The sequence below is a fragment of the Roseateles sp. L2-2 genome, from assembly GCF_050613215.1.
Lineage (GTDB): Bacteria > Pseudomonadota > Gammaproteobacteria > Burkholderiales > Burkholderiaceae_C > Roseateles > Roseateles noduli.
This window is the reverse complement of record NZ_CP192509.1, coordinates 2589741-2646280: the sequence shown is the minus strand read 5'-3', so window position 1 is coordinate 2646280 and position 56540 is coordinate 2589741. Positions and strand designations below refer to the sequence as shown.

Sequence of the window (56540 nt, the reverse complement as noted above, 5' to 3'; positions counted from 1 at the left end):
TTCTCGCGATGTACAACCAACTCGGCGTGATCGGTTGCGGCCTGATGGGCGGATCGTTTGCGCTGGCCATGAAGAAAGCCGGCCTCGTGCGCCGCGTGGTCGGCTACAGCAAGAGCCCGTCCACGACCGAGACCGCCCGTCGCATGGGCGTGATCGACATCGCCGCGGAATCGGCGCTGCTGGCCGTCTCCGGCTCCGACATCGTGCTGCTGGCCGTGCCGGTGGCCGCCACCGAATCGACGCTCAAGGCGATCCGCCACCTGGTGCGCGCCGACGTGCTGCTGATGGACGTGGGCTCGACCAAGAGCGACGTCGTCGATGCGGCCAAGCGCTCGCTGGGCAAGCAGTTCGCCAGCTTCGTGCCCGCGCACCCGATCGCCGGCAAGGAAAGCGCCGGCGTGCAGCATGCCGACGCCGGGCTGTACCAGGGGCGCCAGGTCATCCTGACGCCGCTGGACCAGACCAAGCCGGAGATGGTGCAGAAGGCGACGGACCTCTGGTCGGCGCTGGGCTGCCAGGTGCTCAAGATGGCGCCGCATCACCACGACGAGGCCTTCGCCGCCGTCAGCCATCTGCCGCACCTGCTGGCGTATGCGTACTTCAGCTCGGTGGCCAGGCAGCCGTCCGGCCGCGACTTCCTGAGCCTGGCCGGCTCCGGCTTCCGCGACTTCACCCGCATCGCGGCCAGCGATCCGACCATCTGGCGCGACATCCTGATGGCCAACAAGCAGGACCTGCTGACGCAGTCGCAGCGTTTCCGCGAAGTGCTGGACCAGATGGAGCAGGCCATCCGCGAGGGCGACGCCCACGCGCTGGAAGCGATGATCCGCCAGGCGTCCGAAGGTCGCGCGCAGTGGCAGCTCGGCGCCCCCGCGCCGTCGTCGTCCTCGTCGAAGTCGTCCAAGTAGTCCAAGTAGTCCGGCCCCTTCAGCACGCCCCTCGCCCCTTCCCCTTTTGCCCATTTCCCCGGTGGCACGTCGCGCGTGCCCGGAGCGCGCCATGTACAAGATCCCCTTCCTGGACCTGCCCCCGCTCCGCGGCGCCGCGGGCACCGTCTCGCTGCCCGGCTCCAAGAGCATCTCCAACCGCGTGCTGCTGCTCGCCGGCCTGTCCGACGGCGTGACGCTCGTCCACGACCTGCTGGACTCGGACGACACCAAGGTGATGCTCGCCGCGCTGCGCGAGCTGGGCTGCCGGCTGGAGACCGGCGCCGACGGCGTGCTGTCGGTGACCGGCATCGGCGGAACGCTGCGGTCGACGGAGGCCAAGCTCTTCCTCGGCAACGCCGGCACGGCCATGCGCCCGCTGACGGCTGCACTGGCGCTGCTGGCCGCGACGCAGGGCGGCCGCTTCGAACTCTCCGGCGTGCCCCGCATGCATGAGCGTCCGATCGGCGACCTCGTCGATGCACTGCGCGCGCTGGGCTGCCCGATCGACTGCCTCGGACAGGAAGGCTATCCGCCGCTGCGCCTGAACGGCCCCGCTCCGCTGACCCTCGAAGCGCCGGTGCGCGTGCGCGGCGACGTGTCCAGCCAGTTCCTGACGGCCCTGCTGCTCGCGCTGCCCCTGGTCGCGGCGAACGACGTCGTCATCGAGGTCACCGGCGAGTTGATCTCCAAGCCCTACGTCCACATCACGCTGGAGCTGCTCGCGCGCTTCGGCGTGGCCGTCCGCCGCGACGACGACTGGCAGCGCTTCGTGATCCCCGCCGGCAGCCGCTACCGCTCGCCGGGCGAGGTGCACGTCGAAGGCGACGCGTCGTCGGCGTCCTACTTCGTCGCGCTGGGCGCGATCGCCGCCACCGACGCCCCGGTGCGCATCGAAGGTGTGGGCTCGACCTCCGTGCAAGGCGACGTCCGCTTCGTCGAGGCGGCCCAGGCGATGGGCGCGCGCGTCGAGATCGGTCCGAACTGGCTCGAAGTCCGCCGCGGCGCCTGGCCGCTGAAGGCGCTGGACCTGGACTGCAACCACATCCCCGACGCCGCGATGACGCTGGCCGTGATGGCGCTCTACGCCGACGGCCCGACGACGCTGAGCAACATCGCCTCCTGGCGCGTGAAGGAAACCGACCGCATCGCCGCCATGGTCGCGGAGCTGGGCAAGCTCGGCGCGCAGGTGGAGGAAGGGCCCGACTGGCTGCGCGTCCATCCGCTCAAGTCCTGGAAGCCGGCGGCCATCCACACCTACGACGACCACCGCGTGGCGATGTGCTTCTCGCTGGCGGCCTTCAACGGCCTGCAGGACGACCGGCAAGGCCCCGCCGTGCCGGTGCGCATCCTCGACCCGCAATGCGTCGCCAAGACCTTCCCGGACTACTTCGAGACGCTGTTCGGCGTCGTCGAGGCGGAGGTCGAGGACATCCCCGTCATCACCATCGACGGCCCCACCGCCTCCGGCAAGGGCACGCTGACGGACGAAGTCGCCCAGGCGCTGGGCTACGACGTGCTGGACTCCGGCGCGCTGTACCGCGTGACCGGCCTGGCCGCGACGCGCAAAGGCATCGATCTGAACGACGGTGACGCCGTGGCTGCCGTGGTCCCGACGCTGGACCTGAAGTTCGAATCCGGCCGCGTGCTGCTCGACGACGAGGACGTCTCCGGCGACCTGCGCCAGGAAGCGACCGGCCTGATGGCCTCGCAGGTCGGCGCCCATCCGGCGGTGCGCCGCGCGCTGCACCAGCTGCAGCTGGACTTCCGCCGCCTGCCCGGCCTGGTCGCCGACGGACGCGACATGGGCACCGCGATCTTCCCGGACGCGCCGCTGAAAGTCTTCCTCACCGCCAGCGCCGCCACGCGGGCCGAGCGGCGCTACAAGCAATTGATTTCCAAGGGCATTTCGGCTAATATCGAGGGCTTGCGCGCTGATCTGGAAGCGCGGGACGCTCGCGACAAAGGTCGCAGCGCGTCGCCGCTCCAGGCCGCCGCGGACGCGATCGAGCTGGACAACTCGCAGCAGACCATCGGGGAATCCCGTGACCTGGTGCTGAGCTGGTGGAGCGAACGACGTCCGTTCAAGGCCTGACCCTCGCGGTCAGGACCAGCCGCAAGACAGGAGCGTCACCCCTCCCTCCGGACGTCAGTCCACTGGGGGTGACGCGTTCTACAACCTAACCCGCAAGTCCGCTTGCAACACACGCCCGCGCACCTCTCGGATCAGGCTGCCTGAATCGCTCTTCAGCGCTCAAGCCGCCGGACGCTCTGTGCCTGGCAAGGAAATCTCACATGTCCCAAATGGAATCTTTCGCCGCCCTGTTCGAGGAATCGCTGCAGAAGTCGAACATGCGCGCCGGCGAGGTCATCTCGGCTGAAGTCGTCCGCATCGAACACAACTTCGTCGTGGTGAATGCCGGCCTGAAGTCGGAAGCCTACGTGCCGGTCGAGGAATTCAAGAACGACCAGGGCGAAGTCGAAGTCCAGGTCGGCGATTTCATCTCGGTGGCCATCGACGCCATCGAGAACGGCTACGGCGACACCATCCTGTCGCGCGACAAGGCCAAGCGTCTGGCCTCGTGGCTGTCGCTGGAAACCGCCCTGGAATCGGGCGATTTCGTCACCGGCACCGTCTCCGGCAAGGTCAAGGGCGGCCTGACCGTCCTGGTCAACGGCATCCGCGCCTTCCTGCCCGGTTCGCTGCTCGACACCCGCCCGGTGAAGGACATGAGCCCGTTCGAGGGCAAGACCATGGAGTTCAAGGTCATCAAGCTGGACCGCAAGCGCAACAACGTTGTGCTGTCGCGTCGCGCGGTGGTCGAGGCTTCGATGGGCGAAGAGCGCGCCAAGCTGCTGGAAACGCTGACCGAAGGCGCCATCGTCAACGGCGTGGTCAAGAACATCACCGAATACGGTGCGTTCGTGGACCTGGGCGGCATCGACGGCCTGCTGCACATCACCGACATGGCCTGGCGCCGTGTCCGTCACCCGAGCGAAGTGGTGACGGTCGGTCAGGAACTGACCGCCAAGGTCCTGAAGTTCGACGCCGAGAAGAACCGCGTCTCGCTGGGCCTGAAGCAGCTGGGCGACGACCCGTGGTTCGGCGTGTCGCGCCGCTACCCGGCCAACACCCGCCTGTTCGGCAAGGTCACGAACATCGCCGACTACGGCGCGTTCGTCGAGATCGAACCCGGCATCGAAGGCCTGGTGCACGTCTCCGAAATGGACTGGACCAACAAGAACGTGGCTCCTTCCAAGGTCGTCTCGCTGGGCGACGAAGTGGAAGTCATGGTCCTGGAGATCGACGAAGACAAGCGTCGCATCTCGCTGGGCATGAAGCAGTGCCGCGCCAACCCGTGGGAAGAGTTCGCCGAGAACGTCAAGCGCGGCGACCGCGTCAAGGGCCCGATCAAGTCGATCACCGACTTCGGCGTGTTCGTGGGCCTGGCCCAGGGCATCGACGGCCTGGTGCACCTGTCCGACCTGTCGTGGAACGAGCCGGGTGAAACCGCCGTCCGCAACTACAAGAAGGGCCAGGAAGTCGACGCCATCGTGCTGGCCGTGGACGTCGAGCGCGAGCGCATCTCGCTGGGCATCAAGCAGCTGGACGGCGATCCGTTCACGACCTTCGTCTCGGTCAACGACCGCGGCATGATCGTGACCGGCAAGGTCAAGACCGTCGACGCCCGTGGCGCCGAGATCGACCTGGGCGAGGAAGTCACCGGCTACCTGCGTGCTTCGGAAATCGGCCGCGACCGCGTGGAAGATGCCCGCAACGTGCTGAAGGAAGGCGACGAAGTCTCCGCCGTGATCGTCAACGTCGACCGCAAGTCGCGCAGCATCCAGCTGTCGATCAAGGCCAAGGACAACGCCGACGAGCAGCAAGCCATGCAGCGTCTGTCGCAGTCGAACGAGCGTGAAAACGCCGGCACGACCAGCCTGGGCGCCCTGCTGCGCGCCAAGCTGGACAACCAGAACAACGGCTGATCCGGACGCTGAGCCCCCCAGTCGCTTCGCTCCTGCCCCCAAGGGGCTTCCCCCGCCTTGGGGGCGGCCCGGCGGCGGGAGAGCAGCGGCTGGAAAAGCTCTGGCATTCCAGATAATCCCTTGTTCTGGCCGGAGGCGGGCTGAGTTAGCCTGCCTTCCCAGACGCCAATTCGACGCACAAGCGCTTCGACAGGCTCGCTCCGCAGCGAGCCTGTTTTTCTTCAGATGCCGACGACCATGACCCGATCCGACCTGGTGGCCCACTTGTCCGAGCGCTTCGGCCAGCTCACGCAACGAGACACCGAGTTCGCGGTCAAGACCATCCTGGACGCGATGTCCGACGCGCTGGCCCGGGGCCACCGCATCGAGATCCGCGGTTTCGGGAGCTTCTCGATCAACCGTCGCCCCCCGCGCATGGGCCGCAATCCGCGCAGCGGCGAGCAGGTGCTGATCCCCGAGAAGCTGGTGCCCCACTTCAAGCCGGGCAAGGCCCTGCGCGAAGCCGTGGACGCGCAACTGCCGGTCACGGACGAGGACCAGCAGGCCGCCTGAGCCCACGCGCTCCGGCGCTGTCCACCCAGACTGAAGGCGTCGCGATCCGCGGCGCTTTTTTTTGCCCCTTGATGGCTCAATGTATTCAGGGGTTAACACGCCCTGCCATCCGTCATGGCGTACCCCGCACGCGCCTAGAATCGCCCCCCATGCGAATCCTGGTCTGGCTCTTCCGAGCATTCCTGTTCTTCTGTCTCTTCGCCTTCGCGCTGAACAACAGCCAGGAGGTCGTCGTGCACTGGTTCTTCGGCCAGTCCTGGCGCTCTCCGCTGGTGATCGTGGTGCTGCTGACCTTCGGGTTGGGCTGCGCCTTCGGCGTGCTGGCGATGGTCCCGGCCTGGTGGCGCCACAAGCGCGCCGCCGCGCGATCGCTCCCTCCGGCGGACGACCTGCCGCCCTCCTCGGCGACCGTGACCGCCAACGACCCCAAGATCCCCGATGGAATTTGATCTCAGCTGGCTGCTGATCGGCGTGCCCCTGGTCTTCGGACTGGGCTGGCTGGCGTCCAAGCTGGACGCGCGCCAATGGAAGCGCGAGCAGCGCGACGCGCCGCGCGCCTACTTCAAGGGCTTGAACCTGCTGCTCAACGAGCAGCAGGACAAGGCGATCGACGCCTTCATCGAGGCGGTGCAGGCCGACCCCGACACCTCCGAGCTGCACTTCGCGCTGGGCAACCTGTTCCGCCGCCGCGGCGAGTACGAACGCGCCGTGCGCGTGCACCAGCACCTGCTCTCGCGCGGCGACCTGCCCAAGTCCGAGCGCGACCGCGCGCAGTACGCGCTGGCGCAGGACTTCTTCAAGGCCGGGCTGTTCGACCGCGCCGAGTCCGCCTACGAGGCGCTCAAGGGCACGGCTTTCGATCACGACGCGGCGCTGGCGCTGCTGTCGCTGTACGAGCGCTCGCGCGAATGGGCGAAGGCGGCCGAAGTCTCCGAGCAGCTCGAAGCGACCGGCACCGGCAGCTTCGCGAGCCGCATCGCCAACTACTGGTGCGAGCTGGCGTTGGAGGCGCAGGCCCGCCAGGACGAGCCCCAGGCGCGTCGCTGGCTGGACCAGGCCCGCGAGCGCGCGCCGCAGTCGGCACGGGCCTATGTGCTGCTGGGCCAGATGCTGGCGCGCCAGGGCGACCAGGCGGGCGCAATGGGGCTCTACGGCGATCTGCTGCGGGCCAATCCGGACGCCTTCAACCTCGTCGCGCGCGACTATGCGCAGGCGGCCCAGGCCACAGGCACGGTGCCCCAGGCGCTGGCGCTGATCGAGGCCCAGTACCGCCGCCATCCGAGCATGGCGCTGCTGCAGGCCATCGCGTTGCTGGAGCCCGCGCCCGAGGCGCAACGCCGCCGCCTGACCGAGCACCTGCGCGTGGAGCCGGCCCTGTCGGCCGCGACGCAGCTGCTGCAGCAGAGCCAGGCGCGCCAGCAGCCGCTCAACGACGACGAAGCCCAGTTGGTCGGCACCGCGCTGCAACGCGCCGTGCGGCCGCTGCAGCGCTACCGCTGCGCCGCCTGCGGCTTCGAGTCGCAGCACTATTTCTGGCAATGTCCGGGCTGCCTCAGCTGGGACAGCTACCCTCCCCGTCACGTCGAAGAGCTCTGAGCGATGACCACCCCGATGAGCTCTACCCCGGCAACGCCTGACCCCTCGGCCGGCGGCCGCGTCATCCTCTGCATGAAGTGGGGCACCAAGTACGGCCCCGAGTACGTCAACCGCCTCTACGCGATGGTGCGCCGGCATCTGCGCGGCGACTTCCGTTTCGTCTGCCTGACCGATCGCGGCGAGGGCGTGCGGGCCGAGGTCGAGTGCCTGCCGATCCCGCCGCTGGACCTGCCGCCCGGCAGCCCGGAGCGCGGCTGGACCAAGCTGACGACCTTCAGCGACGATCTGGTGCAGAAGTACGGCCTGAGCGGCACGGCGCTGTTCCTGGACCTGGACGTCGTCATCGTCGACGACATCACGCCCTTCTTCGAGGAGCCGGGCGAGTTCCTCATCATCCACGACTGGAAGCGCCCCTGGCGCATCACCGGCAACTCCTCGGTCTACCGCTTCACGCTGGGCGCGCATCCCGAGGTGCTGGTCAAGTTCCGGCGCGAGTTCGATGCGATCCGCGGGCAGTTCCGCAACGAGCAGGCCTACCTCTCCGACGAGATGCACCGCAAGGGCCTGCTGAAGTACTGGGACGACCGCTGGTGCGCGAGCTTCAAGTACCACAGCATCCCGCGCTGGCCGATGAACTACTTCCAGGCGCCCTTCATCCCCGACGGCGCCCGCATCCTGATCTTCCACGGCGTCATGAACCCGCCCGACGCGCTGGCCGGCCGCAGCAACGGCAACTGGCGCCGCCCGAAGCCGGCGCCCTGGATCGCCGACCACTGGCACGAGTGAGCTCCGCACCATGAGCGGCCCCCTTCCGTCCCCGTCCCCTTCCGCCTGGCCCCCAGGGGGCGCGGCGGCCCCGGCCGGCGCAGCGGCGCCCTGGCTGTCCGTGCTCATCCCCGTCCACAACGTCAAGGACTACCTGCGCGAATGCCTGGACTCGGTCCTCGCGCAGGCGGACGCCGGCGTCGAGGTGCTGATGGTGGACGACTGCTCCACCGACGGTTCCGACGACCTGGTGCGCACGCTGGTGACCGAGCACGCCGCCGGTCCGGTGACGGTGCGCGGCCTCTTCCACGCGCAGAACCAGGGACTCTCCGGCGCCCGCAACACCATGCTGCAGGCGGCGCGCGGCGACTACGTCTGGTTCGTCGACTCCGACGACTACCTGATGCCCGGCGCCATCCCGCGGCTGCGCCAGGTGGTCCGCGGCCACGCGCCGGCCCTGGTGCTGTGCGACTTCTTCATGCTGCGCGAGCGGATGAAGCTCAAGCACCGGCTGCGCGGCGAGCTGCACCGGCGCACCTTCTTCGGACCGGAGCGCCAGGTGATCCGAGACCCGTCGCTGCTGATGCGCGGCCTCTTCGAAGCCGGGCAGATGCACAGCTGGTCGAAGATCGCCAGACGCAGCGTCTGGGGCGAGCAGTTGCGTTTCCCGGTCGGCCGCTACTTCGAGGACATGGCCACCACGCCCTTCCTGGCCCTGCTGGCCGACAGCGTCTGGTACGAGCCGGAAGTGTGGGTCGCCTACCGGCAGCGGGCGGGGTCCATCCTGGCCACGCCCAACGTGACCAAGGCGGAGCACCTGGCCCATGCGCTGGCGAACCTGCGCGACGCGGCGGCGGGCACGCCGCTGGACGACGAGACGCGCTTCGCCTGGGCGCACTTCGCGGCGCGCAACTTCATCGGCGCCTCGCGCATGGCCGACAAGGCGCTGCCCGACGGCTGCGCCGAGGCGGTGGCGAAGTTCCGGGACGCGTTCGAGGAAGCCTCGCCCATCCCCCTGCGCGACCTGGACCTGGCCTACAAGCGCCGGGGCTGGTTCGTGCGCGCCATGCGGCTGCGGCACTGGCTGCGCCGCGCGGACTGCGAGGGGTCGACCTCCTCGGGCCGATCCGCCATCTGATGACTGATGTTCCCCTTCATGTCGCCCACGTCCTGCTGACCGACCGCTTCGCGGGCAGCGAGCGTTATGCGATCGATCTGGCCAACCTGCAGGCGCCCCGGCATCGGGTGACGATGCTGCTCACCGCCGCCGCCGGCGAGGCACGCCCCGATGCCCTGGCGCATCGACTCGATCCGCGCGTCGACGTGCAGTTGATCGGCGGCTGGGCGCCGCTGCGCTTCCTGGCGGTGAGACAACGCCTGCGCCAGCTGCGCCCGGACGTCGCCCACGGCCACCTGAGCCTGGCCAACCGCGCGTTGAACGGCCTGTCGTCCGGCCCGACGGTGCGCGTCTCCACGCTGCACATCCGCTACAAGCGTCAGCAGCAGTCCCGGTTGGACGGCCTGATCGCGATCGCGCCGTGGCAGCTGGCCGACGTGCCGGCGACGCTGCCCTGCGTGCAGATCGACAACTGGAGCGCGCCGCGTCCGCCCCTGCCCGATGCGCGCGAACGCCTGCGGGCCGAGCTCGGTCTGAAGCCGGACGATGTGCTCTTCGGCGCGCTCGGACGCGTGGAAGAAAGCAAGGGGCTGGAGGTGCTGATCGACGCCTGGCAGCAGGCCCGCCCCGCCCACGCGCGGCTGGCGATCGTCGGCCACGGACGCGACTGGGAGCGGCTGCGCAAGCGCGCCGGCCCGGACATCGTGATGCCGGGTTTCGCCGATCGGCCGCAGGACTGGATGGCCGCCTTCGACGTCTTCGTCAGCGCGGCACGCAGCGAGCCCTTCGGCCTGGTCTTCCTGGAAGCGATGTTTGCCGGCTTGCCCGTGCTGGCCAGCGACAGCGAGGGCGCCACCCATCTCGCGGACATGTTCGGCACGCCGCTGCTGCCGCGCGGGAACGTGGACGCGCTGGCCGAGGCGCTCACCCGCACCGCGGCCGAGCGCCCGCCTCGGCGGACCTACGACCTGGCCCGTTTCGACGCGGAACGCCAGGCCGAGCGCATCGAGGCCTTTTACCGTGAGTTACTGAGTCATCGCGCCGCCTGAGATTCCCTTCGACACATTGGTGAATTCCCTCCCCCACTAAGAGGGAGCAATATCCGCTTTACATGGCAGAAATCAGATTGATATAGTGATTTTCGAACTTGCAATGAAGCAGGTTCATTCAGGGAAAATCATGAAAATCAAGTTACTGGCATTTCTCGCGACAGTTCTAATGAGCATGCCCAGCTGGGCACAGCCCGCCTGGGGGCAACACAACCTCTGGTACTTCAGCCTCCCGGTCGGTCAGGAATATATCGACTACGACTCGTCGCAGGCTATTCAGTTCCAAGTCTGGATCCACGTCTGCGGCGGGTCCGGCAGCACGCCGGATACTGCACGAAACATCGGCGGATATATGGTCGGCTTGCACGTCAAGGATAATAAATTCCTGTGCGCAAAAATGGGCTCTGAACATTACACGGCGCGCGATGATTTCTCCACCCGTCGCCAAGGCATGCACGCCTGCCCGGTGGGCTCCGCGATGGTCGGCATCAACGTCAATCATGATGTGCTGCGTTGCGCCGTGCCCGTGGACGGCCGCATCCTGCACCCGGAAACCGAACGCGCCGCGGATTGGGGCAGTCGCAGCGGCATGCACTCGTGCCCGCCGGGATGGGTGATGACCGGTGTCCATGTCAACAACAACATCCACATGTGTACCGCCACCACCGGCGTGGGCAGCCCGCTCACCTCGGTGCCGATGAACCCGCCGATCGGCGGTGGAGGCGGCGGCGGTGGCGGCGGTGGTCGCGACCCGATCCAGCAGGACTGACGGATAGCGGTTCCTGAACGTTCCGCACCGACCATGAAAAGCCGGCCCGCCTCGGGTCGGCTTTTTCCGTCTTTGGGGCTCAAAGATGCCCTGTCAATGCGCGCCATATCAGGGCGTTCCCTGTTGGAACTGACGTCACAATCCGCTCGAAACGGAGAACCGCCCCTGGGCACGAGCTATGAAGACTGACTACCTGATCGTCGGCGCCGGTTATGCCGGCTCTGTCTGCGCCCGCCAGCTGGCCGACGCCGGCAAGACCGTGGTCCTGATCGACAAGCGGCCGCACATCGGCGGCAACGCCTACGACGTGCGTGACGCCCACGGCGTGCTGATCCATCCCTACGGCCCACACATCTTCCACACCAACTCGAAGAAGGTCTTCGAGTACCTGTCGCGCTTCACCACCTGGCGCTTCTACGAGCACCGCGTGCTGGCGCAGGTCGACGCGCAGCTGGTGCCCATCCCCATCAACCGCACCACGATCAACACGCTCTACGGCCTGTCGCTGACCGAGGACGAGGTGCAGGGCTACCTCGAGACCGTGCGCGAGCCGCGCGACCCGATCCAGACCAGCGAGGACGTGGTACTGAACAGCGTCGGCCGCGACCTGTGCGACAAGTTCTTCCGCGGCTACACGAAGAAGCAGTGGGGGCTGGACCTGTCGCAGCTGTCGGCCGGCGTGGCCGCGCGCATCCCCACGCGCAGCAACGACGACGACCGCTACTTCGGCGACACCTTCCAGTTCATGCCCGCAGACGGCTACACGGCGATGTTCGAGCGGATGCTGGACCATCCGAACATCACCGTGCGCACCGGCGTCGACTTCCAGGAGGTGCGCGGCGACTTCCCCGGCGCGCACATCATCTACACAGGCCCGATCGACGCCTACTTCGACCACTGCCATGGCGCCCTGCCTTACCGCAGCCTGCGCTTCGACCACGAGCATCTGCCGACGACCGCGCAGGTCCAGCCGGTCGGCACGGTCAACTACCCGAACGACCACGAGTACACCCGCATCACCGAGTTCAAGCATCTGACCGGCGAAACCCATGCGGGCACGTCCATCGTGCGCGAGTACCCGCAGGCCGAAGGCGATCCGTACTACCCGGTGCCGCGGCCCGAGAACGAGGCGCTGTTCAAGAAATACGCCGAGATGGGCGAGCAGGCCGAGGGCGTCACCTTCGTCGGCCGCCTGGCCCAGTACCGCTACTACAACATGGACCAGATCGTCGCGGCCGCGCTGAAGACGGCGCAGGATCTGCTGGAGACGCCGCCAACATAATGGCGGGATGAGCGTTTATTCCGAAGACCGGACGCCTCCCGCGATCCGGCGCCCCGTCGTGCTGGTGTCGTGGGATGGCACGAGCCTCCCGCTGAGCCTGGTGCACCTGGACGCCGTCCCTGAGTTCGACTGGGTCCTGTTCGACTACACCGGCCACCAGGCGGCCGGCGCGCGCACGCTGCGCGGCCAGCCCGCGACCGTCCTCGCCGCGAAGACCGAGTGCAAGGGCGAGATCTACAAGCACCTCGCCGATCACCTCGCCGCCACGGCCGGGGATGCCACGGCCGAACACGCAGCGATCGGCCAGTCGACGCCCGGCCCGTGGCCCGAGTACGTCAGCCTGATCGACGACGACATCCTGCTCTCGGTCAGCCAGATCAACACCGCGCTGCACCTGGGACGGACCGAGCGCCTGGACGTCTTCTCGCCGTCGCTGAGCCACGACAGCCCCTACTCCCACCAGTGGATGCGGCACCAGCCCAATCGCATCTACCGCGAGCACGACTGGGTCGAGGTGATGATGCCCTTCTACCGCGGCGACCTGTTCATGGCGGCGCGGCCGCACTACCAGGACAACATCTCGTCCTGGGGCTTGGACCGCTTCCTGATCCCCACGCTGCAGCAGTTGCGCGGCCAGACCCGCACCGCGCTGCTGGACGCCGTGATGGCCAGCCACCGCCGTCCGGTGACCAGCGGCGAGAAGGTCTACCGCAACGGCCGTACCGCATGGCAGGAGCGCCAGATCCTGCGCCAGGCCAGCATGGACCTGATCGCCAGCGAGGCGCCGCACCTGCGGGACAGCCCCTGGTACCAACGCAGCTTCGTCCAGCGCGAGACGCCCAACAAGTGGATCCGCTGGAAACGCCGCGCCGCGCGCGTCGTCGCCGGCTGGCTCGCCGAATCGAGCTGAGCCGCGACTCCGGCACAATCCCCGGTTCTTCCCATCGATCCCCTGGCCGGGGCCGGCGCATTGCGTCCGGCGCCGACCTGCGCCATGACCGACCCAACCTCCGCCAAAGACAACGAATCGCTCGCCCCCACCGCGAGCCGCCTGTGGCGCTTCATGAAGCCGCATCGCTGGGGACTGCTGCTCTCGGTGCTCTCCTTCGTGCTGGTGGCGGCGACCGAGCCGCTGATTCCGCAGCTGCTGGGCTTCGCCCTCGGCGAGGGTTTCCAGGGCAAGAGCGCCGCCGCGACGACGCTGCCCGGCGGCGCGGCGATCCCGTCGGTCCACGTCGAGCACGCCTTCCCGATCTGGATGGTCCCCATCGTGCTGATCGGCCTGTTCGCGCTGCGCGGGCTGTTCAGCTTCTGCGGCCAGTACATGCTGAACTGGACCATCTCGCGCACCGTCATGGACCTGCGCGCCGCCCTGCTGCAGGTGCTGCTGCGCGCCGACGCCCGCGTCTACACCAGCCTGCAGCCGGCCACCGCGGTGACCAAGGTCGTCAACGACCCGCAGCACGTCGTGACCCTGATCGCCGGCGCGCTGGTCACCATCCTGCGCGACGGCCTGCCGGCGCTGGCGCTGATGGGCTACCTGTTCTTCATCAACTGGAAGCTGACGCTGCTGTCGCTGATCACCGTGCCGGGGCTGGCCTTCGTCGTGCGCAAGGTCAACAAGCGTGTGCGACGCATGGGCACCTGGGCCTATGACGCGCAACTGCGGCTGGTCTCCGTCGTCGAGGACGTCACCCGCGCGTGGCGCGTGGTGCGCAGCTTCGACGCGGCCGACCACGAGAAGCGTCGCTTCGCCGAGCGCGCCCGCGAGGTGCAGCGCGCCTCGCTGAAGACGGCGGCCTCCAACGCCATGGCGCAGCCGCTCTCGCAGCTGATGGCCAGCATCGGCATCTCGGTGATCGTCAGCCTGGCGCTCTACCAGTCGCGGGTGAACGGCACCGGCGTGGGCGACTTCGCGGCCTTCGTCGCGGCGCTGCTGCTGATGAGCTCCCGGCTGCGGCACCTGAGCGACGTGATGCAGCCCATCACCAACGCGCTGGTGGTCGCACGCGGCTGCATCGGCCTCCTCGACACGCCCGCCGAGCCCGACACCGGTACGCGCGAACTCACCGACGTGCGCGGCGACATCGCCCTGCAGCAGGTCACGCTGCGTTATCCCGGCGCGAACCGCGACGCGCTCGCCGCGCTGAACCTGCACATCCCGGCCGGCAAGACGACGGCGCTGGTGGGCAGCTCGGGCGCGGGCAAGAGCTCGGTGGTCAACCTGCTGCTGGGCTTCGAGCGTCCGGACAGCGGCAGCATCCTGCTGGACGGCGTCGCCATCGACGAGCTGACCAAGGCCAACCTCAGACGCCAGTTCGCGGTCGTGTCGCAGGACATCGTGCTGTTCGACGCCTCGGTCGCGGACAACATCGCCTACGGGCAGGAACGCGACGATGCCAAGCTTGAGCAGGCGTTGCGCGCGGCGGCCTTGTGGGACTTCGCGCAGGGACTGCCCGAGGGGCTGGACACGACGGTCGGCGCCAACGGCAGCAAGCTGTCGGGCGGCCAGCGCCAGCGGCTGGCGATCGCGCGCGCGCTGTACAAGGACGCGCCGGTGTGGATCTTCGACGAGGCCACCTCGGCGCTCGACACCGAGAGCGAGCGCGCCGTGCAGCAGGCGCTGGAGCAATGGCAGGGTCGCAAGACGCTGATCGTCATCGCGCACCGCCTGTCGACGATCCGCCGCGCCGACTGCATCCAGGTCATGGCCGACGGCCAGGTCGTCGAATCCGGCGACCACGACGAACTCGTGGCCCAGGGCGGTGTCTACGCCGGCATGGTGAAGGTGCAGCACTGAGCGCCTGCTTGTCAGGTCTGACACAAAGTCGATAAGCCGCCGACAAGGCGGATCGATCCAATGCGGAGCATCCCTTTCAGGAGCTCCGCCATGCAGCCACACCGCCACGACGCCCACGACGCTCACGACTCCGGCCATGACCACGATCAGGGCCTCGCGCACGACCTCGGCGTGCTGCAGCAGCGCCGCCGTGCGCTGGGCCTGCTGGCCGGCATCGCCGGACTGGGCGGTCTGACGCTGCTGGGCTGCGGCGGTGGCGGCAGCGACGCCGGCACGAGCACCACGGGCACGGGGACCGGCACTGGAACCGGCACCGGCACGGGATCGACGGGCTCCACGGGCACCACCGGCAGTTGCTCGGTGATTCCGGAAGAGACCGCCGGCCCCTACCCCGGCGACGGCTCCAACAGCAACGGCAGCGGCATCGCCAATGTGCTGGCGCTGAGCGGCATCGTGCGCAGCGACATCCGCACCAGCATCGGGACCGCGAGCGGCACCGCCGGCGGCGTCCCGCTGACCCTCACGCTGAAGCTGGTGAACACGAGCAGCAGCTGCGCGGACCTGTCCGGCTACGCGATCTACCTGTGGCACTGCGACCGCGAGGGGCGCTACTCGCTCTACAGCGCCAGCGTCGTCAACGAGAACTACCTGCGCGGCGTGCAGAGCACCGGCAGCGACGGCACGGTCACCTTCACGACGATCTTCCCCGGCTGCTACGACGGCCGCATGCCCCACATGCACTTCGAGGTCTACCGCAACGCCGGCGCCGCGACCTCGTACGCGAACAAGATCAAGACCTCACAGATCGCGTTCCCGACGGCGGTCTGCACGACGGTCTACAGCACCGCATCGGGCTACAGCAGCAGCCTGACGAATTTCAACCGCATCAGCTTCGCCTCCGACAACGTCTTCAGCGACGGCTACACGACGCAGCTGGCCACGCTCACCGGCGACGTCGCGAGCGGCTATGCCGCCACGCTGACGGTCGGCATCGCCGCCTGATCCGGATCCCATGCCCCGCTACATCCCCTCCCCGCGCAAGGACGGCGCTCAGGGCGCTCAGGGCGCCCATGCTCCCTACGGCGCGATCGGCGCCTACGGCGCGATAGTCGCCAACGCCTCTCACGGCTCCGACCCCGGTGTATCGTCCGTGACGGGGTTGGGCATGCCGCCGAGCCCGCCGGTGGAGAGTTGCATGACGCGGTGTCTGGTGGTCGACGACGATGCGGAGATCCGCCGCTCGCTCGACGAGTATCTGCAGAAGTTCAGCGTGGCGGTGAGCACCGCCGGCGACGGCCGCGAGATGCGCCGCCAGATGGCGACGCAGGTCTTCGACGTCGTCGTGCTGGACCTGATGCTGCCCGACGAGAACGGCCTGACGCTGTGCCAGTGGATCCAGCAGCACCACCCGTCGGTGCCGGTGATCATGCTGACGGCGCACGGCGATCCGATCAGCCGCGTGCTCGGCCTGGAGATGGGCGCCGACGACTACCTCTCCAAGCCTTTCGAACCGCGCGAGCTGGTCGCCCGCATCCATGCGATCCGGCGTCGCGCGCGCCGCGGCGAGAACGAGGCGCAGACGCGCCGCGAGTTCCGATTCGAGGGCTGGGCCTTCGACCGGCTGCTGCGCCAGCTGGTGTCGCCGCAGCAGGTGGTGGTGCCGCTGTCGAGCGCCGAGTTCCGACTGCTGAGCGCGCTGGTCGAGCGCCCGGGGCGCGTGCTCAACCGCGAGCAGTTGATCGAGCTGACGCGCGCGCCCGGCGTCGAGGTCAACGATCGCAGCGTGGACCTGACGATCTCGCGGCTGCGGCAGAAGCTCGGCGACTCGCCCAAGGAGCCGCGCCTGATCCGCACGATGCGCGGCGAGGGCTACCTCTTCGACGCCCAGGTGCAGGCTTGAGCGCTCGCTCCCCCTCCGCGCATCGCATGAGGCGCTTCGCCGCCGCGATGCGCGACCGTTTCGCACGCGCCTTCGGCGACACGCTGGCGCGACGGATCTTCCTGCTGCTCTGGGTCACGCTGGTGGCCGCGCAGGCACTGGCGATCGGCGTCGTGACCTGGTCGCGCGGCGACACCTACGTCATGCGCATGCACGGCGCGCCGTCGCTGCCGCCCATGCCGGGGCTGGTGCGCGGACCACAGTTCCAACCGCAGGGCGGCCCCGGACCGGGACCAGGCCCGCAGGGCATGGGTGCCGACGCCGAACTCCGCGATGACCCGCCCCTCCCGGGCGACGTCCCGATGCCGCCGCGCGAGGGCTTCCGCGGCTTTCCGCCGCCTTCGCAGACGCAAGGACCGCAGCCCCAGGGCGCTCAGCCTCAATGGCGCGGGCCGTTCCGCGCGCTGACGGCGTGGGAGCTCACGCTCGACTACGGCATCCGCCTGCTCGTCACCGGCCTGGCGGCGTGGATCGCCTCGCGCTGGTTGTCGCGTCCGATGCGCGACCTCGTGCGGGCGTCGCAGGCGCTGGGCCAGTCGCTGCACAAGCAGGACCGGCTGCCGCTGCTCGACGAGAAGCGCGGCACGCTGGAAGTGCGCGAGAGCGCGCAGGTCTTCAACGCGATGGCGCGCCAGTTGCGACGCCAGTTCAACGAGCGCGGGCTGATGGTGGCGGCGATCTCCCACGACCTGCGCACGCCGCTGACGCGCCTGCGCATGCGGCTGGAGACGCTGGACATCGAGGAGATCCAGCGCCAGCGCTCCGTCGAAGACATCCGCGAGATGAATGCGCTGGTGGACGCGGTGATGGAGCTGTTCCGCGGCGACGGGCCCGGCGCGGCCGAGCCGCTGGTGGACGTCGACCTCGGCGCGCTGGCGCAGGCGCTGACGGACGACCTGATCGAGCAAGCGATGCCGGTGATCTTCGACGACAGCGGCGAGCCGGTGCTGGCCAAGGGCCAGCCGATGGCGCTGCGGCGCGTGCTGGGAAACCTGATCGGCAACGCGGTGCGCTACGGCGGCAGCGCCGAGGTCCGGGTCGGCCGCGACGCGCAGGGCGTCTGGCTGCGCGTGACCGATCGAGGCCCGGGCATTCCGGAGGAGAAGCTGGAGGCGGTGTTCGAGCCGTTCTTCCGCCTGGAGGACTCGCGCAACCGGCACACGGGCGGCGCGGGACTGGGTCTCTACATCGCGCGGGAATTGACGCTGCGCCAGCGAGGATCGCTGACGCTGTCGAATCGGCCGGAGGGCGGGCTCGTGGCGGAACTGCGGCTGATGCCTGCCTGAGCCCGCTTGATGCCGCCTGGACCCGTCAACGCCCCGAGGTCGCCACCAGTCGCGGCGGCCCGGGCGGATTCGGCGGCACCTGCAGCGCGAAGCCGCCCGCGCGCTTGCGCATGGCGGCGGGGTCCATCTGCGGCGCCTGCGCGGGCCAGTCGAAGAACTTCTGGATCTCGACGCGGCGGGCGAGCGTGTCCGACATGCCCAGCGTGATCAGCTCGTTCGTGTATTCGGGCTCGAAGAGCAGATAGCTGACCAGCGCCGAGCCGCTGGCGGTGGCGCCCTCGCCCGACACGCCGACGCTGCGCAGCAGCGCGCGGATGGGCGGCGGCAGCGCGCCCTGGTGCTCGGCGGCGAGGCTGTCGAGCGGCCGGCTCGGCGCGATGACGAGGGCCTCGATCGGCTTGAGCGGCGTGTTGCGCAGCGCCTCTTCGGGCAGCAGGGCGAGCGTGCTGTTGATGCGCTTGAGGCGCTCGATGTCGACGGCCAGCGCGTCCAGGAAGATGTTCGAGAGCGCATGCCCGGCGATCTGCGCGAGGCTGGGATGGCCGGTGGGCGCCGGGCCATGCTGGCCTTCTCCGCCGGCCTCATGCATGCGGCCCGCGCCGATGACGAGGACCTTCTCCGCGCCCAGGTGCACGGCGGGCGAGATCGGCGCCGTCTGGCGCATCGATCCGTCGCCGAACCATTCGACCTCGCCGCCGAGTTCCAGCGGCTCGGCGGGGAAGATGAACGGGATCGCGGAGGACGCCACCAGGTGCTCGATCGAGAGCTTGGGGATGCGCGTGGCGATGCGTTGCGTGCGGACCCAGGGCTCGCGCTGGAGATGCGTCTGATAGAAGGTGACGTGATGGCCCGAGGTGTAGCTGGAGCCGGTCACCGCGAGCGCGTCGATGTAGCCCTTGGCGAGCATCTCGTCGAGGCGGTCGAACTTGATCCACTGGTCGAGCAGGCCGCGCAGGGGCGTGTTGTTGAGCAGGCTGCGCGGGCGGGTGCGGCGCCAGCGGTTCAGCGCCCATCCCAGCGAGAGCATGCTGAGCCACTTCGCGCCGGAGCGGATGACGCCGAAGGAATCGGCGGCGTAGACCTGGTTGACGTGGATGTTCTGCCAGATGTACATCAGGCCGTCGACGGCGGAGCAGAAGTCGTCGGCCTGGCAGGCGAGCGTGGCGGCGTTGATCGCGCCGGCGGAGGTGCCGGAGATCACCTGGAAGGGGTTGTCGCCGGTGGTGCAGGCGTCGCGCCGCAGCTGCGCGATGGCGGCCAGCACGCCGACCTGATAGGCCGCGCGTGCGCCTCCTCCGGTAAGGATCAGACCGGTCCGGGGCTTGGCATCCTGCATGCTGGAAGCTTACGCCTGACACCCCCGGCGCGGGGTGGGGGAAGCACCCGTCAAATGGGGGATGGTCGGCTGACCTGAGTCGCAGTTGCCGACCGTCAATCGGAACTCATCGCCTTCGGGAACTCCGTCGCGACGTGCTCCCGACCGGGCCCTCCGCGTCCAGCCAGATCGGCACCTGGAACGGCAGATCGTCTTCCTGGAAACCGGCCGCGATCACCTGTTCGGTCCAGAGGACCGGCGCCTGCCTACGCGCGGAAGCGATGTACTCGCGAGCCTCTTCCTCGACATAGCCGTAATCCGTGCAGGCGTCGATCAGGTTGAAGACGGCACTGGATGCCGCATGCGTTCTGGACCGGGAGATGTCCATGGATTGCGTGCCGGAAAAGACCATCCCATACGGCGCGATGTCGAACGCCGGAGACAGCGTCCAACCCATTCCGTCGAATAGGAAGCCGGTGTTTCGCGGGTGATCATCGCCGTTGCCCAACACCGCGTTCATGACGATGCGACGGAAAAGCTCGCGCTTCCCCTCCTGCACCGTACCGCTGTCTGCGCGGCCCTGCCAGCGCTGCAACTCGTGCGCCAAAGCCAAGTAGGAGCGTTCACGACTCCCCCGCACCTGCTTGTCCAGGCCCAGCACCGTGTGCGCGCTGGCGAAGAGTCGCCGGGTGACCCGCCGCTGCGCGTCCACCTCACGGTCAAAGCGCCGGACCAGGATCACTTCGCGTTGCTCGACCCGTTTGAACTGCACCTCAGCTGCATTCACGCCGAGCGCCGTCGCCACCTTCATGGCCACGAATTCGCGAAGCGGCGAGTGAGGTCGATCTCCACGGTCCTGAAGTTTGGCCAGCCACTGCTGCCCCTCATGCATCACGGTGAGCTTGGGACGTTCTCCGCCGGCGCTCGTGCCGACGATGCCTTTCACCTCACGCACGGCATCGCTGGCCGGCCGCGAATCTGGCACGTCCGCGAGGATCTGAAGCAGGTCGTGGGACGGCGGACAGTGGAACTCCTGCTTGCGCGACACGTCGTCGCAGACGGCAATGGCCCCGACCGAATCGCCTTCCGACTCTTCCAGCACGGCCATGTGGTCTTCGACGCGGACCTGCCGCAGGTGTGCCAGCAGATCGAGCCCATAGCCTTCTGGCTTGGCATCGCGAATCACACCGAAGAGTCCGTCCTGCCGAGTTTCCCTGATCGGCCGCGCACGCGAACTCAAGGCGAGATGCGCCAGGTCCAGCGCGACGCCATACGCGTCCAGGTAGGCCTGCCGATACTCGAAGATGCCGACACCATCCTTGAGCGAGAACACGCCGCATTCGACCGGCACCGGACTGTTCGGGAGCCAGACCCAGACCGGCTTTGCATCGGCGCTCATGGCGTCCTCCGCTTGGGCGTGCGCACGCGCAGCGGCACGGCATCAGCCATCAATGCGGACAGCTCCTTGTCGGACCCCAGGTTGGACAGGGTGTCGAAAGTCCCCTCCAGTCCCAGCCCCCACAACACCATCAACACCGAGCCGATCTGAACGGTCGGGGCGCCAGTCTCGATGGCTACCAGCGTGCTCAGACCGATGCCCGCCCGCGCCGCCAGATCCGGCCGAGTCAATCGCCGAGCGCGCCGCGCAAGCGAAATCCGTTCGCCGAGAGCGGCGAGCGAGTCCTCGACAATGAACGGGAAGGTTTTAAGACTCATGGAACAAATGTTATAGCGCAAAACAACTGCCACAACAACTGTTATCCAGAATCCGCGTTTACATCACCCGCCCGAGTCGTACACGATCTCCGCCGGCTTGAGCTGCTCCAGCGCCTCGTCGCTGGGCCAGAACTTGCCCGCGCCGCCAAGTCCCAGTTCCGCGATCGCGCCGTTGCGCTTGATCGGGATGCGCAGCTCCAGCCCCTGGCTGAGCACGCCCTGCTCCGTCTCCACGCGCTTGGCCGGCCAGCTCTTGACCAGCTCCAGCACCGTGGCCGCCGACAGGTTGGGCGCCGTGCGCAGGTAGCGCCCGAAGCGCGCCCGCGCCGCCGCCAGCCCGAACACCTGCTGCACGTTCATCCGCAGCCCGCCCGAGAAACGGTCGTTCTGCACCTTGCCCACCGCGATGATCAGCTCGTCCTCCGCCAGCAGCTCCTTGTTGGCGTTGAGCATCTCCTCGTTGGCCACCGCCTCGATCGCATGCGTCTTGTCGTCGATCTTGAAGATCGCCACCCGCCCGCGCGAGCCGTTGATCACCCGCATGTCCGACACGATGCCCGCCACCGTCGTGGGCTCGCGGCTGTCCTGCAGGTCCACGATGCGGCGCTTGACCATGCGGCGCAGCTCCGTCTCCGCCTGGTCGAACAGGTGTCCCGACAGGTAGAAGCCGATCGCCGTCTTCTCCAGGCTCAGCCGCTCCTTGATCCCCCACTCGGGCACCTCGACGAAGTCCGGCTCCGCCGTCGACGAGCCGTGCCCGCCGTCGAAGTCGAACAGCCCGCCCTGGTTGACGTTCTGCGCCAGGTTGTCGGCGTAGGTGTAGCCCAGCGCGACGCTGGCCAGCAGCCGTGCTCGGTTCGCATGCAGCGCGTCGAAGGCGCCGGCCTTGATCAGCGCCTCCACCACGCGCTTGTTGACCGCCTTGCGGTCCACGCGGGCGCAGAAGTCGAAGAAGCTCGTGAACGGGCCGCCCTCGGTGCGCGCGCGCACGATCGCCTCGATCGCGCCGGCGCCCGTGCCCTTGATCGCCCCCAGGCTGTAGTTGATCTTGCGCGCACGCGGCGTGGTGCCGGCCTTGCCTTCCTTGGCCACCGACTTCGACGTGCCTTCGTCCGCGCTCATCGGCTCGAAACGGCCGACGCCGAGGTTGATGTTGGGCGGCTCGAACTCGATGCCGAACAACTTCGCGTCGTTCATCAGCACCTTGAGCTTGTCGGTGTCGTCCGATTCGATGGTCATGTTCGCGGCGAAGAACTCCGCCGTGTAATGCACCTTCAGCCAACCGGTGTGATACGCCAGGAGCGAGTACGCAGCCGCGTGCGACTTGTTGAAGCCGTAGCCCGCGAACTTCTCCATCAGGTCGAAGACCTCGTCGGCCTTGTCCTGGTCGATGCCCTTCTCCGCCGCGCCCTTGCGGAACAGGTCGCGGTGCATGGCCATCTCTTCGGCCTTCTTCTTGCCCATCGCGCGGCGCAGCATGTCCGCGCCGCCCAGCGAGTAGCCGCCCAGCACCTGGGCGGTCTGCATCACCTGCTCCTGGTAGACCATGATCCCGTAGGTCTCGGACAGCACCGGCTCCACCAGCGGGTGCGGGTACACCACCGTCTCCTTGCCGTGCTTGCGCGCGACGAAGCTGGGGATCAGGTCCATCGGCCCCGGGCGGTACAGCGCGTTCAGCGCGATCAGGTCCTCCAGGCGCGACGGCTTGGCGTCCTTCAGCATGCGCTGCATGCCGCTCGATTCGAACTGAAACACCGACTCCGTCAGGCCGTCGGAGAACAGCTTGTAGGTCCGCTTGTCGTCCAGCGGGATGGTCTCGAACGCGAAGTCGGCCGCCTCGGGATACCGGCCGACGATGAAGTCCTTGGCCAGCTCCAGGATGGTCAACGTGGCCAGACCCAGGAAGTCGAACTTGACCAGGCCGATGGCCTCGACGTCGTCCTTGTCGTACTGGCTGACCGCCGAGGTCGAGCCCGGCTGCTGGTACTGCGGGCAGAAGTCGGTGATCTTGCCCGGCGCGATCAGCACGCCGCCGGCGTGCATGCCGATGGAGCGCACCGTGCCCTCCACGCGCGCCGCCATCTCCAGCAGGCCGGCGACTTCCTCGTCCTGCGCCTCGCGTTCCTCGATCTCCGGCGACTCGTGGCGCGCGTAGACCATCTTGGCCTTGTCCGGATCGAAGCCCGGCGGCAGCTTGGCCAGCGTCACCGTCTTGCCCGGAGGCGCCGGCACCAGCTTCGCGATCGAGTCCACGTGGCCGAAGCCCATGCCCAGCACGCGTCCGATGTCGCGCAGCGCGCCCTTGGCCGCCATGGTGCCGAAGGTCGCGATCTGGCTCACCGCCGGGCGGCCGTACTTGTCCTTCACGTACTCGATGACGCGGTCGCGGTTGCCCTGGCAGAAGTCGATGTCGAAGTCGGGCATCGAGACCCGTTCCGGGTTCAGGAAGCGCTCGAACAGCAGGTTGTACTGCAGCGGGTCCAGGTCGGTGATCAGCAGCACGTAGGCGACCAGCGAGCCCGCGCCCGAGCCCCGTCCCGGGCCCACCGGGCAGCCATTGTTCTTCGCCCAGCGGATGAAGTCACCCACGATGAGGAAGTAGCCGGGGAAGCCCATCTTGATGATGGTCGCCAGCTCGAACTCCAGCCGCTCCACGTAGCGCGGCCGCGCCGCGTCGCGCTTGGCCTCGTCCGGGAACAGCAGCTGCAGCCGGTCTTCCAGGCCCTCGAACGAGAGCATGCGGAAGTAGTGCTCCATCGGCATCGGCGTGCCGTCGGCCTGGATCGGGGTCGGGAAGTTCGGCAGCTGCGGCTTGCCCAGCACCAGGGTCAGGCTGCAGCGCTTCGCGATCTCCACCGTGTTGGCGATCGCGCTGGGGATGTCGGCGAACAGCGCCTCCATCTCCGCCTGGCTCTTGAAATGCTGGCTGGGCAGGAAACGCTTCACCCGCTTCGGATTGGCCAGCGTCTCGCCGTCGGCCACGCACACGCGCGCCTCGTGGGCCTCGAAGTCGTCTTCCTCCAGGAACTGGATCGGATGCGTCGCCACCACCGGCAACTTCGCCTTGGCGGCCAGCGGCACCAGCTGGCGCAGCAGCGCTTCCTGGCCCGGCAGGCCGGCGCGTTGCAGCTCGATGTAGAAGCGGTTCGGATAAATCGCGGCGAGGCGTTGCGCCACATCCAGCGCGCGCGCCTCGTCGCCGGCGATCAGCGCCTGGCCGACCGGGCCGAACTGCATCCCGCCCAGGCAGATCAGGCCGGCGTTGAGCTCCTGCATCCACTCCAGCTTCAGCAGCGCCTGGTTGCGCTGCACGTTCTGGATCCAGGCGCGCGACAGCAGCTCGCTCAGGTTCAGATAACCCTGGATGTCCTGCACCAGCAGCAGCACCCGCGACGGCGGACGGTCCACCGCCTCCGGCTCCAGCCAGGCCTCCACGCCCAGGATCGGCTTCACGCCCTTCTTGCGGCAGGCGTTGTAGAACTTCACCCCGCCGAACATGTTCGCGAGGTCGGTCAGGCCCAGGGCGACCTGGCCGTCCTTGGCGGCCGCCGCGGCGGCGTCGTCGATGCGCAGGGTGCCGTCGACGACGGAGAACTCGGTGTGGGAGCGGAGATGAACGAAAGCCATCGGGCGATTGTAAGAAGGCTATGCTCGCCCTCCATCGAACACTCTCGCGGAGCGCCCGGATGACGATGAGGAAACACCTGCCCCTGCTGGCGGCCCTGGCGCTGTGCGCGCCGATGATCGCGCATGCGGCCGAGCCCGCGGACAAGGCCGCCAAGCCTGCGGCAGCGACCAAGAAGCCCGCCGCGCCGCCCCGCAGCAGCGCCGACATCCTCGCCACCGCGCCGGCCGCCGTCTGGCGCGACGTCGATCCGGACAACCTGCTGGTGATGACGCTGCCGCAGGGTCAGGTCTTCATCGAACTGGCGCCGCGTTTCGCGCCGGCGCATGTCGACAACATCCGCGCGCTGGCCCGCGGCGGCTACTACGACGGTCTGGCGATCGTCCGCGTCCAGGACAACTTCGTCACCCAATGGGGCGACCCCAACGCGGACGACGAGGACACCGGCCTCAAGGGCAAGGGCAAGCCCTTCCCCGCCGGCGCCAAGTCCCACATCCCGGCGGAGTTCTCCATCCCCCTCAAGGGCGTCCCGATGACGCTGCTGCCGGACGTCGAAGGCTGGGCCCCGCGCGCCGGCCAGGTGGACGGTTTCCCGGCCGCCGCGGATCCGAAGACCGGTCAGGCCTGGCTGGCGCACTGCTACGGCACCGTCGGCGCCGGTCGGGGCAACGCGAAGGACTCCAGCACCGGCGCGGAGCTGTACGCCGTGATCGGCCACGCGCCGCGCGGGCTGGACCTCAACATCACGGTCGTCGGTCGCGTGCTCAAGGGCATGGAGTTCCTGTCCGCGTTGCCGCGCGGCGGCGCCGCGATGGGCTTCTACGACAAGCCCGAGCAGCGGCTCGGCATCGAGCGCGTCTCGCTGGCTTCGGCGCTGCCGGCCGAACAGCGTCCGGCACTGCAGGTGCTGCGCACCGACACGCCGACGTGGAATGAACTGCTGAACGCGCGCCGCAACCGCGGCGGCTGGTTCGTCCACAGCCCTGGCTACACGGACCTGTGCAGCGCCGCCGTGCCGGTGCGCATCAAGCCGGTGCCTGCGTCGGACGTGAAGCTCAGCGAACCCAAGTCCCCCGAAGCCAAACGGTGAGAACCTACAATCCTGCGTTCTCCTGACCCTGCGCGGCCACAAGCCCCCGCATCGGCATGAACACTGCAGTCCCGACCGATTCCGCCTCCCATTCCGTCCTCAACATCTCCTGCTACCAGTTCGTCGCCATCGATGCGCCGGAGGTGTTGCGGGACAGCCTGCACGCGCATGCGCAGGCGCTGGGCCTGAAGGGCACGGTACTGATCGCGGAGGAAGGCATCAACCTCTTCCTGGCCGGCGCGCCGGACGCGGTGAACGCCTGGGTGGCCGCCTTGCAAGAGGACCGGCGCTTCGCCGCGCTCGCGCCCAAGGAGAGCTGGAGCGACGAGGTCCCGTTCCGCAAGCTGCTGGTGAAGGTGAAGCCGGAGATCATCCGGATGAACCACCCGACGATCCGTCCGGACCAGGCGCCGCGCGCGCCCGCGCTGCCGGCCGAGACGCTGAAGCGCTGGCTCGACCAGGGGCACGACGACGAGGGCCGCCCGGTCGTCACGCTCGACACGCGCAACGGTTTCGAGGTCGACGTCGGCGCCTTCGACGGCGCGATCGACTGGCGCATCACCAAGTTCAGCGAGTTCCCCGGCGCCTTCCAGGCGCATCGGGCCGAGCTCGCCGGCAAGACCGTGGTCAGCTACTGCACCGGCGGCATCCGCTGCGAGAAGGCGGCGCTCTACCTCGACCAGGAAGCCGTCCGCCACGGCATCGACGCGAAGGTCTACCAGCTCGAAGGCGGCATCCTCAAGTACTTCGAGGAAGTCGGCAACGCGCACTACCACGGCGACTGCTTCGTCTTCGACGAGCGCCGCGCCGTCGATCCTGAACTGGCCCCGTCGCCCGACTCCGTCATCGAATGATCGAGCGCATGACCGAGCGTCCCACCCTCGGCGCCCGGCTGATGAAGCTGCTGGGATTCGCCGTGCTGGCGACGGCGCTGCTCGCGATGGCTTTCCGCGCGCCGGACCGGCCGCTCGAAAGCCTGGTCGCCCGCTGGGGCCCGCCGCCGTCGGACTTCCTCGAATTGAAGCTGTCCGGCGGACAGACCCAGCTGGTCCATTTCCGCGACGAAGGGCCCAAGACCGACGTCACCCCCGTCGTGCTGCTGCACGGTGCCGGCGCGAGCCTGCACACCTGGGAGGGCTGGGTGAAGTCGCTCAGCGCGACCCGCCGCGTGATCACGCTCGACCTGCCGGGTTTCGGACTCACCGGCCCCTCCCCTCTAGGCGATTACGGCAGCGATGCCTATGACTCGTTCCTGTTGTCGTTCCTGCGACAGTTGCAGATTGACCGCATGGTCCTCGGCGGCAATTCGATGGGCGGCGAACTGGCGTGGCAATACGCGGCACGGCATCCGGAGCAGGTCGCCGCGCTCGTGCTGGTCGACGCCGACGGCCTGGACGTCCGCAGCGAGCTGATGCCCGACGCGTTCCACATTCCCGATTCGCGTGTGCTGCAGTGGATCGCCGGCGTGTTCCTGCCGCGGCCCTTCGTGGACCGCAGCCTGCGCGAGCTCTACGGCGACCCGTCCAAGGTGAGCGCCGCGCTGGTCGACCGCTACTGCGAGCTGACGCTGCGCGAGGGCAACCGCGCGGCGCTGGCGCAACGCCTGGCCCAGCGCGCGCCCGGCGGGCACGCCGACCTGCTGGCGCGCATCCAGGCCCCGACGCTGATCCTGTGGGGCGGCAAGGACCGCCTGATCCCGCCCGTGGCCGCCGAGCGCTTCCATCAGGGCATCGCGCACAGCACCGTGCAGGTCTTCCCCGAATTAGGGCATGTCCCCCAGGAGGAGGACCCCGCGTCCACCGTCCAGGCGGTTCACACGTTTTTGCACTCTCCTTAACCCTGATGGCCGCCGCACGTGCGGCATTGCAACAATGCCCCCCAGTCCGGACGACCTCTCCGATCCCTGAATCAAGACGGGCTCGAACCGCCCGAGGTCGTCACCGGATGTCCATTCGACGCGTCTGCCACACACGCGCTTCCACGTTTCCTGCTCAATCTCACAAGGAGCCTTCATGCAACGACGACAACTGATCGCCCGCGCCGCCCTGGCGGCCTGCGCCCTGCTGGCCACCGCCGGCGCCGCGCACGCCCAGGCCCCTGACTGGAAGAAGATCCGCATCGGCGTCGAGGGCGCCTACCCCCCGTTCTCCGAAGTCGGCGCCGACGGCAAGCTCAAGGGCTTCGAGATCGACCTGGCCCTGGCGCTGTGCGCCGAGCTCAAGGCCGAATGCACGCTGGTGCAGCAGGACTTCGACGGCCTGATTCCCGCGCTGCAGGCGCGCAAGGTGGACGCGATCATCGCGTCGGTGTCCATCACCGACGAGCGCAAGAAGGTCATCGCCTTCTCCAACCCGTACTACAACACCCCGGCCCGCTTCACCGCGAAGGCCGACGCGAAGTTCGACTTCTCGCCCGCCGGCCTGAAGGGCAAGAAGATCGGCGTGCAGCGCGCGACCATCCATGAGAAGTTCGCCGCCGACACCTTCAAGCAGAGCGAGATCGTCCGCTACGCGACGCAGGACCAGGCCTTCCTGGACCTGAAGTCGGGCCGCGTGGACCTGACGCTGGCCGACCTGGTCGCCGCCGACATGGGCTTCCTGAAGACGCCGGCCGGCAAGGGCTATGCGTTCGTGGGCCCGAGCTACGACGACGTCAAGTACTTCGGCACCGGCAGCGGCGTGGGCCTGCGCAAGGCGGACGAGAAGACGCTGGGCAAGAAGTTCAACGACGCCATCGCGGCGGTGAAGGCCAACGGCACCTTCAAGAAGCTCAACGACAAGTACTTCGAGTACGACATCTCGGGCAAGACGGCCAAGTGATCCCCGGGGCCCGGCAGCCGCCGGGCCCGTTTCCTCCTGAACGAACAAGGTCCGTCGAATGTTCCTGCACGGTTATCTGCCCAGCCTGCTCGAGGGCGCTGTCCTGACCCTGGGCGTGGCCCTCAGCTCGATGGCGCTGGCCATGGCGCTGGGGCTGATCGGCGCGATGGCCAAGCTGTCGAAGTTCCGCGTCGCCAAGGGCATCGCCACGCTCTACACCACGCTGATCCGCGGCGTGCCCGACCTGGTGCTGATGCTGCTGATCTTCTTCGGCGGCCAGGTCGCCGTGAACGCGATCGCGGCGGCGCTGGGGCACGACGAGTACATCGACATCAACCCCTTCATCGCCGGCGTGGTGACCATCGCGTTCATCTTCGGCGCCTACCTGACCGAAGCCTTCCGCGGCGCCTTCCTGGCGGTGCCGCCGGGGCAGCGCGAGGCCGGGCTCGCCTTCGGCATGAGCCCCGCGCAGGTCGCCTGGCGCATCACCTTCCCGCAGATGTTCCGGCATGCGCTGCCGGGTCTGTCCAACAACTGGCTGGTGCTGATCAAGAGCACGGCCATCGTGTCGGTCATCGGGCTGCACGACCTGATGATGCGCGGCTCGCAGGCCGCCGCCGGCACCCGCGAGCCCTTCGTCTTCTACCTGGCCGTGGCGATCATCTACCTGCTCTTCACGTCCGTGTCCGAGCTGGTCTTCGACCAGCTGCAGAAGCGCCTGTCCATCGGTGTGCGTCGCCACTCGCTGTAATCACGATCCCCCATGAACCTGGACGCCATCGTCGAGAACCTGCCGCGCTACTTCGAGGGCGCGCTCATCACCCTGGAGCTGCTGATCGCCTCGCTGCTGATCGGCCTGGCCCTGGCCATCCCGCTGGCCGTGCTGCGCACGCTGCCGATCAAGTGGCTGTCGCGCACGGTCTGGGCCTACACCTACGTGTTCCGCGGCACGCCGATGCTGGTGCAGCTCTTCCTCATCTACTACGGCCTGGGCCAGTTCGAGTGGATGCAGCAGAGCGCGCTGTGGCCGCTGTTCAGCTCGGCCTGGTTCTGCGCCTGCCTGACCTTCGTGCTGAACACCGGCGCCTACACGACGGAGATCATCGCCGGCTCGATCCGCTCGCTGCCGCACGGCGAGGTCGAGGCCGCGAAATCGCTGGGCATGACCCGCTGGGTCATGCTGCGCCGCATCGTGCTGCCGCACGCGCTGCGCCGCGCGCTGCCGGCCTACAGCAACGAGGTCATCTTCATGCTGCACGGCACCGCGCTGGCCAGCGTCGTGACCATCATGGACATCACCGGCATCGCCCGCGACATCAACGCCACCTACTACATTCCGTTCGAGGCCTTCATCACCGCCGCGATCTTCTATTTCGCGATGACCCTGGTGCTGGTCGGCCTCTTCCATCAGGCGGAGAAGCGCTGGCTCAAGCCCCTGATGCCCCGCTGATGCCACGCTGATGCCACGCTGAAGCTCCCCTGCCGCCGCGCCCGCGCGGCGCTGAACCGGACACTCCCATGCAACTCCGACAACACCCGCTCCCGAGCCCCACGCCGGGCACGCAGCGCGAGCTCGTCTCGCTGCACTACGGCCAGCCCGGCCAGGGCCAGAAGGTCTACATCCAGGCCTCGCTGCACGCCGACGAGCTGCCCGGCATGCTCACCGCCTGGCACCTGCGCCGCCACTTCGACGCGCTGGAGGCCGCGGGCCGACTGCGCGGCGAGGTGATCCTGGTGCCGATGGCCAATCCGATCGGACTCTCGCAGTGGTGGCTGCAGTCGCACCTGGGCCGCTTCGAGGGGCTGTCGGGCGAGAACTTCAACCGCCACTATCCGGAACACATCGAGGCCGCCGCGCGCCACGCCGAGCCGCGCCTGGGCGACGACCCGGCGCGCAACGTCGCGGTGCTGCGCGCCGCGCTCAAGACCGAGGTGCAGGCCTCGCCCGCCGACACCGAGCTCAAGGCGCTGCGCAAGACGCTGATGCTGATGGCCTGCGACGCCGACGTGGTGCTGGACCTGCACTGCGACGCGCAGGCGGTGATGCACCTCTACACCGAGACGCCGTGCTGGCCGCAATGCGAGCCGCTGGCGGCCTACCTCGGCGCCGGCGTGACGCTGCTGGCGACGGACTCCGGCGACAACCCCTTCGACGAGGCCTGCTCGCAGGTCTGGTGGAAGTGGGCCAAGCACTTCGGCGACCGCTTCCCGATCCCGCAGGCCTGCCTGTCGGTGACGGTGGAGCTGCGCGGCCAGCAGGACGTGCACCACGACCTGGCGGCCAAGGACGCGCAGGCGATCGTGGACTTCCTGATCCACCGCGGCGTGATCGCCTCGGAGGCGCCGGACGGCGCCACGCCGCCGGTGCCGGCGCCGGTCGGCGACGCGCGCCCGCTGGCGGGCTCCATCCCGGTCCCGTCGCCGGTCGGCGGCGTGCTGACCTTCCTGCGCGAGGTCGGCGAGACGGTCCGCGAGGGCGACGTGATCGCCCAGGTCATCGATCCCATCACCGGATCGGTGACCGACCTGAAGAGCCCCACCGACGGGCTGCTGTTTGCACGCGACACGCTGCGCCTGGTCACGGCCGGGGCGCGGGTCGCGAAAGTCGCGGGGCGCGAAGCGACCCGCACCGGAAAACTCCTGGGAGCCCGTTGATGTCCGCGGCCAGTCTTGTTGTCGACAACCTCCACAAACGCTACGGCGACCGCGAAGTGCTCAAGGGCGTGTCCCTGGCCGCGAAGCCGGGCGACGTGATCACGCTGATCGGATCCAGCGGCTCGGGCAAGAGCACCTTCCTGCGCTGCTTGAACCTGCTGGAGCAGCCGTTCGAAGGCACGCTGAAGCTGGGCGCCGAGGAACTCAAGCTCGTGCGCGACCGCGACGGCAGCCTGAAGTCCGCCGATGCGGCGCAGCTGCAGCGCTGGCGCGCGCGGCTGGCGATGGTGTTCCAGAACTTCAACCTGTGGGGTCACCGCACGGTGCTGGAGAACGTCATCGAGGCGCCCATCCACGTGCTGAAGCAGCCCCGCGCGCAGGCCATCGAGAAGGCCGAAGCGCTTCTGGCGCGGGTCGGCGTGTCGCACCGCAAGGACGTCTATCCGGCACAGCTCTCCGGCGGCGAGGCGCAGCGCGTGGCGATCGCGCGCGCGCTGGCGGTGGAGCCGGAGGTGATGCTCTTCGACGAACCGACCTCGGCGCTGGACCCGGAGCTGGTCGGCGAGGTGCTGAAGGTGATGCGCGACCTGGCGGCGGAAGGCCGCACCATGATCGTCGTGACCCACGAGATGGGTTTCGCGCGCGAGGTGTCGTCGCACACGATGTTCCTGCACCAGGGCCGCGTGGAAGAGCAAGGCAATCCGCGCGAGGTGCTGGCCAAACCGCAGAGCGAGCGGCTGAAGGCGTTCCTGAGCGGCGGGTTGAAGTAAGCCGTCAATCACCCACCGCGCGTGGCCTCATGGCGCGACTGCAGACAATGGCCCGGGCATGCCCCGGGCCTTGTTCATGGGAAGACGCCTTCCATCCCCCGCGCACGGATGGCATGAAGAAATCGCAACACGGGCCCGGTCGGCCGGTTGAGTCCCTGCTCCCAACGTCGCAGGACCCGGGCGGTCGTGTTCAACATGTTGGCGAATACATAGAGATCCAGGTCCTCCCTCTCGCGGATGGACCGGATCTCCTGCGGCGACATCGGCTCGGGCGGAAGCATGCCCGACCATTCCAGCTGGCGCATGTTCTGATCGGACACCCATCCGTTCGCATGCCACCGACGTTCAGCTTTCAGCATCTGCTGGACCAGCAACGACTTCCTCTTCCGCATCACAGTTCACCTTCTTCAGTTCACCTTTTTCAAGCGCCAGCCGGCGCTCCCGCCCGCTCATCGCAGCGAGACTCCGCGCCAGATCCCTGCAATGGATCAGAGTCAGCCTGTCCATGTTGGCCGACTCTGATTTTGCGAATCCATTGACGAAGAACCAAGGGCCGTCACCTCGCTTCGCGACGATGACGCGATAGCCTCCGCTCTTTCCGGCACCCCGGCGCGCGATCCGCTTCTTCAACAACCCGCCACCGAGATCTGCATCGATCAGACCGCCAGCCATTTCAATCACGGCCCGACACAAGTCACTGTCTTGCCAGCGCCTGCTTGCGCATCCAGCGCTGGAAGCCCTCGACCAGATAGACGGAGCTCACGAGGCTCATTGAAGCTCCACAGGCAGGAAGATGGCGTTGACACCGCGCTCCCGGACCAAGTGCAGCAGGCGCAATGCCGGCCCCTGCGGGCGACCGAAACCCTGCTCCCAGCGACGCAGTTGCTTGGGCGTCGTGTTGATCAGGTCCGCAAAGACCGCCAGTTCCAACTGGTCCCGCTCGCGGATGGCGCGCACTTCCTCCGGCTCCAGCGGCATGGGGGCAGGCATGCAGACGATCTCGCAGGACCGACGACGCTCATCGCTGATCAGTCCCTCGGCGTGCCACAGTCGGCCTGTCGCAAGGACACGCTCAACGATGGCGGACTTCCTTTTCCTCATCACACTTCACCTCCTTCAACTGGCCACGGCCGACGGTCACGGCCAACTCCTGCTGTGACAGCCCCGTGAGCCAGACGCCTTCTTCGCGCAAGGCACGGAATGCCTTCGGCTCGATGTTCTCCAGTTCGTTCTTCGCGTATCCATCCACGAAGAACCACTGCCCTGCGGGATGCCTCGCGACGATCACTCGATAGCCTTCCCGCTTGCCAGCACCGGATCGTCCGATCCGCTTCTTGAAGAGTCCACTACCGAGATTTGCATCGATGAGCCCGCGTTCCATTTCGGCCACAGCGCGGCACAGGTCGCCTTCTTTCCAACGCCTGCTTGCGCATCCAACGTTGGAAGCCTTCGATCAGATAAACGGCACTCGTCATGCGTCGGTCCTCGCATCGCGATCACACGCGCCCTGAGTGCCAGTCCTTGCCTGATCGCGTTTCGCTCTGAAGTCGGCCCTCCAAAGGGGGATCGTCGCGACCACGTTCCGCAAAGAGAAAAGCCGCGCATTGGCGCGGCTTTCAGGGGGTCGAGAGTGACCGAGGGCCGATGACGCCCAGTCGTCGAGGATCAGTCGTAGATCGACTTCTCCGGCCGCCGCGCCAGCACCGCGATGGGCGGCGCCCAGCGCTCGCCGCGGGGCTTCTTGCTCGTGACCAGCGTGATCTCCGAAGGCTCGAAGACCTCGACGTTGTGTGTGATCGGCGTCGTCAGCAGGTACTGCGCCCGCGTGCTCTTCAGGAAGTGGCCGACCAGCTGGATGTTGCGCACGTCCAGATGCGCGAAGGGCTCGTCGATGAAGACGAAGCCGCCCGGCGCGTCGTCGTCCTTCATCAGCCCCACCAGCAGGATCAGGCTCTTGAGCACCTGCTGCCCGCCCGAGGCCTCGCCGTCGTTCATGCCGACTTCGCCCTTGCCGTCGAAGTTGAACTTCACGTGCAGGCCCGCCTGCGCCAGCACCGTGTCGTCGTTGTCCAGGTGCGGCAGCTCCGCCTGCGCATGCACGCCGGCCAGTTCGCCCAGCTCCTGCACGTTCTTCTTGTAGCGCCGCACCGTCGCGCGCAGCACGTCGATGTAGCGCTCGCGCGCGTTGAACGCGGCGATGCGCGCCATCTCGTTGCTCGCGCGGCGGTCGTCGAGCTGCGTGGTCTGCTCCAGCACCGCCATCTGCATGCGCGCATGGCGATCCTGCACGGCGACGTCGGTCTCCCACACGCCGGTGTCCAGCTCCTGCTGCACGTGGCGCGACGCGATCTCCGCCTGCTTGGCGTTCTCGAATTCGTCGCGCAGCGCGTTCAGCCGGATCGGGTGCAGCCAGATCGCGGGGAACTTCGCGCGGGCCTCGTGCGAGGCCTTCGCCGTCGCGATCAGGTCGGCGCGCCGGGTCGCCCAGTCGCGCTCGGCGCGGGAGACGTTGTCCTCGCTGGCCTTCAGGCTGGCCTGTGCGCCTTCGTAGTCGCGCTCGGTGCGCGTCGCCGCCGCCACCGTGCGGTCATGCTCCTGGTCGAGCGCGCCCATGCGCGTCGCCGCCTCGATCCGCGACTGGCGCAGGCCCGGCAGGCGCGCGCGCGCCTCGGCGAATTCCTCGGAACGCTCCACCAGTTCCTGCGCCGCCTTGTGGCCCTGGGCCGCGCGCTGCGCGTCCTTGAGCTGGCGCTCGATCTCGAGCTGCTCCTTGGCGAGCTTGGACAGCTCCAGGTCGTAGCGGGTCAGTTCCTTGTCCAGCGAGGCGCGGCGCGTGTCCAGCGCGGAGTCGCCGAACTGGTACTCGCGCGGCTCGACCCACAGGCTGCGACCGCCGCGGCCGTCGCGGTAGTAGGCCTCCGGCGTGATCCATTCGCCGCCGGACTGCGCGCCCTTGTCGGTGTCGGCGACGCAGCGGATCGAGGCCAGCTGGCGCAGCAGCCAGCCCGGCGCCTTCGCGTTGAACTTGAGCACCGACATCAGGCTGTCCTTCGGACAGACGGTCGGCGCGAACTCGCCGTCGGCGACGACGTAATGCCGGTAGCGCTCGCGCGAGGCGAGGCGGTAGGCCTGGCCCTCGTCGCTCGAATGCGCGAGCACCACCACCCAGCGCGACGGCCTCAGGAAACCTTCGGCGGCGGCGCGCCACTGGTCGTCGGCGATGTCGATCGCGTCGGCCAGCACGTGGTGCGCGATGCCGGCCTCGTCCAGCGCCTTGCGGAAGCGCGTGACCTCGACCGGCGGCGGCGGCAGCCGCTGCCCGGTCAACTCGTCCATCGCCGCCTGCGCCTTGCGCTGCTGGTCGTTCTGGCGCGTGAAGCTCTCGCGCAGCTGGTGCTGGCGGGTGCCGAGCTCCTCCAGCTTCGCCGTCAGCGCGGCGCCGTCGGTCTCGACCGCGGCCAGCGCCTTCAGGTCCTCCTCGCGCTTGGCGAGCTGCTCCATCGGGCGTTCGCCGTCGCGCGCGGCCTCGAAGGCCTGGCGCGCCTCCTTGCGCTGCGTCTCCAGGTCGGACAGCTTGTCCTTGGCGGCTTCCTGCGCCTTGAACAGCGCCAGCAGGTGCGCGCGCTTGTCGCTGATGCCGCGCTCGTCCGAGCGGGCAAAGAGCCGCTGGCGGTGCAGCTCGCGCAGCTGCTGCGCGGTGCGCTGGCGCTGCTCGCTCCACTGCAGCACGGGCACGACCTCGGTGGCAAGCCGCTCACGCTCCTTCAGCCGCAGCTGGTACTGCTGGTAGCTGTTGACGCGGTTGGCCAGGTCCGACAGCTGCGCCTGCGCGTGCGACAGCTCATGCGTGGACTGGTCGACTTCCTTGAGCAGCTGCTGCTGGTGGTTGCGCGCCAGCTCGTAGCGGTCCAGCACCTCCTGGTCGCCGAAGACCTCGAACACCAGGCGCAGCAGCTCCTTGGACGACAGCTCGCAGAGGCGGTCCGTCTGGCCCTGCTCCAACGCGAGCACGCGACCGATCGCGCGCGTCAGGCCGGCGGCCTCCAGGCGCTTCTTCCAGGCCTCGATGCCCAGCCAGTCCTTGTCGCCGCGGGTGTCGAGTTCCTCGATCTCCTGCACGCCGTCGACCAGCGTGTAGCGGCGCACCCAGTCGCCGCCCTGGCGCGAGATGCGGCAGGCCAGCGTCACCTGGTCCGAATACAGCAGCGAGCTCGCGAACGGCCGGCTGCTGTTCTGGCGGTTGCGCGGGCGGTTGTCCACCAGCGCGCGCAGCCAGGCGTGCTCGGCGTTGGCGTGGCGGGCGTAGGTCTTGTAGGTCCGGCCGCCGGAGCACTCCAGGCCCAGCAGCGTGCGCATCGCGTCCAGCAGCGTCGTCTTGCCCGAGCCGTTGGGCCCGGCGATGGTGATGATGTTGCCGTCCAGCGGCATCGAGACGCGGCGGCAGTAGTCCCAGTGCAGCAGTTCCAGGGATTGCAGGTGAAACATCAGGCGTCGCTCAGATCGGATTCTTCGTTGTGGCGCGCGGCCAGGATGGCGGTGAGCATCGGACCGGCTTCGCCGTCGGTGCTGCGCGCGAGCACGTCGGCCAGCGCCCCGTCCAGGATGCGCGGGGCCAGCGTGTCGTAGTCGAGCAGCAGGTCCAGCAGCGGACCTTCGCAGATGTCCTCGCCCTTGCGGGTGATGAAGCCCTGGCGCTCGAGCAGCTTGAGGTTGGAATCCAGCCGCATCTTCTTGCCCAGCTGGTTGCCGAAGTCGGCCAGCAGGCTGCGGTAGGACAGCGTGGGCGCGCTGCTCGCGGCGCTGGGCAGCGGCTTGTCCTTGGAGAACATCTCGCCCTGCCCTTCGGCGGCTTCCTCGGCGCGCGCGAGCTGGCGCTGACGCTTGGGCAGCACGATCAAGGACCATACGACCACCAGCAGCGCGACGCCGTCGCGCGGCAGGTCGAGGTTGTTGTTGGAGGCCAGGCCGGTCTCGCCGAACACGGCGACCTCGGCCGGACGCAGCATCGCCAGCGTGATGTGGTCGGCGTAGACGTTGTCCACCACGCGCAGGCCGACGGCGGCCACGCGCTCGTTGACGGCGCGCCAGAGCTCCTGGTCGATCAGCGCGCGGCGCACCAGCGGCTGGTTGCGCGGCAGCCAGCGGCGCGCCAGCAGTTGAGCCGCCAGTTGGGCGGCGTCGTCGAGTTGAGTGCTCATGCCTGGGAAGCCTGGGGAGGCGTGTCGGCGTCGATGTCCGCTGCGTTCGGCGCGTCCGGAGACGGCGCCGCGTCGGCGATCGATGCGGGGATATCAGGAGTCGCCACGGCGGCATCGGCCACGGCGTCGGGGGTCAGGGCTTGCGCAGGCGCATCGGCGGATGCCTCAGCGGTGGCAGCGGCGGCCTTGCGACGACCGCGCTTGGGCGCGGGCGGCTCGGGCGGGCGCCACTTGGGTTCGGGTTCGGGCTCGACCGGCGGCTCGACCTCGGTCGAATGCAGCACGCCCTGGCTCATCCAGCGGACGTACTCGTCGTCGATCTCGCCCTGCTGCGCGGACCAGCGCACGCGCCACGGCTGGCGCGCCATGTCGCCGGTTGCGCCGGCCAGATGCTGCGCCTGCACGTCGCCGAGCAGCGGCAGCAGTTGCGCCCGGTAGGCGGCGCGCGCGTAGCTGCCGCCCAGCACCGCCGGGCGCAGGTCGTTGGTCTGCACGCTGTCGCCGGTCCACAGGCCCAGCAGGGCCTGCAGCTGGTTCATCTCGGGCGGCAGGCTCATCACGGCGAGCTCGCCTTCCGGCGCGGCCAGGCCGCTGGGGAGCGGCTCGGGCGTCGGCGGCACGGGACGGTCGCGTTCGAACTCGGCCTCGCAGCCGTCCAGCAGCTCGTGCTGGGCGACGAAGACCGGATGCACCGGCCTCGACAGCGCGCCCAGCGCGAGGTTCTCCAGGAACGGGACTTCCTGCAGCCAGCGCCGCACGTCGGTCGTCGTGATGCCCGTGGAGCCCAGCGTGACGCGCTGGCGGTCGGCCTGCTGCAACGCACGGTTGAACTGGCTCGCCATCGCGAGCAGCCGCGCCTGCGCCAGGCCGAGCTCGCGCGCGAGCCGCTCCAGGCGCGCGTTCCCATCGTCCTCCGCCTGCCGGATGATGGCCGACAGCGCCTCGCTGGCGCGTTCGACCAGCTTGAGCGCGCGCTCGAAGCGCATGCGCGCGCGGCGCAGGTGGAACTCGGAGCCGGACGCGATCGCGTCGGCGAACTCGTTGTACAGGCGCGAGAGCTGCGCCAGCAGATGCTGCAGCTGCGCGGGCTCCAGCGTGCCGAGCTGCTGCGCGCCGGCCACGTTGGCCAGCAGGCCGGCCAGGTCGCCGTCCTCGTCCGCGACCTGCCCCTGCGTCAGCGGCGAGACCATCGCCATCAGCTGCTGCGCGAGCGGCGTCACGCCGTACTGCTGGTTGGACGCATCCCAGGCCAGCAGCTGCGCGTCGCGCAGGCGCTTGAGCACGAGCTCCAGCGCCTCGTCGCGCAGCACGTGGAAGTGACGGTTCAGGTCGTCGCGCGAGAGCCGCGAATGCGGCAGGCTCATCAGCTCGATGAACACCCAGACGCGCAGCCGCACCAGGGTGGCCGGGCCGTGGAACAGCGCGCGCTGCGCGCCCAGCAGGGCCTCGTTGCGTTCCAGCTGCCACCACAGGAGCGAGTCCTGCGGGAGCTGACCTTCGCGGAAATGGTCTTCGAAAGAGGGTTCGGGGAGATCGTCGCGCAGCACGTCGTCCACGCCTCCCGGGGTCACTGTCATAAAGGGGATTATCGCCCCTCGACGACCCCTTCCCGGCCCGCTGTCACACGGGTGTCAGGGACCTGCGCATCAGGGTTGCCCCGGAGCCGAAGCTGGCGAGTTTCTCGATCAGCGCGTCGCTCAACGGCGCCTCGGCATCGGAGAAACCGTGGCGCTCCCAGTACGCCCGCGAGCCTTGCACGGCCACCAGCGCGACCTGCGTCAGGCCCATGTCCTGGGCGCGATGCACCACCTGCTGCACCAGCTTGTGGCCCAGGCGCTTCGCCCGGCCCGCCGGAGAGACCGCGAGGTCATGCAGGTACAGCGTGCGAGGGGCGCGCGCCGGCGCGATCGACGGCGCATCCAGCGCCGGCAGCTGCCCGTCGTCGACAGGCAGGCTGACGACATAGGCCAGCGGCTCGCCGGCCTCGACGGCCAGGTAGGAACAGTGGAGATGACGCGCCGCGTCCAGCTTGGCCACGAAGGCCTCGGCGCTTTCCAGGAACTCGGGCCCGTAGCACTGGGCCTGCAACGCGAGCACGTGCGGGACGTCCTCGGTGCCAATCACTTTCAACTGCAGCATCAGACGGATGAGCCGGCCGATCGCGCGTTCCAGTGGTCGGAGACTCCCGAGACGAACGGCGTCAGCAGCGGCGTAAAAAGACAGACGAAGGCCAGGATGTTGAGCGCGACGCTCAACCAGAACACCCGCCGGAAGGTCGGCTTGGCGCTCTTGTGCCGCAGCAAGTGCTGTGCCAGCAACGCGCCGGGCCAGCCGCACAGCAGCGCGAGCACGTGCAGCGTCGATTCCTTGACGCGCCAGTGGCCCAGTCGCGCCGCGCGCTTGTCGAGCGCGTAGACGATGAAGGTCGCGAAGCTCATCGCGACATAGACGCCCCACAAGCCGCGCGGCAAGGGCCACGCGAGATGCGTCAACAGCACCAGCGAGGCAAAACCCGGCACCAGCCACAACGAGGCACCGGTGTCGGCGGAAGACTTGGGGGAGGAAGAAGCGGAAGCACTGCGCGCAGACGGCGCGGGCTTGGCACGCGCACCGTCGCGGGCCGTGCCGGCAGCACCGGACGGACCGCGGCGTGGCGCGGGGCCGGCAGGCGCCGGCTTGGGTTCGAGGCTGCGGACCTTCAGCGCGCGGGCCTTGCCCTGCGCATCGGTCCCGGCCTCGTAGTCGACGCGTTCGCCGACGAAAGGTCGGCGGACGCGCGGGCCGAAGGCGCTGATGTGCGCGAAGCGTTTCGGTCCGCCGTCGGACGGCGCGATGAAGCCGTAGCCCTTCGCGTCATCCCACTGGACGATCCGACCCTCGACGCGCATCCCTCAGCGTCCCTCAGCCACCGAGCCGCGAGGCTCAGAACTTGCGCGGACCCTTGCGCGGCACGAAGCCGCCGCGGTCGCCGCGGTCGTCGCCTTGCGGACGCGGGCCCTTGCCGAATGCCGGCTTGGCCGGACGGCCTTCGAAGCGGTTGTCGTCGCCCTTGTTGAAGGCCGGACGCTCGGCGCGCGGTGCGTAGCGGTCGTTGTTCTCGGCCGAACGGTCGAAACGCGGATCCGGACGACGCTGGTCGAAACCACCGCCGTTGCCGCCATGACCACCGTCGCGCGGCGCGTTGAAGTCGCGCTGCGGACGATCGCCGTAGCTGCGCGGTGCGCCGCCGAAGCCGCCTTGCGGACGGTCACCGAAGCGCGGACGGTCGCCTTGCGGGCGGTCGCCGAACGGACGATCGCCTTGCGGACGCTCGTTGCGGTGCTCGAAGCGCTGGCCGCCCTGGCCGCCGCCGAAGCCGCCCTGACCGCCTTCGCGACGCTCGCCGAACGGCGGACGGCCTTGACCTTCCGGACGCTCGAAGCGGGCGCTGTTGTCGAAGCGGTTGTCGTTGCCGCGGTAGCCGCCGCCTTGCGGACGGTTGCCGCCGAAGCCGCCACGGTTGCCACCGTAGCCGCCGCGATTGCCGCCGTAGCCGCCACGGTCGCCGCGATCACCGCGGTCGAAGCCGGGGCGCGACGGGTAGATCTTCGGCTCTTCGTTGCGCGGCTCCAGGCCTTCGATGCGCGACACCGGGATCGCCTGCGTCGTGAACTGCTGGATGCGCTTGATCATCGAGATGTCGCCGCGCTCGGCCAGCGTCACCGCCAGGCCGGAGCGGCCGGCACGGCCGGTGCGGCCGATGCGGTGGACGTAGTCCTCGGCCTTCATCGGCAGGCCGAAGTTGATGACGTGCGAGATCGTCGGCACGTCGATGCCGCGGGCGGCCACGTCGGTGGCGACCAGCACGCGCAGGTCGCGACGGCGCAGCGCCATCAGCGTGCGGGTGCGCTTGCCCTGCGGCATGCCGCCGTGCAGCGCGGCGACGCGGTGGCCGATGGCCTCCAGCTGCTCGGCCAGCCACTCGGTGTCCTGCTGGGTGCTGGTGAAGACGACCGCCTGGTCGACGTCGCGCAGGCCCAGGATGTGCTCCAGCAGCTTGCGCTTGTGCTGGCCGTTGTCGGCCCAGTGCAGGCGCTGCTCGATGTTGGCGTGCGTCTCGGTGTGGCCCGAGATGTCGATGCGCTGCGGGTCCTTCATCAGCTGCGACGCCAGGCGGCCGGTGTTGCCGGCGAAGGTCGCGCTGTACATCAGCGTCTGGCGCTCGGCCGGAATCTGCTCGGCGACAAAGTTGATGTCGTCGATGAAGCCCATGTCCAGCATGCGGTCGGCTTCGTCGAGGACGAACATCGTCACGTTGTCGAGCTTGCAGCGGCCGCTGTTGATGTGGTCCAGCAGGCGGCCCGGGGTGGCGATCAGGACGTCCAGCGGGCCGCTCAGCGCGCGCAGCTGCTGCGCGTAGGGCATGCCGCCCAGCACGGTGGCGACGCGCAGGCCCTGGATGTGGCGGCCGTAGGTCATCGCGGACTTGGCGACCTGCATCGCCAGTTCGCGGGTCGGGGCCAGCACCAGCACGCGCGGGCCGACGGTGCGGGTCTTGTTGTTGGTGGCGGCGCGTTCGGCGCGGGCGTTCAGCACCTGCTGCAGGGCCGGCAGGATGAACGAGGCGGTCTTGCCCGAACCGGTGCGCGACGAGACCATCAGGTCCTTGCCGTCGAGCGCCGGCGGGATCGCCTGCGCCTGCACTTCGGTGGTGTTCTCGTAGCCGGAGTCCTTGACGGCGCGCAGCAGCGCGTCGTGCAGGCCCAGGGCGGAGAACGGCGTGCCGGTCGTCTCGGCGTCGGCGCCGAGTTCGCCGGCGTCGATCCCCTGCTCGAGGCCGCTGTCCAGCGCCTCGTTCGTGTCCAGGGTGTCGGCGGCGTTCTTGTCGTGGTCGAAACTCATGTGTCTTTGCAATCCAATGGGACGCAGCCGCGCTGACGCCGTCGAAACGGAGTCCGCGCCGGAGCGCCTGGTCGCCGCGCAAGATCGATGTGATCGCGGCTGAACCGTGATGTCGCTGGGAGAAAGCTCGCGTCGATCACCAGGAAGGAAAGACACATGCGCGGCGCGATTGCAGAGCAACCGCCGTGGTCGGCATGAAGGGCCTGGTGAGGCGCCGGGGAACAGTCAAAGCGACGGCATCGCCGCCGACCGAACCCGAGGGCATGCAGTGCGCGCTCCCCGTGGCGGGAAACAGCTTCGGCGGAGAGCCGGAGCCTGCGTGGGAGTCCGTTCGGATGCCCGACGCAGCGGTCTGCAAGAGGTCAGAGGAGACGTACGAAGCACCGCCAGAAGCGGTGAAGCCCACGACTATAACAGCATTCGGGGTTTTCACCTAGCACATCCTTGTGGGCCGCCTTGGAGGGCGCCCACAGGCGGGTTGCGGCCTCAGGCCCCTCCTCCCATCGCTCCCACATCGCTCCCTCCGAGGGACGCCCTGATGGGGGATGCGCGCTCACTGGACTTTCTTCGGTCCTACACTGGTCTCAGATTGGACTCCACACAGGGCGACATTCCTGTTCGCGCGATGGAGGAGCCGATCGACCTCAATCAGGGAGACATTGAATGGATCGTCGCGTTTTGCTGGGCGCGGGCGTTGGAGCGCTCGCCGGATCTTGGCTCACCGGATGCGGAGGCGGCGGAGGCAGCAGCGGCGCCCCCGTCACCCCGGCGCCCTCCCCCGACGTCGGCCCCTATGCCGCGCTCGCCCGCCAGATGAAGGGCCAGTTGCTGGTATCGGGCCACGCCGACTTCGACGCCTTCCGGCGGCCGGCCAACGCGCGTTTCGACGCCGTCGTGCCGCAGGCGTTGGCCCGATGCGCCGGTCCTGAGGACGTCAGCGCGGCGCTGAACTTCGCGCTGACCAACAAGATCGCGTTCACCGCGCGCAGCGGCGGACACAGCTATCTGGCCGCGTCGACCGGCACCGGACTGGTCATCGACACCGGTCCGATGGACAGCGTGCGTATGGACGGCGACATCGCCGTCGTCGGCGCCGGGGCGAAGGTCGCCGACGTGTACCGCGCGCTGCTGGCGCTGCCGCAGCCCCGGCTGCTGCCCTCCGGCAGCTGCCCGACCGTCGGCATCAGCGGCATCACGATGGGCGGCGGCTTCGGCTTCTTCCAGCGCGCCTACGGGCTGACCTGCGATGCGCTCGTGGGTGCGACGCTGGTCGGCGCCGACGGCCTGTCCGTCACCTGCGACGCGACACGCAACGCCGACCTCTTCTGGGCGTTGCGCGGCGGCGGCGGCGGGAACTTCGGCATCGTCACGGAACTGCGCTTCCAGACGCAGCCGCTGCCGGCGTTCAACACCTGCTGGGGACAGTTCGGATCGGGCGATCTCGTGGGCGTGGCGCTGGCCTGGCAGGCCTGGTCCGCGACGCTGCCGGAATCGGTGTGGTCGCAGTGCCAGATCGGCGTCGACAGCGTGGGGAAGATGCTGCTGTCCGTCTTCGTCGTGAGCTTCGACGGCGCGACGGCGTTGCGCGCGCAGTGGGACCGGTTCCTGATCACGGCGCCCGCCGCGCCGACGGCACAGGATCCGGCGCAGGTGATCAGCGCGGCGGCGCTCTTGATGAACCGCTGCGCCGACCTGACCGCGGTGCAATGCCACCTGCCCTCGCAGGCCTCGGGCGGCCAGATGCCGCGCGTGGCGATGACCGCGAGTTCCGACTTCTTCGCGCAGCCGATTCCGGCCGCGGGGATGCAGACGCTGGTGGACGCGCTCGCGGCGCGAGGCCGCGCAGGCGGTGGCGGCGTGGTGATCTTCGACCAGATGGGCGGCGCGATCGCGCGCGTGGCGGCGGACGCCACGGCCTTCCCGCATCGCGACGCGCTGTTCAGCGCGCAGTACCTGACGGAGAACCTGGCCGGCAGCGGCACGCCGGCCCAGCTCGACGACAACGCCCGCTGGACGCACAGCCTGCGCACGGCGATGTCGCCGTGGAGCTCCGGCGGCGCCTACGTGAACTACCCCGATGCGGCGATCACCGATGCGGCCTCGGCCTACTACGGCGGCAATCTGACCCGACTGCGCGCGGTGAAGCGCGCGGTCGACGCGAACGGCGTCTTCAAGACACCGCTCGCGACGCTGTGAGGCCGCGCACCTCGGCAGGCGGTCAGCGCCGACGGCGCAGCGGTCGCTGAGGCCGTTGAGGCCGTTGAGGCCGCTCAGGCTACCCAGGTCGAACGGCCTTTACAGGCCTTCGAGCAGCTTCGGCAGGACCGCCATCAGCGCAGCGAGCTGATCGCCGTCCAGCCAGGCCGGCGTGGCGTCCAGCCATTCGGGGAAGACGAGGCCGTCGCGCTGCGCGCGCAGCACGGCGGCGTCGAGGGAGTCCTCGATCAGCAGCAACGCCGACGGAACGCCGCAGGCGTCGTCGCCGCAGGTCGCCTCGACGCGGCGCGCCAGCACGTCGGGTTGCCACGGCAGGTCCGCGTGGACGATCGCGACGCGATCGCGGGCAAGCGCGCCTTCGTCCAGGCTGCCGAGCGCGTCGTCGCTGGCCAGCAGCACGCCGGCCTCGGCGCCGCGCCAGGCCGACAACGCCGCCTCACGCAGCTCAGGCGTATCGCCGGCGCGCAGGCGTTGCGGCGGCAGGCGACGCAGTTGCGGCGACATCGACAGGCTGTCCAGCAGCGTCTCCGACCGTGCGCAGATCAGCAGGCGCGCGGCGGCCGGCACGGCCGAGGCCTGGATCCATTCGCGGCGCAGCGCGAGCACCGCTTCGGCCTTCGCGGCCAACGCCTGGCGCGAGGCCGGCGGCAGCAGCGCGAGCGCCTCCAGCAGTTGCTGCTGCTCGGCGCTCGACAGGAAGCGCAGCGCGGTCCAGCGCTCGACCAGTTGGCGCAGCTGCTTCAGCGGCGCAGCCGGCAGGCTTGCGCCCGTCGAACCCGCACCGTCCAGCCACAGCGGCGACAGCAGCGCGGCGGGCAACTGACCGTCCAGCTCGCGCTTGCGGCGCGACAGCAGCACGGGCTCCAGCGCGTCGCGCCTGACCTTCTTGCCGGAGTCATCCGGCAGGACCCGCAGATCCGACAGCGGGCCGCGGCGCATGTCGTCGAGCCAGTCGACCCATTCGCCCAGGCGCGTGTCGCCGAGCGGCTCCTCATGCGCGATCAGCAGCAGCTGCGCGGCCGGCAGCGCTCGCAGCGCGGCGAGGCGGTCCTCGCCCATCAACTCGATGCCGTCGACCACCAGCAGTGCGGGCTGCGGCTTGGCCGGCGGCACGGCGGCCACCGTCACCGACTTCGCGTCGTCGCCGAGCCAGCGCTTCAGGTCGCGCTGCCAGGCGGCATGCGCGGCCTCGGGCGCGATGACCACGGCGGGCTTCACGCCGAAGAGCGTCGCCCACAGCTGGATCGCGGCGATGGCGGCGCCGCGCTGACCCAGTCCGAGGTCGTCGGAGATCATCGCGCGGCCGGCGCAGACGGCGAAGAGCGCAGCCTCCCAGGCGTGGGTCGGGAGCTCGTCGCGCAGCAGCGCGCGCATCGCGGCGCCGTCGGCCATCAGCGTTTCGAGGCGCTGCACGCGTGCCTGCGCATCGCGTCCGCAAGCCAGCTGCGGCCACACCGGCGCATCGACGCGCAGCACCACGCCCAGGGCGCGGGCGTCGCTCAGCACCTGCTGCAGCCAGGCGTGGCCGCCTTCGGCGCGGCGGCGCTGTTGATCGTCCAGGCCCGATTGATCGCGCAGTCGCTGCGGCACGTCGCGGCCGCAGACCCATTGCAGCTCGCGCTCGTCGCCGGGCACCAGCCAGACTTCGGCCTCGCGCGCCGGCCAGCCGGCGTCCAGCGCTTCGTGCTGCGCCTCGTCGAACAGCGACAGCAGCTGCGCGCCGTGCTCGCAATGGCCGTGATCGCGATAACCGCCGCAGTCGCAGCGCCAGGTCTGGCGACCCAGCAGACGCAGGCGGAAGGTGCCGCCGGTCTCGCCGTCGCGCAGCTCGTAGTCGCCGAACACGCCGTCGTCCTCGCGCGCGCCGAGCGTGAAACGCGGCGGCTCGGCCGGGACTTCCTCCACCACGGGCTCGGGCTTGGGCTTGCGGCGGCCCTTGCGGGCAGGCGCCTCTTCGACCTCGGCGACCTCGGCCATCTCGGCCGTCGCAGCTCCGATCGCCGCCGCGGCCATCGTTTCGGGGACCACATCAGCAGCGGCCTCGACAGGCGCATCGACCGTGACCTCGGCGACTTCGGCGACTTCAGCGGCTGCTGCCACCTGTGTGCGCTTGCGCGCCGGCCGCTTCTTCGGCTTCGGTTCGACAGGCACGGCAGCTTCGGCGGGCACTTCGGCGGGCGCGGCCACGTCCGGTGTCACCGCGGCGGGCGCGGCCACGTCCGGCGCCACCTCGGCGGTCGCCTTCGCGCGGGAGGTCCGCTTGCGGGCGGGCTTGGGCGCTTCGCTCGCCGGAACGGGAGCGGCTTCGACCGTTGCGTCGGTGGCCGGCGCGATCACCGCGTCCACAGCGGCAGCGGCCGCGGCCGGCACGGCCGCCTCATCGACCGCGGGTGTCTTGCGCGCCGCCGGGCGGCGGCGTTGGGGAGTCGTCGTCATGGGAGTCCTCGTGCCGCAGCTGCACTTCACGCCAGCCGCGGACACCGTTGAAGATGGCGAGCGCATGCGCCCGCCGCAGATCGTCCAGGGTCAGCCGCGCCTCGCGCAACCGGCCCTGTTCCAGCAGTTCCTCGCGCAGCGTGCCGGGCAGCAGGCCGGCCTCGGCGCGCGGCGTCAGCCACGGCCCGTCCGGCGCCCGTTGCAGCGCGAGGTTGGTCAGGCAGCCCTCGGTGAGCTCGCCGTCCCGGTTGAACAGCAGCACGTCGAAACAGTCCGCCGGCTTGGCGTCCAGGAAGGCCTGGTACACCTCGCGGCGCGTCGTCTTGTGCTGGATGAATTCCGCCGCCGGGCCGCGCGTGTCGATCGCGGTCCGCGCCAGCGCCACCGTCAGCGGGCCGGCTGGATCGGTCGATGTGGTCGGCGGCAAGGCTTGCAGCGTGTCGTTGAAGCTGCCGTCGCGGGCCAGCGTCAGGCGGACGCGCCACGCGCCGCGCGGATGGCGTCGCGCGATGTCGACGAGGCGGGCCTTTGCCGCGTCCGCCGACCACGCCAGCCCGAAATGCCGCGCCGTGCGCTGCATGCGCGCGAGGTGCCGGCCGGCGCGGGCGAACTCGCCGTCCTCCAGCCGCATCGTCTCCAGCGCCTCGATGGGGGCCTGGGCGCGCGTCAGGAAACGCGCCTTCGCGCGCCACTCGTCGATCTCGTCGCCCGCCCGCGAGTCCAGCGTGATGCCGCTGCCGACGCCGCAGCGCAGCGACCTGCCCGTCCGCTCCACGGTGCGCTCGACCGTCCGCTCGACCGTCCGGATCGGCACGTTGAACGTCACCGCCCCGCCCGGCTGCAGCAGCCCGATCGCGCCGCAGTACCAGCCGCGTGGTCCGGGTTCGAGTTCGTCGATGATCTCCATCGCGCGCTTCTTCGGCGCGCCGGTGATGGAGCCGCAAGGGAACAGCGCGGTCATGACCTCGTCCAGCGCGAGCCCGCCGCGCGTGACCGCGCTGATCGTCGACGTCATCTGCCAGACCGTCGGCAGCGCATGCAGCTCGAAGAGCCGCGGCACGCGCACCGAGCCCGGCACCGCCACGCGTGACAGGTCGTTGCGCAGCAGGTCCACGATCATGAGGTTCTCGGCGCGCTCCTTGGCGCTGGTGCGCAGGTAGGCCTGCGCGGCCTCGTCGCCGGCGCGGTCGCGACCGCGCGGCGCCGTGCCCTTCATCGGCTGCGCCGACAGCAGCCAGGTGTGGCTGGCCTGCGGCGTCTCGGGTACCGGACGCCAGTCGAAGAAGAGCTCCGGCGAGACGCTGGCCACGGCGGCGCGATCGCCCTCCTCATCCGACCCATCGCCGATCCGCAGGAACATCGAGAAGCCGCCCGGCTGCGCCGCGTGCAGGGCGAAGAAGTGGGCGACCTCGTCGAAGCCGGCCAGCGCCTCGGCGCTCAGACGCGTCGTGAGGTTGACCTGATAGCAGTCGCCGTCGCGGATGTACGCGCGGATGCGCTCGACCTGCGCCTGCTCATCCGCTTCGTCCTGCGTGTCGGACCACGCGGTCATCGGATGCGCGCATGCCGCGCCCTGCGCGGCGAGGTCCTCCGGCCAGGCGTCGGGCGCCCCGTGCCAGACGTGGAATTCCGCCAGCGGCGCCTCGCCCGCCGGCCGCGTGCGCAGCACCGCGTCGAGCGCCCCCGCCGCCTCGTAGCGCAGGCCGCCCAGCACCCACGCGCCCGAGCGCGCCGCGGCATGCGCCAGGCGCAGGACGGCGCGCAGGCGGTCCGGGTCGCGCGCGATCAGGCGCTCCGCCGGCGGCGCGAAGAAGGCGCCGCGCAGGCGTTCGCCGTCCTCGCGCGCCAGCGGATGGCGCGGGAAATCGAAAGCCGCCCACAGGTCCTGCGGGCGGCGCGGGGTGTTCATCGAGCCAGGCTCAGTCCAGCTTCAGGAAATGCTCGCGGTAATGCAGCAGTTCGTCGATGGATTCGTGGATGTCGGCCATCGCGGTGTGCTTCTGGGCCTTCTTGAAGCCCTCCATCGCGGCGGGCTTCCAGCGGCGCGCCAGTTCCTTGAGCGTGGACACGTCCAGGTTGCGGTAATGGAAGAAGTCTTCCAGCTTGGGCATGTAGTTGGCCAGGAAGCGGCGGTCCTGGCAGATCGAGTTGCCGCACATCGGCGACTTGCCCGCGGGGATGTAGGCCTTCAGGAAATCGATGACCTGCTGCTCGGCGTCGGCCTCGCTGATGGTCGACGCCTTGACGCGGTCGATCAGGCCGCTCTTGCCGTGCGTGCCCTTGTTCCAGGCGTCCATGCCGTCCAGCATCGCGTCGGACTGGTGGACCGCGAAGACCGGGCCTTCGACGCGCACCGTCAGCTGCGCGTCGGTGACGACGACGGCGATCTCGATGATGCGGTCCTTGTCCGGATACAGGCCGGTCATCTCGAGGTCGATCCAGATCAGGTTCTGGTCGTTGAGCGGCAGCACGGGATTGGCGCCGGCGCCAGCGGCAGGGGCGGCGGTGGTGTCGGTGGTCATGGGGTTGTCCTTCAGGTTGGGCGCGATTGTCGCCGAGTCGGGCCCCTCTACACTTGCGTCCATGCAGATCTCTCCCGCGGCGCTTGCCGCCGCCCCGGCGCCCTCCGCGCTGAGCCACTCCCCGCTGGTCCTGACCGCGGCCTTCGTCGCCGCCGTCATGCTGTCCTTCCTGGTCAAGCTGTGGCTGTCCTCCCGGCAGATGCGGCATGTGGCGCGGCATCGCGGCGCGGTGCCGACCGCCTTCGTCGGCACCGTGCCGCTGTCGGCGCACCAGAAGGCGGCGGACTACACCGTCGCCCGCGGCCGCTTCGGCACGCTGCACCTGGCCGCGGACACCGCGCTGCTGATCGGCTGGACGCTGCTGGGCGGGCTGGACCTGCTCAACCAGTGGGCGCTGTCGTGGCGGCCGCAGCTCGGCGACATGGGCTACCAGCTCGGCCTGCTGACGGCGTTCTCGCTGCTCTCCGGCGCGCTGGACCTGCCCTGGACGATCTACAACACCTTCCGGCTGGAGGAACGCTTCGGCTTCAACCGCACGACGCTGAAGCTGTTCCTCGTCGACGGCGTGAAGGGACTGGCCGTCGGTGCCCTGCTGGGACTGCCGATCGCGGCGCTGATCCTGTGGCTGATGGCGCAGGCCGGCAGCCTCTGGTGGCTGTGGGCCTGGGGCGCGTGGATGGGCTTCAACCTGCTGATGCTGGTCATCTATCCCACCGTGATCGCGCCGCTGTTCAACAAGTTCCAACCGCTGGAAGACGTTGTGCTGCGCGAGCGCGTGCAGACGCTGATGCAGCGCTGCGGCTTCGCGGCCAAGGGCCTGTTCGTCATGGACGGCAGCCGGCGCTCGGCGCACGGCAACGCCTACTTCACCGGGCTGGGCGCGGCCAAGCGCGTGGTCTTCTTCGACACGCTGCTGGAGCGGCTGAATCCGCCCGAGGTCGAGGCCGTGCTCGCGCATGAGCTGGGCCACTTCAAGCGCCGCCACGTGCCGCAGCGCATGGTGCTGATGTTCGCGCTCAGCCTGGCGGGCTTCGCGCTGCTGGGCTGGCTGAGCGCGCAGACGGGCTTCTACCTCGGCCTGGGCGTGCGACCCAGCCTCGATGCGCCCAACGACGCGCTGGCGCTGCTGCTGATCATGCTGGCGCTGCCGCCCTTCGCCTTCTTCCTGACGCCGTTGATGTCGCTGTGGTCGCGCAAGCACGAGTTCGAGGCCGACGCCTACGCCTGCGCGCAGGCCAGCGGTGCCGACCTGTCCAACGCGCTGCTGAAGCTGCACGAGGACAACGCCGGCACGCTGACGCCGGACCCGGTGTTCGCGCGCTTCTACTACTCGCATCCGCCGGCCAGCGAGCGGCTGGCGGCGATCGCGGCGCTCGTGGGCTCGACGCTGTCGACCACGGCGCCTCCGACGGCGGGGCACGCCGCATGAGCAAGGACGTCCAGACCGGTCTGGTGGTGCGCGGTCACGGCCGCCACTACGTCATCGAGGACAACGACGGCCAGCGCATCCACTGCCTGACCCGCGGCAAGAAGAGCGATTGCGTCGTCGGCGACCGCGTGCGCTGGCAGCGCAGCAGCGATCACGAGGGCGTCATCGAGAAGGTCGAGCCGCGCCGCAACCTGCTGTTCCGCCAGGACGAGTGGAAGACCAAGAGCTTCGCGGCCAACCTGGACCGGCTGCTGATCCTGGTGGCGGTGGATCCGCAGTTCTCGGAGTCGCAGCTCACGCGCGCGCTGATCGCGGCGAACAGCGCGGGCATCACGGCCGACATCGTGCTGAACAAGACCGACCTGCCGGGTGCCGACGCGGCGCGCGAGCGCCTCGCCCCGTACAAGGCCATGGGGCAGAACGTGCTGGAGCTCAGCTTCAAGGGCCGCACCGACGAGGCCATCGAGACGCTGCGGCCGATGCTGCACGGCCAGGCGACGCTGGTGCTGGGGCCCAGCGGCACCGGCAAGAGCACGCTGATCAACCTGCTGGTGCCCGACGCGAAGGCGCAGGTGGGCGAGATCTCGGTGGCGCTGAACTCAGGGCGCCACACGACGACCACGACGCAGTGGTACTGGATGGACGCGGAGCGCCAGGATGCGCTGATCGACTCGCCGGGCTTCCAGGAATTCGGTCTGCGGCAGATCGCCGCGCCGGACCTGGCGAGCTACATGCCCGATTTCCAGCCGTATCTGGGCGAGTGCCGCTTCCACAACTGCAGCCACCGGCACGAGCCGGGCTGTGCGGTGCTGGTCGCGGTCGAGGCGGGCAAGATCAGCCCGTCGCGCTACCGCATTTACGACGAGCTCTGGGACGAGCTCAGCGCGCCGCCGAAGTATTGAGCACGGCGACGGCCGCTGGCCCTCACCCCTGCCCTCTCCCGCGGTGCGGGAGAGGGAGCCACCCCAGTGCTCCTGCTTCGAATGGCGCGCTTCTCCTCCAGCTCCGAATGGCTCGGTGCATTCTCACTCCCTCTCCCGCTTGCGGGAGAGGGCGGGGGTGAGGGCCAGCGGCCTCACGCAGTCAGCGTTCCAGGCGCGGGTCGGCGTTGGGAACTTCTCGAACCTCGGCGTCGATCACGTCACCTTGCGGCGCGCGGTGGCCGGCCATGCCGTTCATTCCGCCCGGCCGGAAGGCCTGCGAGCGGAACTGCGCCGCGCGCTGGAACGTGGCGGTGTGCAGCGTCGGCTTGCGGCCGCGGATCAGGCTCCACAGCAGCACGACGCCGAAGATCACCAGCCCGGCCGCCAGCACGACCAGGAACAGCACGATGGAAGCCGCCGCCAGCACCAGGCGGGCAGCGATCGAGAAAAGCGTGGAGAGAGCGTTCATCGGTCCTTCAGATCGGGGCGATCGCGCGGTTTCAAGTGCGCGCGACACCCCCGTGTTCAGCCTCGTCCAATGTAGGGCATCTTGGTGGCCATGACCGTCAGGAACGGCACGTTGGCCGACAGCGGCAATTCCGCCATGTAGAGCAGCGCGCTGGCGGCGTGCGCCACGTCCATGCGCGGTTCGACCATCGTGCCGCCGTGCGCCTGCGGCACGCCGTGCACGAAGCGCTCGGTCAGGTCGGTCGCGGCGTTGCCGATGTCGAGCTGGCCGGCGGCGATGTCGTGCGGCCGGCCGTCCAGCGCGAGCGTCTTCGTCAGGCCGGTGATGGCGTGCTTGGTCGCCGTGTAGGCGATGGAACCCGGCCGCGGCGCGTGCGCCGAGATCGAACCGTTGTTGACGATGCGTCCGCCGCGCGGCGTCTGCCGCTTCATCAGCCCGAAGGCCGCGCGGGCGCACAGGAAGCTGCCGGTCAGATTGATGTCGACCACCGAGCGCCAGGTCTCGATGCTGAGTTCGTCGATGTCCGACGCGGGCGCGCCGCGCCCGGCGTTGTTGAACAGGAAGTCCAGCCGGCCCCAGCGGCGCTCGATCGCGTCGAAGGCGGCGGCGACCTGGGCCTCGTCGGCGACGTCGGTGGGCAGCACCAGCGCCCGCTCGGGCGCGAAGGCGGCGGTCTCGCGCAGCGCCTCGTCGCGGCGGCCGAGCAGCGCGACCTGCCAGCCGGCCTGCATCAACGCCTGCGCGGCGGCGCGGCCGATGCCCGAACCGGCACCGGTCACGGCGGCGAATCGCAGCTTGGAGGGCGTCGCCGCGGCGAGCGGCACGACCTCGGGCGAGGTCGTCACGTCGGCAGCGACGGAATCGAGGGCGGCGTGGGCAGAGTCCATCCCCCCATCATAGGGAGCACGGCGGAATTCGGCTGACGCGAGGCTGAAACGGCAGCGCGCTCTGCGCCCGCATCCCTGGATGCGGGCGCGTTTTCCCGAACGCGGGAGCGAGTCGACAGCGGCCGCCCCTCCTGCCAACCGGTTTCCGGCGCCAGGTCAGGCCGGAATGAGCCCTCGCCCCTTGAGCATCGGCTCGACGCGCGCATCGCGACCGCGGAAGGCCCGGTAGGTCGCGCCCGGCTCGCGGCTGTTGCCGACCGACAGGATGTTGGCCAGCAGCGACTGCGCCGTCTTCGCATCGAACGGATCGCCGGCCTCGACGAAAGCCTCGAAGGCGTCGCAGTCCAGCACCTCCGCCCACAGGTAGACGTAGTAGCCCGAAGCGTAATAGCTGCCCGAGAACAGATGCTGGAAATGCGTCAGCCGGTGGTTCAGCCCGATCGCCGGCGGCAGGCCCAGGCGGGCCAGCGTCTCGCGCTCGAAGGCGACCGGATCCGGCACGTCGGCCTGCTCCTGCGCGTGCAGCGCCAGGTCCACCAGCGCCGACGCGCAGTAGCGCACCGTCTCGTAGCCCTGGTTGAACGTGGCCGCCGCCTTCAGGCGTTCGAGCAGCGCGTCGGGCAGCGGCTCGCCGGTCTTGTAGTGGCGCGCGTGCTGCTTGAGCACCGCGGGTTCGGCCATCCAGTGCTCCATCACCTGCGAGGGCAGCTCGACGAAGTCGCGCAGCACCTGGGTGCCGGACAACCGCTCGAAGCTCACGTCCGACAGCAGCCCGTGCAGGCCGTGGCCGAATTCGTGGAACAACGTGCGCACGTCGTCGAAGGACAGCAGCGTCGGCTCGCCCGGCGCGCCCTTGGCGAAGTTGTTGTTGTTCAGGATGATCGGCAGCGCGTCGATGCCGTTGCGGGCCTGCCAGCGCAGCGCGTTCATCCACGCGCCGCTGCGCTTGGTCGGACGCGCGAAGTTGTCCTGGACGAAGATCCCGCGCAGCGAGCCGTCCGGGCGCTGCACCTCGTAGACCTTCACGTCCGGGTGGTAGCCGGCGACCTGCGACTGCGCGACGAAGCGCAGGCCGTAGAGCCGCGAGGCGCAGTCGAACATCGCCTGCACCATCGCATCCAGCGGGAAATAGGGCTTGACCTCGGCCTCGTCGAGCTGGAAGCGCTGCTGGCGGACCTTCTCCGCGTACCAGCGCCAGTCCCAGTCCTCGATCGTCAGGTCGTGGCCGAGTTGCGTGCGGACCTCGTCGAGCATGGCGCGCTCGCGCGCGGCCGCCGCCTTGGCCGGTTCCCAGACCTGGTCCAGCAGGCCCTGCACGGCGGACTGGCGGCCCGCCATCGTGTCGGCCAGCGCGTAATCGGCGAAGCTGCGATGGCCGTGCAGCGCGGCCTGCTCGTGGCGCAGCGCGAGCAGCTCGCGCACCAGCGCGCGGTTGTCGGTCTCGCCGGCGGTCTCGCCGCGGCCGACCCAGGCGCGCCAGGCCTGCTCGCGCAGGTCGCGCCGTTCGCTGAAGGTCAGGAAGGGCACGATCAGCGAGCGCGACAGCGTCACGACGTGCGCGCCCTCTTCCGCCTGCCCGCGGTCCAGCGCGGCCTGGCGCGCGGCGGCGCGGACGAAGTCCGGCAGGCCGGCGAGTTCCGCTTCGCCGCGCAGCACCAGCTGATAGCCGCTTTCATCCGCGAGCACGTTCTGCGCGAAGCGGGTGTTGAGCTCGGCCTGGCGCTCCATGTTGGCGGCGTAGCGCGCGCGGTCGTCGCCCTGCAGGCGGGCGCCGGCACGCACGAAGTCCAGGTGCACGCGTTCGAGCAGCCGCAGCGACTCGGGCGGCAGGCCCAGCGACGCGCGTTGCTCGTGGAGGCGTTCGACGCGCTCGAACAGCGCGGCGTTCAGATAGATCGCATTGGTGTGCGCCGCCAGCGGCGCCGCCATGCGGCGTTGCACGGCCTGCAGCTCGGGCGAGCTGGCCGAGGCGCTGAGCGTCGAGAACAGGTGTTCCAAGGCGGTCAGCGCGCGGCCGGCGCGATCGAGCGCGGCCAGCGTATTGTCGAAGTCCGGCGCGGCCGGATTCTCGGCGATCGCGGCCAGCTCGGCGCGATGCGCAGCGAGCGCGGCCTCGAAGGCGGGTTCGACGTGTTCGGCGCGGATCGCGTCGAACGGGGGCAGCCCGTACGGGCCGGTCCAGGCGGACAGCAGCGGATTGGAAAGCATGTCGGTGCTCATCGGGTCTGCCCCTTCCTCATCACTTCTTGTTCATTTCCTTCTTGATCGCGATCTCGTCGGCCTCGTCGTACGAGCGGTTGCCGCACTTGAACTTCCACTCGTTGCGCTTGTCGTTCAGGTCCTCGACGGCCTCGTTGAACTCGTCGGCGATCTTCTGGTGCGCATCGACGCGGACGTTGAAGGCCTTGTTGACCTCGACGCGGTCGTTGCGCGCCTTGTTGAAGGCATCGATCTTGGGCTGCAGGGCGTTGGCGCGAGCCTGGTACTCCTCCTGCTTGGCCTTCAGGTCGGCCTTTTCCATCTTGGCCGCGCCGGCCTCGATCTCGGCGCCGAAGGCCTTGACGCTGTCGATCTCGCCCTTCAGCGCGGTGCCCTGCGCCTGCATGTCGGCCTCGAACTTGTCGGACTCGGCCTTGGAGGCCTTCAGCTCGTCGCGCTCCTTCAGGACCACGGCCTTCTTCTTCTCGAGCTCGGCGGCGGCTTCCTCGTTCTGCTGGTTCGAGGTCATGCAGGTGCGCAGCTCGTCGCGCGTCATCAGCTTGCCCTTGCCGCCCTTGGTGACGGGGGCCGCGGCGGCGGCGGGCTTGGCGGCGGGCTTGGCCGGCGCGCTCGTCTGGGCAACCGCCAGACCGCAGGCCAGCAGTGCCGCGACGGCGAGGGAGGTGCGAAGAGTGTTCATGTCGTCTCTCAAGTCATTGCGCCGGATGGGCGCTGTCTCGTCGATACGGACCGTCCGGCTCGCGACCGGTCCGCTGTGCGGGTCGGCATGATGCCACGACCCGGATAATGCGCGGCTTCAGATCGTTTCCGGCCCGCGTGCAGCCCGCACGGCAGGCTGTCCACCCCGACCACCGCGAACACGACCGCCCTCCAGGCGGCACCCCACCATGGCGCTCAAGGCCACCATCCACAAAGCCCAGCTGCAACTCTCGGACATGGACCGCCATGTCTACGGCGAGCACTCCCTGACCGTCGCCCGCCATCCGTCGGAGACCGACGAGCGGATGATGCTGCGCATCCTCGCCTACGCGTTGAACGTGCCGGCCGACGACCTGCACGGCAAGCTGGAATTCAGCAAGGGCCTGTCCGACGTCGACGAGCCGCCGCTGTGGCAGCTCGACCTGACCGGCCAGGTCGTCCACTGGATCGAGCTGGGCCAGCCCGACGAACGCCGGCTGCGCCAGGCGCACGGCAGAGCAGACCGCGTCACCGTCATCGGGTACGCGTCCAGCACGCCGGTCTGGTGGGCCGGCATCCAGAACAAGCTGCAGCGCACGCCCAAGCTGGCGGTGTGGCA

The 56540-nt window shown here is 69.3% G+C and carries 49 protein-coding genes (1 of these 49 only partly in view); 28 read left to right on the top strand and 21 right to left on the bottom strand.

Annotated elements, in window-relative coordinates; genetic code table 11:
• The first annotated feature begins 8 nt into the window (after positions 1 to 8).
• From ACQZ13_RS11825 to ACQZ13_RS11750, 16 genes are all read left to right on the top strand, one after another.
• Positions 9 to 908, top strand: coding sequence for a prephenate dehydrogenase (locus ACQZ13_RS11825; protein ID WP_431052110.1), 900 nt, complete (start codon positions 9 to 11; stop codon positions 906 to 908).
• A gap of 91 nt (positions 909 to 999) precedes the next feature.
• A complete protein-coding gene (locus ACQZ13_RS11820; RefSeq protein WP_431052108.1) occupies positions 1000 to 3021 on the top strand; it encodes a bifunctional 3-phosphoshikimate 1-carboxyvinyltransferase/cytidylate kinase in 2022 nt (673 codons plus the stop codon).
• Between the two features lie 209 nt (positions 3022 to 3230).
• A complete protein-coding gene (gene rpsA / locus ACQZ13_RS11815) occupies positions 3231 to 4916 on the top strand; it encodes a 30S ribosomal protein S1 (protein ID WP_088403852.1) in 1686 nt (561 codons plus the stop codon).
• 237 nt (positions 4917 to 5153) lie between these two features.
• Positions 5154 to 5468 carry an integration host factor subunit beta gene (locus tag ACQZ13_RS11810; RefSeq protein WP_088403971.1) on the top strand — a complete coding sequence of 105 codons (315 nt, stop codon included), beginning with the start codon at positions 5154 to 5156 and terminating at the stop codon, positions 5466 to 5468.
• Between the two features lie 149 nt (positions 5469 to 5617).
• On the top strand, positions 5618 to 5917 hold the full coding sequence (locus tag ACQZ13_RS11805) for a LapA family protein (protein ID WP_088403851.1): 300 nt from the start codon (positions 5618 to 5620) through the stop codon (positions 5915 to 5917).
• Positions 5907 to 7064: a lipopolysaccharide assembly protein LapB gene (gene lapB / locus ACQZ13_RS11800; RefSeq protein ID WP_088403850.1), complete on the top strand. Its 1158-nt coding sequence runs from the start codon at positions 5907 to 5909 to the stop codon at positions 7062 to 7064. Before ACQZ13_RS11805 ends, lapB begins: the two co-directional genes overlap by 11 nt.
• 3 nt (positions 7065 to 7067) lie before the next feature.
• Positions 7068 to 7850 carry a glycosyltransferase gene (locus ACQZ13_RS11795; protein WP_431052105.1) on the top strand — a complete coding sequence of 261 codons (783 nt, stop codon included), beginning with the start codon at positions 7068 to 7070 and terminating at the stop codon, positions 7848 to 7850.
• 10 nt (positions 7851 to 7860) lie between these two features.
• Positions 7861 to 8967 carry a glycosyltransferase family 2 protein gene (locus tag ACQZ13_RS11790; RefSeq protein WP_431052103.1) on the top strand — a complete coding sequence of 369 codons (1107 nt, stop codon included), beginning with the start codon at positions 7861 to 7863 and terminating at the stop codon, positions 8965 to 8967.
• Entirely contained in the window at positions 8967 to 9995 is a 1029-nt protein-coding gene (locus ACQZ13_RS11785) for a glycosyltransferase family 4 protein (protein ID WP_431052101.1), read from the top strand. The genes ACQZ13_RS11790 and ACQZ13_RS11785 overlap by 1 nt, the downstream gene beginning before the upstream one ends.
• Positions 9996 to 10080: 85 nt before the next feature.
• Entirely contained in the window at positions 10081 to 10764 is a 684-nt protein-coding gene (locus ACQZ13_RS11780; RefSeq protein ID WP_431052099.1) for a hypothetical protein, read from the top strand.
• Between the two features lie 178 nt (positions 10765 to 10942).
• Positions 10943 to 12046: a UDP-galactopyranose mutase gene (glf, locus tag ACQZ13_RS11775; protein WP_431052097.1), complete on the top strand. Its 1104-nt coding sequence runs from the start codon at positions 10943 to 10945 to the stop codon at positions 12044 to 12046.
• Positions 12047 to 12053: 7 nt separating this feature from the next.
• Positions 12054 to 12956, top strand: a complete 903-nt coding sequence (locus ACQZ13_RS11770; RefSeq protein ID WP_431052095.1) for a hypothetical protein — start codon at positions 12054 to 12056, stop codon at positions 12954 to 12956.
• Between the two features lie 84 nt (positions 12957 to 13040).
• On the top strand, positions 13041 to 14846 hold the full coding sequence (gene msbA, locus ACQZ13_RS11765) for a lipid A export permease/ATP-binding protein MsbA (protein ID WP_431052093.1): 1806 nt from the start codon (positions 13041 to 13043) through the stop codon (positions 14844 to 14846).
• 90 nt (positions 14847 to 14936) lie between these two features.
• Complete coding sequence (locus tag ACQZ13_RS11760; RefSeq protein ID WP_431052091.1) at positions 14937 to 15848, top strand: intradiol ring-cleavage dioxygenase; 912 nt, start codon at positions 14937 to 14939, stop codon at positions 15846 to 15848.
• Positions 15849 to 15858: 10 nt separating this feature from the next.
• The gene (locus ACQZ13_RS11755) at positions 15859 to 16746 is read left to right on the top strand and encodes a response regulator transcription factor (RefSeq protein WP_431052089.1); all 888 of its coding nucleotides are present in this window, start codon (positions 15859 to 15861) and stop codon (positions 16744 to 16746) included.
• Between the two features lie 26 nt (positions 16747 to 16772).
• A complete protein-coding gene (locus tag ACQZ13_RS11750; protein ID WP_431052087.1) occupies positions 16773 to 18071 on the top strand; it encodes an ATP-binding protein in 1299 nt (432 codons plus the stop codon).
• A 25-nt stretch (positions 18072 to 18096) separates the two neighbouring features.
• Here ACQZ13_RS11750 and ACQZ13_RS11745 read toward each other — a convergent pair whose 3' ends face one another.
• The 4 genes from ACQZ13_RS11745 to dnaE form a co-directional block, all read right to left on the bottom strand.
• A complete protein-coding gene (locus tag ACQZ13_RS11745) occupies positions 18097 to 19407 on the bottom strand; it encodes a patatin-like phospholipase family protein (protein WP_088403840.1) in 1311 nt (436 codons plus the stop codon).
• 106 nt (positions 19408 to 19513) lie between these two features.
• A complete protein-coding gene (locus ACQZ13_RS11740) occupies positions 19514 to 20785 on the bottom strand; it encodes a type II toxin-antitoxin system HipA family toxin (RefSeq protein WP_431052084.1) in 1272 nt (423 codons plus the stop codon).
• Positions 20782 to 21102: an XRE family transcriptional regulator gene (locus tag ACQZ13_RS11735; RefSeq protein ID WP_331614439.1), complete on the bottom strand. Its 321-nt coding sequence runs from the start codon at positions 21100 to 21102 to the stop codon at positions 20782 to 20784. The genes ACQZ13_RS11740 and ACQZ13_RS11735 overlap by 4 nt, the downstream gene beginning before the upstream one ends.
• Before the next feature lie 63 nt (positions 21103 to 21165).
• Complete coding sequence (dnaE, locus tag ACQZ13_RS11730; protein ID WP_431052082.1) at positions 21166 to 24729, bottom strand: DNA polymerase III subunit alpha; 3564 nt, start codon at positions 24727 to 24729, stop codon at positions 21166 to 21168.
• Between the two features lie 59 nt (positions 24730 to 24788).
• Between dnaE and ACQZ13_RS11725 the strand changes: the two genes are divergently transcribed.
• The 8 genes from ACQZ13_RS11725 (at position 24789) to ACQZ13_RS11690 (ending at position 32061) form a co-directional block, all read left to right on the top strand.
• Positions 24789 to 25817, top strand: a complete 1029-nt coding sequence (locus tag ACQZ13_RS11725; RefSeq protein WP_431052080.1) for a peptidylprolyl isomerase — start codon at positions 24789 to 24791, stop codon at positions 25815 to 25817.
• A 56-nt stretch (positions 25818 to 25873) separates the two neighbouring features.
• Positions 25874 to 26671, top strand: coding sequence for a sulfurtransferase (locus ACQZ13_RS11720; protein ID WP_431052078.1), 798 nt, complete (start codon positions 25874 to 25876; stop codon positions 26669 to 26671).
• 8 nt (positions 26672 to 26679) lie between these two features.
• Complete coding sequence (locus tag ACQZ13_RS11715) at positions 26680 to 27654, top strand: alpha/beta fold hydrolase (protein WP_431052076.1); 975 nt, start codon at positions 26680 to 26682, stop codon at positions 27652 to 27654.
• Positions 27655 to 27829: 175 nt separating this feature from the next.
• The gene (locus ACQZ13_RS11710) at positions 27830 to 28636 is read left to right on the top strand and encodes an ABC transporter substrate-binding protein (RefSeq protein ID WP_088403837.1); all 807 of its coding nucleotides are present in this window, start codon (positions 27830 to 27832) and stop codon (positions 28634 to 28636) included.
• A gap of 58 nt (positions 28637 to 28694) precedes the next feature.
• Positions 28695 to 29387, top strand: coding sequence for an ABC transporter permease (locus tag ACQZ13_RS11705; RefSeq protein ID WP_088403836.1), 693 nt, complete (start codon positions 28695 to 28697; stop codon positions 29385 to 29387).
• Between the two features lie 12 nt (positions 29388 to 29399).
• Positions 29400 to 30086, top strand: a complete 687-nt coding sequence (locus ACQZ13_RS11700) for an ABC transporter permease (protein WP_088403835.1) — start codon at positions 29400 to 29402, stop codon at positions 30084 to 30086.
• Positions 30087 to 30154: 68 nt separating this feature from the next.
• Positions 30155 to 31291: a succinylglutamate desuccinylase/aspartoacylase family protein gene (locus tag ACQZ13_RS11695; RefSeq protein WP_088403834.1), complete on the top strand. Its 1137-nt coding sequence runs from the start codon at positions 30155 to 30157 to the stop codon at positions 31289 to 31291.
• Positions 31291 to 32061 carry an ABC transporter ATP-binding protein gene (locus ACQZ13_RS11690; protein WP_431052073.1) on the top strand — a complete coding sequence of 257 codons (771 nt, stop codon included), beginning with the start codon at positions 31291 to 31293 and terminating at the stop codon, positions 32059 to 32061. The genes ACQZ13_RS11695 and ACQZ13_RS11690 overlap by 1 nt, the downstream gene beginning before the upstream one ends.
• A gap of 74 nt (positions 32062 to 32135) precedes the next feature.
• Here ACQZ13_RS11690 and ACQZ13_RS11685 read toward each other — a convergent pair whose 3' ends face one another.
• The 10 genes from ACQZ13_RS11685 to ACQZ13_RS11640 all read right to left on the bottom strand — a co-directional run bounded on the left by ACQZ13_RS11685 (position 32136) and on the right by ACQZ13_RS11640 (position 42140).
• Positions 32136 to 32366, bottom strand: coding sequence for a helix-turn-helix domain-containing protein (locus ACQZ13_RS11685; protein WP_431052071.1), 231 nt, complete (start codon positions 32364 to 32366; stop codon positions 32136 to 32138).
• Between the two features lie 40 nt (positions 32367 to 32406).
• Positions 32407 to 32733, bottom strand: coding sequence for a type II toxin-antitoxin system RelE/ParE family toxin (locus ACQZ13_RS11680; RefSeq protein ID WP_431053205.1), 327 nt, complete (start codon positions 32731 to 32733; stop codon positions 32407 to 32409).
• Positions 32734 to 32829: 96 nt separating this feature from the next.
• Complete coding sequence (locus ACQZ13_RS11675; RefSeq protein WP_431052069.1) at positions 32830 to 33051, bottom strand: helix-turn-helix domain-containing protein; 222 nt, start codon at positions 33049 to 33051, stop codon at positions 32830 to 32832.
• Positions 33052 to 33133: 82 nt separating this feature from the next.
• Positions 33134 to 33442, bottom strand: coding sequence for a type II toxin-antitoxin system RelE/ParE family toxin (locus ACQZ13_RS11670; protein ID WP_431053203.1), 309 nt, complete (start codon positions 33440 to 33442; stop codon positions 33134 to 33136).
• Positions 33443 to 33726: 284 nt separating this feature from the next.
• A complete protein-coding gene (locus ACQZ13_RS11665) occupies positions 33727 to 36546 on the bottom strand; it encodes an ATP-binding protein (RefSeq protein WP_431052067.1) in 2820 nt (939 codons plus the stop codon).
• Positions 36546 to 37259 (bottom strand): hypothetical protein, encoded by a 714-nt coding sequence (locus tag ACQZ13_RS11660; protein WP_431052065.1) that lies wholly within the window; start codon positions 37257 to 37259, stop codon positions 36546 to 36548. The genes ACQZ13_RS11665 and ACQZ13_RS11660 overlap by 1 nt, the downstream gene beginning before the upstream one ends.
• A complete protein-coding gene (locus tag ACQZ13_RS11655) occupies positions 37256 to 38836 on the bottom strand; it encodes a hypothetical protein (RefSeq protein ID WP_431052063.1) in 1581 nt (526 codons plus the stop codon). Before ACQZ13_RS11655 ends, ACQZ13_RS11660 begins: the two co-directional genes overlap by 4 nt.
• Positions 38837 to 38879: 43 nt before the next feature.
• Positions 38880 to 39398, bottom strand: coding sequence for a GNAT family N-acetyltransferase (locus ACQZ13_RS11650; protein WP_431052061.1), 519 nt, complete (start codon positions 39396 to 39398; stop codon positions 38880 to 38882).
• On the bottom strand, positions 39398 to 40147 hold the full coding sequence (locus ACQZ13_RS11645; RefSeq protein ID WP_431052059.1) for a DUF1294 domain-containing protein: 750 nt from the start codon (positions 40145 to 40147) through the stop codon (positions 39398 to 39400). Before ACQZ13_RS11645 ends, ACQZ13_RS11650 begins: the two co-directional genes overlap by 1 nt.
• 34 nt (positions 40148 to 40181) lie before the next feature.
• Positions 40182 to 42140, bottom strand: coding sequence for a DEAD/DEAH box helicase (locus tag ACQZ13_RS11640; protein ID WP_431052057.1), 1959 nt, complete (start codon positions 42138 to 42140; stop codon positions 40182 to 40184).
• Positions 42141 to 42803: 663 nt separating this feature from the next.
• Between ACQZ13_RS11640 and ACQZ13_RS11635 the strand changes: the two genes are divergently transcribed.
• Complete coding sequence (locus ACQZ13_RS11635) at positions 42804 to 44336, top strand: FAD-binding oxidoreductase (RefSeq protein ID WP_431052055.1); 1533 nt, start codon at positions 42804 to 42806, stop codon at positions 44334 to 44336.
• Positions 44337 to 44435: 99 nt separating this feature from the next.
• Here ACQZ13_RS11635 and ACQZ13_RS11630 read toward each other — a convergent pair whose 3' ends face one another.
• From ACQZ13_RS11630 to orn, 3 genes are read right to left on the bottom strand one after another with little or no spacing between them, the layout of a single operon-like run.
• Entirely contained in the window at positions 44436 to 46793 is a 2358-nt protein-coding gene (locus tag ACQZ13_RS11630) for a hypothetical protein (RefSeq protein WP_431052053.1), read from the bottom strand.
• A complete protein-coding gene (locus tag ACQZ13_RS11625; RefSeq protein WP_431052051.1) occupies positions 46735 to 48702 on the bottom strand; it encodes a chorismate-binding protein in 1968 nt (655 codons plus the stop codon). Before ACQZ13_RS11625 ends, ACQZ13_RS11630 begins: the two co-directional genes overlap by 59 nt.
• Positions 48703 to 48712: 10 nt before the next feature.
• A complete protein-coding gene (orn, locus tag ACQZ13_RS11620; RefSeq protein WP_431052049.1) occupies positions 48713 to 49315 on the bottom strand; it encodes an oligoribonuclease in 603 nt (200 codons plus the stop codon).
• Between the two features lie 109 nt (positions 49316 to 49424).
• Between orn and ACQZ13_RS11615 the strand changes: the two genes are divergently transcribed.
• A complete protein-coding gene (locus tag ACQZ13_RS11615; RefSeq protein WP_431053201.1) occupies positions 49425 to 50744 on the top strand; it encodes a M48 family metallopeptidase in 1320 nt (439 codons plus the stop codon).
• Positions 50741 to 51646: a ribosome small subunit-dependent GTPase A gene (rsgA, locus tag ACQZ13_RS11610; protein WP_431052047.1), complete on the top strand. Its 906-nt coding sequence runs from the start codon at positions 50741 to 50743 to the stop codon at positions 51644 to 51646. The genes ACQZ13_RS11615 and rsgA overlap by 4 nt, the downstream gene beginning before the upstream one ends.
• A gap of 181 nt (positions 51647 to 51827) precedes the next feature.
• On the opposite strand, the gene ACQZ13_RS11605 is transcribed toward rsgA, so the two are convergent.
• The 4 genes from ACQZ13_RS11605 to ACQZ13_RS11590 all read right to left on the bottom strand — a co-directional run bounded on the left by ACQZ13_RS11605 (position 51828) and on the right by ACQZ13_RS11590 (position 55922).
• A complete protein-coding gene (locus ACQZ13_RS11605) occupies positions 51828 to 52136 on the bottom strand; it encodes a hypothetical protein (protein WP_431052045.1) in 309 nt (102 codons plus the stop codon).
• Positions 52137 to 52192: 56 nt separating this feature from the next.
• Positions 52193 to 52960 (bottom strand): SDR family oxidoreductase, encoded by a 768-nt coding sequence (locus ACQZ13_RS11600; RefSeq protein WP_431053199.1) that lies wholly within the window; start codon positions 52958 to 52960, stop codon positions 52193 to 52195.
• Positions 52961 to 53179: 219 nt separating this feature from the next.
• Entirely contained in the window at positions 53180 to 55231 is a 2052-nt protein-coding gene (locus tag ACQZ13_RS11595) for a M3 family metallopeptidase (RefSeq protein ID WP_431052043.1), read from the bottom strand.
• A gap of 31 nt (positions 55232 to 55262) precedes the next feature.
• Positions 55263 to 55922: a hypothetical protein gene (locus ACQZ13_RS11590; protein ID WP_431052041.1), complete on the bottom strand. Its 660-nt coding sequence runs from the start codon at positions 55920 to 55922 to the stop codon at positions 55263 to 55265.
• Positions 55923 to 56130: 208 nt separating this feature from the next.
• Between ACQZ13_RS11590 and ACQZ13_RS11585 the strand changes: the two genes are divergently transcribed.
• On the top strand, positions 56131 to 56540 hold the 5' portion of the coding sequence (locus ACQZ13_RS11585; RefSeq protein WP_377153514.1) for a YaeQ family protein. Its footprint extends 151 nt past the window's final position; the window shows 410 of its 561 coding nt (coding positions 1-410); the start codon lies at positions 56131 to 56133; the stop codon falls past the right edge of the window.

What these genes read in the sequence shown, in the direction of transcription:
- ACQZ13_RS11825 (WP_431052110.1), top strand. Translation starts at nt 9, where the DNA reads ATGTACAACCAACTCGGCGTGATCGGTTGCGGCCTGATGGGCGGATCG.
- ACQZ13_RS11820 (WP_431052108.1), top strand. Translation starts at nt 1,000, where the DNA reads ATGTACAAGATCCCCTTCCTGGACCTGCCCCCGCTCCGCGGCGCCGCG.
- rpsA (WP_088403852.1), top strand. Translation starts at nt 3,231, where the DNA reads ATGGAATCTTTCGCCGCCCTGTTCGAGGAATCGCTGCAGAAGTCGAAC.
- ACQZ13_RS11810 (WP_088403971.1), top strand. Translation starts at nt 5,154, where the DNA reads ATGACCCGATCCGACCTGGTGGCCCACTTGTCCGAGCGCTTCGGCCAG.
- ACQZ13_RS11805 (WP_088403851.1), top strand. Translation starts at nt 5,618, where the DNA reads ATGCGAATCCTGGTCTGGCTCTTCCGAGCATTCCTGTTCTTCTGTCTC.
- lapB (WP_088403850.1), top strand. Translation starts at nt 5,907, where the DNA reads ATGGAATTTGATCTCAGCTGGCTGCTGATCGGCGTGCCCCTGGTCTTC.
- ACQZ13_RS11795 (WP_431052105.1), top strand. Translation starts at nt 7,068, where the DNA reads ATGACCACCCCGATGAGCTCTACCCCGGCAACGCCTGACCCCTCGGCC.
- ACQZ13_RS11790 (WP_431052103.1), top strand. Translation starts at nt 7,861, where the DNA reads ATGAGCGGCCCCCTTCCGTCCCCGTCCCCTTCCGCCTGGCCCCCAGGG.
- ACQZ13_RS11785 (WP_431052101.1), top strand. Translation starts at nt 8,967, where the DNA reads ATGACTGATGTTCCCCTTCATGTCGCCCACGTCCTGCTGACCGACCGC.
- glf (WP_431052097.1), top strand. Translation starts at nt 10,943, where the DNA reads ATGAAGACTGACTACCTGATCGTCGGCGCCGGTTATGCCGGCTCTGTC.
- ACQZ13_RS11770 (WP_431052095.1), top strand. Translation starts at nt 12,054, where the DNA reads ATGAGCGTTTATTCCGAAGACCGGACGCCTCCCGCGATCCGGCGCCCC.
- msbA (WP_431052093.1), top strand. Translation starts at nt 13,041, where the DNA reads ATGACCGACCCAACCTCCGCCAAAGACAACGAATCGCTCGCCCCCACC.
- ACQZ13_RS11760 (WP_431052091.1), top strand. Translation starts at nt 14,937, where the DNA reads ATGCAGCCACACCGCCACGACGCCCACGACGCTCACGACTCCGGCCAT.
- ACQZ13_RS11755 (WP_431052089.1), top strand. Translation starts at nt 15,859, where the DNA reads ATGCCCCGCTACATCCCCTCCCCGCGCAAGGACGGCGCTCAGGGCGCT.
- ACQZ13_RS11750 (WP_431052087.1), top strand. Translation starts at nt 16,773, where the DNA reads ATGAGGCGCTTCGCCGCCGCGATGCGCGACCGTTTCGCACGCGCCTTC.
- ACQZ13_RS11745 (WP_088403840.1), bottom strand. Translation starts at nt 19,407, where the DNA reads ATGCAGGATGCCAAGCCCCGGACCGGTCTGATCCTTACCGGAGGAGGC.
- ACQZ13_RS11740 (WP_431052084.1), bottom strand. Translation starts at nt 20,785, where the DNA reads ATGAGCGCCGATGCAAAGCCGGTCTGGGTCTGGCTCCCGAACAGTCCG.
- ACQZ13_RS11735 (WP_331614439.1), bottom strand. Translation starts at nt 21,102, where the DNA reads ATGAGTCTTAAAACCTTCCCGTTCATTGTCGAGGACTCGCTCGCCGCT.
- dnaE (WP_431052082.1), bottom strand. Translation starts at nt 24,729, where the DNA reads ATGGCTTTCGTTCATCTCCGCTCCCACACCGAGTTCTCCGTCGTCGAC.
- ACQZ13_RS11725 (WP_431052080.1), top strand. Translation starts at nt 24,789, where the DNA reads ATGACGATGAGGAAACACCTGCCCCTGCTGGCGGCCCTGGCGCTGTGC.
- ACQZ13_RS11720 (WP_431052078.1), top strand. Translation starts at nt 25,874, where the DNA reads ATGAACACTGCAGTCCCGACCGATTCCGCCTCCCATTCCGTCCTCAAC.
- ACQZ13_RS11715 (WP_431052076.1), top strand. Translation starts at nt 26,680, where the DNA reads ATGACCGAGCGTCCCACCCTCGGCGCCCGGCTGATGAAGCTGCTGGGA.
- ACQZ13_RS11710 (WP_088403837.1), top strand. Translation starts at nt 27,830, where the DNA reads ATGCAACGACGACAACTGATCGCCCGCGCCGCCCTGGCGGCCTGCGCC.
- ACQZ13_RS11705 (WP_088403836.1), top strand. Translation starts at nt 28,695, where the DNA reads ATGTTCCTGCACGGTTATCTGCCCAGCCTGCTCGAGGGCGCTGTCCTG.
- ACQZ13_RS11700 (WP_088403835.1), top strand. Translation starts at nt 29,400, where the DNA reads ATGAACCTGGACGCCATCGTCGAGAACCTGCCGCGCTACTTCGAGGGC.
- ACQZ13_RS11695 (WP_088403834.1), top strand. Translation starts at nt 30,155, where the DNA reads ATGCAACTCCGACAACACCCGCTCCCGAGCCCCACGCCGGGCACGCAG.
- ACQZ13_RS11690 (WP_431052073.1), top strand. Translation starts at nt 31,291, where the DNA reads ATGTCCGCGGCCAGTCTTGTTGTCGACAACCTCCACAAACGCTACGGC.
- ACQZ13_RS11685 (WP_431052071.1), bottom strand. Translation starts at nt 32,366, where the DNA reads ATGCGCCAGCTGGAATGGTCGGGCATGCTTCCGCCCGAGCCGATGTCG.
- ACQZ13_RS11680 (WP_431053205.1), bottom strand. Translation starts at nt 32,733, where the DNA reads ATGGCTGGCGGTCTGATCGATGCAGATCTCGGTGGCGGGTTGTTGAAG.
- ACQZ13_RS11675 (WP_431052069.1), bottom strand. Translation starts at nt 33,051, where the DNA reads ATGCCTGCCCCCATGCCGCTGGAGCCGGAGGAAGTGCGCGCCATCCGC.
- ACQZ13_RS11670 (WP_431053203.1), bottom strand. Translation starts at nt 33,442, where the DNA reads ATGGAACGCGGGCTCATCGATGCAAATCTCGGTAGTGGACTCTTCAAG.
- ACQZ13_RS11665 (WP_431052067.1), bottom strand. Translation starts at nt 36,546, where the DNA reads ATGTTTCACCTGCAATCCCTGGAACTGCTGCACTGGGACTACTGCCGC.
- ACQZ13_RS11660 (WP_431052065.1), bottom strand. Translation starts at nt 37,259, where the DNA reads ATGAGCACTCAACTCGACGACGCCGCCCAACTGGCGGCTCAACTGCTG.
- ACQZ13_RS11655 (WP_431052063.1), bottom strand. Translation starts at nt 38,836, where the DNA reads ATGACAGTGACCCCGGGAGGCGTGGACGACGTGCTGCGCGACGATCTC.
- ACQZ13_RS11650 (WP_431052061.1), bottom strand. Translation starts at nt 39,398, where the DNA reads ATGCTGCAGTTGAAAGTGATTGGCACCGAGGACGTCCCGCACGTGCTC.
- ACQZ13_RS11645 (WP_431052059.1), bottom strand. Translation starts at nt 40,147, where the DNA reads ATGCGCGTCGAGGGTCGGATCGTCCAGTGGGATGACGCGAAGGGCTAC.
- ACQZ13_RS11640 (WP_431052057.1), bottom strand. Translation starts at nt 42,140, where the DNA reads ATGAGTTTCGACCACGACAAGAACGCCGCCGACACCCTGGACACGAAC.
- ACQZ13_RS11635 (WP_431052055.1), top strand. Translation starts at nt 42,804, where the DNA reads ATGGATCGTCGCGTTTTGCTGGGCGCGGGCGTTGGAGCGCTCGCCGGA.
- ACQZ13_RS11630 (WP_431052053.1), bottom strand. Translation starts at nt 46,793, where the DNA reads ATGACGACGACTCCCCAACGCCGCCGCCCGGCGGCGCGCAAGACACCC.
- ACQZ13_RS11625 (WP_431052051.1), bottom strand. Translation starts at nt 48,702, where the DNA reads ATGAACACCCCGCGCCGCCCGCAGGACCTGTGGGCGGCTTTCGATTTC.
- orn (WP_431052049.1), bottom strand. Translation starts at nt 49,315, where the DNA reads ATGACCACCGACACCACCGCCGCCCCTGCCGCTGGCGCCGGCGCCAAT.
- rsgA (WP_431052047.1), top strand. Translation starts at nt 50,741, where the DNA reads ATGAGCAAGGACGTCCAGACCGGTCTGGTGGTGCGCGGTCACGGCCGC.
- ACQZ13_RS11605 (WP_431052045.1), bottom strand. Translation starts at nt 52,136, where the DNA reads ATGAACGCTCTCTCCACGCTTTTCTCGATCGCTGCCCGCCTGGTGCTG.
- ACQZ13_RS11595 (WP_431052043.1), bottom strand. Translation starts at nt 55,231, where the DNA reads ATGCTTTCCAATCCGCTGCTGTCCGCCTGGACCGGCCCGTACGGGCTG.
- ACQZ13_RS11590 (WP_431052041.1), bottom strand. Translation starts at nt 55,922, where the DNA reads ATGAACACTCTTCGCACCTCCCTCGCCGTCGCGGCACTGCTGGCCTGC.